This window comes from Rhizobium sp. CF142, from assembly GCF_000281145.1.
Classification (GTDB): Bacteria; Pseudomonadota; Alphaproteobacteria; order Rhizobiales; family Rhizobiaceae; genus Rhizobium.
In genome coordinates, this window is the sequence record NZ_AJWE01000109.1 from 1 (window position 1) to 56,970 (window position 56,970).

At 56.6% G+C, this 56,970-nt stretch carries 55 protein-coding genes (1 of these 55 only partly in view); 22 read left to right on the top strand and 33 right to left on the bottom strand.

The window, feature by feature from the left end:
- The coding region (locus tag PMI11_RS25810; RefSeq protein ID WP_007823201.1) for a DUF763 domain-containing protein at positions 1-844 on the bottom strand (844 nt) is incomplete at its 3' end.
- A 219-nt stretch (positions 845-1,063) separates the two neighbouring features.
- Here PMI11_RS25810 and PMI11_RS25815 point away from each other — a divergent pair.
- Positions 1,064-1,642 (top strand): BA14K family protein, encoded by a 579-nt coding sequence (locus PMI11_RS25815; RefSeq protein WP_007823202.1) that lies wholly within the window; start codon positions 1,064-1,066, stop codon positions 1,640-1,642.
- Between the two features lie 187 nt (positions 1,643-1,829).
- Entirely contained in the window at positions 1,830-2,354 is a 525-nt protein-coding gene (locus PMI11_RS25820) for a hypothetical protein (protein ID WP_007823203.1), read from the top strand.
- On the opposite strand, the gene PMI11_RS25825 is transcribed toward PMI11_RS25820, so the two are convergent.
- From PMI11_RS25825 to PMI11_RS25865, 8 genes are all read right to left on the bottom strand, one after another.
- Complete coding sequence (locus PMI11_RS25825) at positions 2,351-2,974, bottom strand: response regulator (protein ID WP_007823204.1); 624 nt, start codon at positions 2,972-2,974, stop codon at positions 2,351-2,353. The genes PMI11_RS25820 and PMI11_RS25825 overlap by 4 nt on opposite strands.
- 1 nt (position 2,975) lies before the next feature.
- Positions 2,976-4,364, bottom strand: a complete 1,389-nt coding sequence (locus PMI11_RS25830; RefSeq protein ID WP_007823206.1) for a sensor histidine kinase — start codon at positions 4,362-4,364, stop codon at positions 2,976-2,978.
- Between the two features lie 58 nt (positions 4,365-4,422).
- Positions 4,423-4,593 (bottom strand): hypothetical protein, encoded by a 171-nt coding sequence (locus tag PMI11_RS37775; protein ID WP_007823209.1) that lies wholly within the window; start codon positions 4,591-4,593, stop codon positions 4,423-4,425.
- A gap of 344 nt (positions 4,594-4,937) precedes the next feature.
- Positions 4,938-5,915, bottom strand: a complete 978-nt coding sequence (locus tag PMI11_RS25845) for a glycosyltransferase (protein WP_007823212.1) — start codon at positions 5,913-5,915, stop codon at positions 4,938-4,940.
- A gap of 121 nt (positions 5,916-6,036) precedes the next feature.
- On the bottom strand, positions 6,037-6,780 hold the full coding sequence (locus PMI11_RS25850) for a hypothetical protein (protein WP_007823213.1): 744 nt from the start codon (positions 6,778-6,780) through the stop codon (positions 6,037-6,039).
- Positions 6,773-8,266: a glycosyltransferase family 2 protein gene (locus tag PMI11_RS25855; protein ID WP_007823214.1), complete on the bottom strand. Its 1,494-nt coding sequence runs from the start codon at positions 8,264-8,266 to the stop codon at positions 6,773-6,775. Before PMI11_RS25855 ends, PMI11_RS25850 begins: the two co-directional genes overlap by 8 nt.
- Positions 8,263-8,892, bottom strand: a complete 630-nt coding sequence (locus PMI11_RS25860; RefSeq protein ID WP_007823215.1) for an HAD family hydrolase — start codon at positions 8,890-8,892, stop codon at positions 8,263-8,265. The genes PMI11_RS25855 and PMI11_RS25860 overlap by 4 nt, the downstream gene beginning before the upstream one ends.
- Positions 8,889-9,563: a hypothetical protein gene (locus tag PMI11_RS25865; protein WP_007823216.1), complete on the bottom strand. Its 675-nt coding sequence runs from the start codon at positions 9,561-9,563 to the stop codon at positions 8,889-8,891. Before PMI11_RS25865 ends, PMI11_RS25860 begins: the two co-directional genes overlap by 4 nt.
- Before the next feature lie 239 nt (positions 9,564-9,802).
- Here PMI11_RS25865 and PMI11_RS25870 point away from each other — a divergent pair, with 239 nt between their 5' ends.
- Together PMI11_RS25870 and PMI11_RS25875 are read left to right on the top strand one after the other, a co-directional pair.
- The gene (locus tag PMI11_RS25870) at positions 9,803-11,308 is read left to right on the top strand and encodes an oligosaccharide flippase family protein (protein ID WP_007823217.1); all 1,506 of its coding nucleotides are present in this window, start codon (positions 9,803-9,805) and stop codon (positions 11,306-11,308) included.
- Positions 11,309-11,543: 235 nt separating this feature from the next.
- Complete coding sequence (locus PMI11_RS25875) at positions 11,544-11,939, top strand: hypothetical protein (RefSeq protein WP_007823218.1); 396 nt, start codon at positions 11,544-11,546, stop codon at positions 11,937-11,939.
- Positions 11,940-12,001: 62 nt separating this feature from the next.
- On the opposite strand, the gene PMI11_RS25880 is transcribed toward PMI11_RS25875, so the two are convergent.
- Both PMI11_RS25880 and PMI11_RS25885 read right to left on the bottom strand, forming a co-directional pair.
- Positions 12,002-12,376 (bottom strand): GFA family protein, encoded by a 375-nt coding sequence (locus PMI11_RS25880; protein ID WP_007823219.1) that lies wholly within the window; start codon positions 12,374-12,376, stop codon positions 12,002-12,004.
- 11 nt (positions 12,377-12,387) lie between these two features.
- On the bottom strand, positions 12,388-12,651 hold the full coding sequence (locus tag PMI11_RS25885; RefSeq protein WP_007823220.1) for a hypothetical protein: 264 nt from the start codon (positions 12,649-12,651) through the stop codon (positions 12,388-12,390).
- Positions 12,652-12,961: 310 nt separating this feature from the next.
- On the opposite strand from PMI11_RS25885, the gene PMI11_RS25890 reads away from it, so the two are divergent.
- Positions 12,962-13,225 carry a hypothetical protein gene (locus tag PMI11_RS25890; RefSeq protein WP_007823221.1) on the top strand — a complete coding sequence of 88 codons (264 nt, stop codon included), beginning with the start codon at positions 12,962-12,964 and terminating at the stop codon, positions 13,223-13,225.
- 74 nt (positions 13,226-13,299) lie between these two features.
- On the opposite strand, the gene PMI11_RS25895 is transcribed toward PMI11_RS25890, so the two are convergent.
- A complete protein-coding gene (locus PMI11_RS25895; RefSeq protein ID WP_007823222.1) occupies positions 13,300-13,854 on the bottom strand; it encodes a hypothetical protein in 555 nt (184 codons plus the stop codon).
- Positions 13,855-14,040: 186 nt separating this feature from the next.
- Here PMI11_RS25895 and PMI11_RS36775 point away from each other — a divergent pair, with 186 nt between their 5' ends.
- Positions 14,041-14,337 (top strand): hypothetical protein, encoded by a 297-nt coding sequence (locus tag PMI11_RS36775; RefSeq protein ID WP_007823223.1) that lies wholly within the window; start codon positions 14,041-14,043, stop codon positions 14,335-14,337.
- On the opposite strand, the gene xth is transcribed toward PMI11_RS36775, so the two are convergent.
- Positions 14,291-15,088 (bottom strand): exodeoxyribonuclease III, encoded by a 798-nt coding sequence (gene xth / locus PMI11_RS25900; protein ID WP_007823225.1) that lies wholly within the window; start codon positions 15,086-15,088, stop codon positions 14,291-14,293. The genes PMI11_RS36775 and xth overlap by 47 nt on opposite strands.
- Before the next feature lie 492 nt (positions 15,089-15,580).
- Between xth and rpsU the strand changes: the two genes are divergently transcribed.
- The gene (gene rpsU / locus PMI11_RS25905) at positions 15,581-15,817 is read left to right on the top strand and encodes a 30S ribosomal protein S21 (protein ID WP_007823230.1); all 237 of its coding nucleotides are present in this window, start codon (positions 15,581-15,583) and stop codon (positions 15,815-15,817) included.
- Positions 15,818-15,885: 68 nt separating this feature from the next.
- Positions 15,886-16,080: a hypothetical protein gene (locus tag PMI11_RS25910; protein ID WP_037072226.1), complete on the top strand. Its 195-nt coding sequence runs from the start codon at positions 15,886-15,888 to the stop codon at positions 16,078-16,080.
- 83 nt (positions 16,081-16,163) lie between these two features.
- Here PMI11_RS25910 and PMI11_RS25915 read toward each other — a convergent pair whose 3' ends face one another.
- Positions 16,164-17,432, bottom strand: coding sequence for an acyltransferase family protein (locus PMI11_RS25915; RefSeq protein ID WP_007823234.1), 1,269 nt, complete (start codon positions 17,430-17,432; stop codon positions 16,164-16,166).
- Positions 17,433-17,628: 196 nt separating this feature from the next.
- On the bottom strand, positions 17,629-18,258 hold the full coding sequence (locus tag PMI11_RS25920) for an alpha/beta hydrolase family protein (protein WP_007823236.1): 630 nt from the start codon (positions 18,256-18,258) through the stop codon (positions 17,629-17,631).
- Positions 18,259-18,572: 314 nt separating this feature from the next.
- Here PMI11_RS25920 and minC point away from each other — a divergent pair, with 314 nt between their 5' ends.
- Genes minC through minE form a run of 3 tightly spaced genes read left to right on the top strand, consistent with a single transcriptional unit; the run spans position 18,573 to position 20,416 of the window.
- On the top strand, positions 18,573-19,316 hold the full coding sequence (minC, locus tag PMI11_RS25925; protein ID WP_007823238.1) for a septum site-determining protein MinC: 744 nt from the start codon (positions 18,573-18,575) through the stop codon (positions 19,314-19,316).
- A gap of 30 nt (positions 19,317-19,346) precedes the next feature.
- Entirely contained in the window at positions 19,347-20,162 is an 816-nt protein-coding gene (minD, locus tag PMI11_RS25930) for a septum site-determining protein MinD (protein ID WP_007823240.1), read from the top strand.
- Complete coding sequence (gene minE / locus PMI11_RS25935; RefSeq protein ID WP_007823242.1) at positions 20,159-20,416, top strand: cell division topological specificity factor MinE; 258 nt, start codon at positions 20,159-20,161, stop codon at positions 20,414-20,416. The genes minD and minE overlap by 4 nt, the downstream gene beginning before the upstream one ends.
- A gap of 90 nt (positions 20,417-20,506) precedes the next feature.
- Here the strand turns inward: minE and PMI11_RS25940 are convergent, their stop codons facing one another.
- The 6 genes from PMI11_RS25940 to PMI11_RS25965 form a co-directional block, all read right to left on the bottom strand.
- Positions 20,507-21,394: a MurR/RpiR family transcriptional regulator gene (locus PMI11_RS25940; RefSeq protein WP_007823243.1), complete on the bottom strand. Its 888-nt coding sequence runs from the start codon at positions 21,392-21,394 to the stop codon at positions 20,507-20,509.
- Between the two features lie 50 nt (positions 21,395-21,444).
- Positions 21,445-22,491, bottom strand: coding sequence for an ABC transporter ATP-binding protein (locus PMI11_RS25945; protein WP_007823244.1), 1,047 nt, complete (start codon positions 22,489-22,491; stop codon positions 21,445-21,447).
- Positions 22,488-23,237 (bottom strand): glycerophosphodiester phosphodiesterase family protein, encoded by a 750-nt coding sequence (locus tag PMI11_RS25950; protein ID WP_007823246.1) that lies wholly within the window; start codon positions 23,235-23,237, stop codon positions 22,488-22,490. Before PMI11_RS25950 ends, PMI11_RS25945 begins: the two co-directional genes overlap by 4 nt.
- Before the next feature lie 23 nt (positions 23,238-23,260).
- Complete coding sequence (locus tag PMI11_RS25955; protein ID WP_007823248.1) at positions 23,261-24,070, bottom strand: carbohydrate ABC transporter permease; 810 nt, start codon at positions 24,068-24,070, stop codon at positions 23,261-23,263.
- Entirely contained in the window at positions 24,060-24,929 is an 870-nt protein-coding gene (locus PMI11_RS25960) for a carbohydrate ABC transporter permease (protein WP_007823249.1), read from the bottom strand. The genes PMI11_RS25955 and PMI11_RS25960 overlap by 11 nt, the downstream gene beginning before the upstream one ends.
- A 63-nt stretch (positions 24,930-24,992) precedes the next feature.
- Entirely contained in the window at positions 24,993-26,252 is a 1,260-nt protein-coding gene (locus PMI11_RS25965; RefSeq protein WP_007823251.1) for an ABC transporter substrate-binding protein, read from the bottom strand.
- Between the two features lie 292 nt (positions 26,253-26,544).
- Between PMI11_RS25965 and PMI11_RS25970 the strand changes: the two genes are divergently transcribed.
- Entirely contained in the window at positions 26,545-27,609 is a 1,065-nt protein-coding gene (locus PMI11_RS25970; protein WP_007823253.1) for an acyltransferase family protein, read from the top strand.
- Positions 27,610-27,762: 153 nt separating this feature from the next.
- Here PMI11_RS25970 and PMI11_RS36060 read toward each other — a convergent pair whose 3' ends face one another.
- Positions 27,763-28,941 (bottom strand): acyltransferase family protein, encoded by a 1,179-nt coding sequence (locus PMI11_RS36060; protein ID WP_007823255.1) that lies wholly within the window; start codon positions 28,939-28,941, stop codon positions 27,763-27,765.
- Between the two features lie 605 nt (positions 28,942-29,546).
- Between PMI11_RS36060 and PMI11_RS36065 the strand changes: the two genes are divergently transcribed.
- Positions 29,547-30,668 (top strand): acyltransferase family protein, encoded by a 1,122-nt coding sequence (locus tag PMI11_RS36065; RefSeq protein ID WP_007823258.1) that lies wholly within the window; start codon positions 29,547-29,549, stop codon positions 30,666-30,668.
- A 50-nt stretch (positions 30,669-30,718) separates the two neighbouring features.
- Positions 30,719-31,297 carry an SGNH/GDSL hydrolase family protein gene (locus PMI11_RS25985; RefSeq protein ID WP_244430685.1) on the top strand — a complete coding sequence of 193 codons (579 nt, stop codon included), beginning with the start codon at positions 30,719-30,721 and terminating at the stop codon, positions 31,295-31,297.
- Positions 31,298-31,409: 112 nt separating this feature from the next.
- Here the strand turns inward: PMI11_RS25985 and PMI11_RS25990 are convergent, their stop codons facing one another.
- The 4 genes from PMI11_RS25990 to PMI11_RS37460 all read right to left on the bottom strand — a co-directional run bounded on the left by PMI11_RS25990 (position 31,410) and on the right by PMI11_RS37460 (position 34,471).
- Positions 31,410-31,958, bottom strand: coding sequence for a serine O-acetyltransferase (locus PMI11_RS25990; RefSeq protein WP_007823262.1), 549 nt, complete (start codon positions 31,956-31,958; stop codon positions 31,410-31,412).
- A gap of 22 nt (positions 31,959-31,980) precedes the next feature.
- On the bottom strand, positions 31,981-33,420 hold the full coding sequence (locus PMI11_RS25995) for an oligosaccharide flippase family protein (protein WP_007823264.1): 1,440 nt from the start codon (positions 33,418-33,420) through the stop codon (positions 31,981-31,983).
- 51 nt (positions 33,421-33,471) lie between these two features.
- Positions 33,472-34,221 (bottom strand): hypothetical protein, encoded by a 750-nt coding sequence (locus PMI11_RS36070; RefSeq protein WP_051034646.1) that lies wholly within the window; start codon positions 34,219-34,221, stop codon positions 33,472-33,474.
- Between the two features lie 91 nt (positions 34,222-34,312).
- Positions 34,313-34,471, bottom strand: a complete 159-nt coding sequence (locus tag PMI11_RS37460) for a hypothetical protein (protein WP_157179698.1) — start codon at positions 34,469-34,471, stop codon at positions 34,313-34,315.
- 243 nt (positions 34,472-34,714) lie between these two features.
- Here PMI11_RS37460 and PMI11_RS26005 point away from each other — a divergent pair, with 243 nt between their 5' ends.
- Complete coding sequence (locus PMI11_RS26005) at positions 34,715-35,674, top strand: alginate lyase family protein (protein ID WP_157179699.1); 960 nt, start codon at positions 34,715-34,717, stop codon at positions 35,672-35,674.
- An 11-nt stretch (positions 35,675-35,685) separates the two neighbouring features.
- Here the strand turns inward: PMI11_RS26005 and PMI11_RS26010 are convergent, their stop codons facing one another.
- The gene (locus PMI11_RS26010; protein ID WP_007823267.1) at positions 35,686-36,180 is read right to left on the bottom strand and encodes an acyltransferase; all 495 of its coding nucleotides are present in this window, start codon (positions 36,178-36,180) and stop codon (positions 35,686-35,688) included.
- A 312-nt stretch (positions 36,181-36,492) separates the two neighbouring features.
- Here PMI11_RS26010 and PMI11_RS26015 point away from each other — a divergent pair, with 312 nt between their 5' ends.
- The 4 genes from PMI11_RS26015 to PMI11_RS26030 all read left to right on the top strand — a co-directional run bounded on the left by PMI11_RS26015 (position 36,493) and on the right by PMI11_RS26030 (position 43,385).
- Complete coding sequence (locus PMI11_RS26015; RefSeq protein WP_007823268.1) at positions 36,493-37,422, top strand: endonuclease/exonuclease/phosphatase family protein; 930 nt, start codon at positions 36,493-36,495, stop codon at positions 37,420-37,422.
- A 163-nt stretch (positions 37,423-37,585) separates the two neighbouring features.
- Positions 37,586-39,961, top strand: a complete 2,376-nt coding sequence (locus tag PMI11_RS36075; RefSeq protein ID WP_007823269.1) for a calcium-binding protein — start codon at positions 37,586-37,588, stop codon at positions 39,959-39,961.
- Positions 39,962-40,318: 357 nt separating this feature from the next.
- Positions 40,319-42,079, top strand: coding sequence for a type I secretion system permease/ATPase (locus PMI11_RS26025; RefSeq protein WP_244430701.1), 1,761 nt, complete (start codon positions 40,319-40,321; stop codon positions 42,077-42,079).
- A 49-nt stretch (positions 42,080-42,128) separates the two neighbouring features.
- Complete coding sequence (locus tag PMI11_RS26030) at positions 42,129-43,385, top strand: HlyD family type I secretion periplasmic adaptor subunit (RefSeq protein ID WP_051034650.1); 1,257 nt, start codon at positions 42,129-42,131, stop codon at positions 43,383-43,385.
- Positions 43,386-43,560: 175 nt separating this feature from the next.
- Here the strand turns inward: PMI11_RS26030 and PMI11_RS26035 are convergent, their stop codons facing one another.
- From PMI11_RS26035 to PMI11_RS26050, 3 genes are all read right to left on the bottom strand, one after another.
- Complete coding sequence (locus PMI11_RS26035) at positions 43,561-44,736, bottom strand: glycosyltransferase family 4 protein (protein ID WP_244430687.1); 1,176 nt, start codon at positions 44,734-44,736, stop codon at positions 43,561-43,563.
- A 146-nt stretch (positions 44,737-44,882) separates the two neighbouring features.
- Positions 44,883-46,148 carry a nucleotide sugar dehydrogenase gene (locus tag PMI11_RS26040; protein ID WP_007823273.1) on the bottom strand — a complete coding sequence of 422 codons (1,266 nt, stop codon included), beginning with the start codon at positions 46,146-46,148 and terminating at the stop codon, positions 44,883-44,885.
- Between the two features lie 580 nt (positions 46,149-46,728).
- Positions 46,729-47,619 (bottom strand): glycosyltransferase family 2 protein, encoded by an 891-nt coding sequence (locus PMI11_RS26050; protein ID WP_007823274.1) that lies wholly within the window; start codon positions 47,617-47,619, stop codon positions 46,729-46,731.
- Between the two features lie 1,291 nt (positions 47,620-48,910).
- On the opposite strand from PMI11_RS26050, the gene PMI11_RS26055 reads away from it, so the two are divergent.
- Both PMI11_RS26055 and PMI11_RS26060 read left to right on the top strand, forming a co-directional pair.
- A complete protein-coding gene (locus tag PMI11_RS26055; RefSeq protein ID WP_007823275.1) occupies positions 48,911-49,765 on the top strand; it encodes a calcium-binding protein in 855 nt (284 codons plus the stop codon).
- A 551-nt stretch (positions 49,766-50,316) separates the two neighbouring features.
- A complete protein-coding gene (locus tag PMI11_RS26060; protein ID WP_007823276.1) occupies positions 50,317-51,513 on the top strand; it encodes an O-antigen ligase family protein in 1,197 nt (398 codons plus the stop codon).
- Positions 51,514-52,150: 637 nt separating this feature from the next.
- On the opposite strand, the gene PMI11_RS26065 is transcribed toward PMI11_RS26060, so the two are convergent.
- Entirely contained in the window at positions 52,151-53,212 is a 1,062-nt protein-coding gene (locus PMI11_RS26065) for an acyltransferase family protein (RefSeq protein ID WP_007823278.1), read from the bottom strand.
- Positions 53,213-53,600: 388 nt separating this feature from the next.
- On the opposite strand from PMI11_RS26065, the gene PMI11_RS26070 reads away from it, so the two are divergent.
- Positions 53,601-55,085, top strand: coding sequence for an SGNH/GDSL hydrolase family protein (locus tag PMI11_RS26070; RefSeq protein ID WP_037072182.1), 1,485 nt, complete (start codon positions 53,601-53,603; stop codon positions 55,083-55,085).
- 312 nt (positions 55,086-55,397) lie between these two features.
- Here the strand turns inward: PMI11_RS26070 and PMI11_RS26075 are convergent, their stop codons facing one another.
- A complete protein-coding gene (locus tag PMI11_RS26075) occupies positions 55,398-56,714 on the bottom strand; it encodes a UDP-glucose dehydrogenase family protein (protein ID WP_007823282.1) in 1,317 nt (438 codons plus the stop codon).
- Positions 56,715-56,816: 102 nt separating this feature from the next.
- A protein-coding gene (locus PMI11_RS26080) for a mannose-1-phosphate guanylyltransferase/mannose-6-phosphate isomerase (protein ID WP_007823284.1) crosses the window boundary here: on the bottom strand, positions 56,817-56,970 show its final stretch. Its footprint extends 1,274 nt past the window's final position; the window shows 154 of its 1,428 coding nt (coding positions 1,275-1,428); the start codon falls outside the window, past its right edge; it ends in the stop codon at positions 56,817-56,819.

Genomic DNA, 56,970 nt, shown 5'->3' on the forward strand with positions numbered 1-56,970 from the left:
CGGCAGCTGCCGCAAGGTTGCCGTGCAGACGCCGCATATTGACGTCGCTTTCGCGCACATCGTGATGGGCGGGCATGATGAGATGCGGCAGCATCAGCTGTTCGGCTGGCTCCGGCGCGGGCGCAGGATCGGCGGCCAGGGCAAGGGCTGCCGCCTCGCGGACAATGCGGTCCGGCCCAAGCGTTGCGAGAAGATCGAGCTGATCGTGGCGGGATTTTTCCGCGCGCCGGTCGGCCAGATTGATGATCTCGCCCTGCGAGCGGCCTTCGATGGCGGCATGCGGAGAATTGACGAAGCTTTCCAATCCTTCCGAGAACCAGTGGTAGCGCCGCGCCTGACGCTTGTCGCCGTTCATGCCTTGCTGGACGATCACCCAATGGCCATCATCAGCGACGATGAAGCCGTGGAGATAGAGATCGAAACCATCCTGCACGGCTGCACTGTCCACCTTGGCGACCAGGCGGCTTGTCTTGGCCAGGCCGGCGCCGTCCAGCCCGGTGCGGTCGCCGATCGCCATCAGTTCGTCCGGCGTCTTGCGCGATTGCGCGCCGCGCCCGCCGCAGACATGCAGGCCGAGTTCTTTCGAAAGCGGCTTCAGCCCACGCTTCAGCGCGCCGAGCACGCTGGTCGTGATGCCGGAGGAATGCCAGTCCATGCCCATGACGGCGCCGAAGGACTGGAACCAGAAGGGATGGGCAAGCCGGCGCAGAAACTCGTCACGCCCGTAATGGTGGACGATTGCCTCGGCAATCAACGCGCCAAGCGTGGTCATGCGGTTACCCAGCCATGGCGGCACGCGCCCTCCGTGAAGGGGGAGGTCGGCGCTGCCCGCTCTCTGCGACATGCTTCCTCTTTCTGCCGGGAATCTGCTGCGATCAACCGGATCACCCGATAGAACAGCTATCCGTCAAAATCGGGGCAATGGCAATAAATTCCTATCTTCGAGAGTCCGCTCCCTTGCACCAGCAAAATAAGCATCAAAAGACGCGATTTTCGACCTATCCGCGGAACCGAAGCCCGGCATTCCTAATTTCTATCTGTATCGGGAACGGAAGATCGCGTCATGAGGTCGCTTGCTGCACCATCCATCTGTCTGGCAGTGGTCGGGACCGTTCTGGCCGGCGGTCTCGGATTTGCATCCTATGGGTTCCACGAACCGGAACCACATCATTTCGCCAATCTCGATGCGCCGCTTTGGACGACGACACCGACACGCGTTGATCCCCGAACACAAGATTACGAGCGCCTTCCGCCCCTTCAGGCTGCTGCCGACGCTTCGTCTTCAACGCCAGCCAATCTGGTTGGCGTATCGGCCATTGCACCACCCGACGCAACCGTGACGGGGGCGATTGAGCAGCCGAAGCAGGAGTGGATGGCCGACGGCCATCATCTCAGCCTCTGCCAACAACGCTACCGGTCCTATAATGTGGCTGACAATACATACCAGCCTTTTGACGGCGGCCCCCGGAAGCCCTGCGTGATCGAAGACAGAGAGCTTTCCGTCGGACTACCGGCGGCGGATACAAGCCCCAACCCGCATATATCATGGTGCGCCGCCCGCTATAATTCCTACCGCGCTTTGGACAATACCTATCAGCCGTTCAGCGGGCCAAGACGTCAGTGCGTTTCTCCCATTATCTGAGCGAGCCATTTTTCTTGCTGTGAGAAGGTTGTGTCCCCGAGGGGCGACCGTTCTTGTGATCCCGGACCAAAGTCCCAGGCCGCCTGGCACCTATGTCCGACCGTCTTGCAATTTCGGAACAAGCGGTCAATCTCGTGCTTCCTGCTTTTGCAGCAGACACTGGGGAAGAACGACAAGGCAAGTGACGATGGCGATCTCTAAGCGCAATTTCCTGAAGGGCTGCGGCGCGAGTATTCTTGCCGTTGCGCCGTTGAAGGTCGATGTGGCGGGTTCGTTTCCCTCGCTCGCCAGCCAGGCAGCCTTCGCAAAGAACGAAAACGGTAATAGCGGGGGGAATGGAAACGGCAATGGCGGCAATGGTGGAGGGAATGGAAACGGTAACAGCGGGGGAAATGGAGGCGGCAACGGCGGTGGAAATGGCAACGGCAATGGCGGGGGGAATGGAAACGGTAATTCGGGCGGCAGCGGCAACAGTAGCGGGAGCAGCCGATCCAGCTCGAACGGAGCCGGCAGTACGAACAACGCGCCCTCAACATCAGGAGAACGGGCGACCGAAGATACTGACGGCTCGATCGATGTCCGGCATACGAATGGAATAACCGAGACCCTTCGTGCGGGACGTTACATCATGAAGGACTCGAAAGGCCGCACGATCATCAACAGGCGGGCGACATCGGCTGACAGCACGCGGCTCACACGTCTTCTGCGCTAGCGTTTTTCGCGCCACCGCAAGGCAGCTTCCGTCCTGTTCGTGACGCCGAGCTTTGTCAGGATCTGGGTCATATGATGCTTTACCGTTTTCTCCTGTAGATCGAGACGCAGGCCGATATGCTTGTTTGAAAGGCCCTGCGCAACGAGATCCATCACCTCGCGTTCCCGAGGAGTAAGCGCGTCCCTGTCCGATGCCTGCCCGCTCAATGAATATTCCATCACTTTGGCCGACATTGCCGGTGAGACGTAGCGGGCTCCCTTGAAAACGGTGCGGATCGCTTCCGCCAGACCGCGGGAACCAACACCCTTGAGAATGTAACCTTTTGCTCCACGTTGCAGCGCTTCGACGAGCGTATCGACTTCCTCTGAGGCAGTGAGCATGAGGATTTTGGTCTCTGGGCTTATGGAAAGGATCTCGTCGATCACCGAGAGCCCGTCGCCGGGCATCGACACATCGAGAAGCAGCACGTCCGGACGGGTGTCGGCGGCGATCATTGCTGCATCAGATGTGTTGGCTCCTTCTCCGACGACGACAAAATCGCTGACCTCGGAGAGGCTGCGGGTCACCCCCTCGCGGAACAGGGGATGGTCGTCTACGACGCCGATTTTGATGGACGTCATCCTATTCCTCCACTTCCATAGGCGCGAAGGTCATGATGACAGTCGTTCCGCCTTCGCCGGTTCTTATGTCGAATTCTCCGCCAAGACTATCGATCCGTTCTTTGAGCCCCGCAAGGCCGAGGCTCGCCGGCCTCACCTGCGTCGGGTCAAAACCCTCGCCTCGGTCACTGACTTCGATGCGGACGCCGCCGTCGTGTGATGTTGCCCTGACGGCTTGCTCCACGCCGCCGCCATGGCGATAGGCATTGTTGAGCGCCTCCTGAACAAAGCGGTAGATACAAATTTTGAGAGCGGGGGCAAGCTCCGGATCATCCTCGTCAATTGTTGTATCGACAGTGGTGCCGGTCTTCTCCTGGTGGGCTTCGACAACGCGTTTTACGATATCCGTAATCGAAGCCCTCTCGATTTGCGGCAGGACCAGCCCCTTGCAGATGTCGCGAATCTCCTTCATCGCCTCGGCAAGACTCGAACGGATCCAGGCGAGTTCCTTTTCGCGCGTCTCCGGCTGGACAGCGGCATCGACCAGCAGGTTGCTGTCGAGACGCAACGAGGCATAGGCGATGTGCTGTGCAGGACCGTCATGCAGATCGGCGCCGATGCCGCGCAAATAGGTTTCGTTCAAGGCCGCGGCGCGCCTGGAGGACAATTGAAGCCTGCGTTGCAGACCGCGATTTTCGGTGAGAAGCGCGGAGAGTTCGTCTACCCTGGCCTTTAGCGCTTCGCGCTGCACCTCGATCGTATGACTGCCGCGAAAGACGAGAATGGAGAGAGCGAGGAAGAAAATCGCGGTCAGGCCGGCCACGGCCAGCCAGCTCCAGAGCCGTGCCTGTGCAAGGCTGTCTTCCAGCCCTTCTGCCGTCTCATAGAATTCAAGCACGGCCACAGCCTCTCCCGACCAAGGCTGCAAAACAGGATTGTAAATTTCCATGAGCGCCCTGCCGAGACTGCGCTCCTCGGCGCTTTCGGGGTCGCTTGCGACTTCGTAACGTGCGACCAGCGAGCCCGCAAATGCCTGAGCGAGCTTGTCATTGACAGGAAATGTCTTTCCCACCAGTTCCTTTTCATTGGAGTAGAGAATCGTGCCATCCCGGCGCCACAGCTTGAACGACACGAGACGGCGGCCGAGTGCGCCCTGTCCGAGCGTTTCGTCGAGCGCCTGGGCGCTTCCCTCGTCGAGCAGCGATTCCGTCTGCATGTCGGGAAGCAGGGGTGCGACGACGCTATCGACGTAGAGCGCTGTCGCAGCCCCGGAATTGTGGATAACGGCATCCTCGATGAGATGGGTGACAATAAGCCCGATGACGAACATTGCGCCAAGGGAAACAAACCCTCCCATGATGAAGAATTGGGAGGCAAGGGAGCGGGCATTCCACCGTATGAGCCAGTTCATTTCCAACCTGATTTACGACGATCCGTGCAAACTATCGCATTGGCTGGACTTTTCCAGTTCACCTGGCCTGGATGACATCGGCGCCAGAAACGCTGGCGGTCAACTGATCGGTGTCGCCCAACATGGCCGTGCCGAAGACATAGAGCATGACGGCAAGAAAGATGACGAGTGCCAGCAGGGATGCGTTCCACGCGCTGGAAATTCCCGGGATTTCGTTCCTGTCGTCCATGACTGAACTCCTCTTTCGACGGAGGGCCGAACGGGCGGAGAGACAGTGCGTTCCGGATCTGGGACTTCAGTCCGCGCGTTATTGGACCAAAGTCCGAAGCGACTCCGACTGAGGTCCGAAATCAGGAACAGCGAGGATTGCGGTCGTTGGTTTGGCAGCGGTCAAGGAGGCCGCCTCGAAACCGAAGGAGGAAAAATGCTCCAAGCTTATCATACGCACGCCTACGGCTGTGTCTCTTATGTCGGGCGTCGCAATTACACGCCTCGCCGTCATATTGGCGGGGGCCTTTTGCTTGCCTTCGGTATGGCTCACGTCGATCTGGATTGGACTGATGCTTTCAACCATCAACGCGATAAGGCTTGCCAGGGCGAAAGTCTTCCAAAGAACTTAGCGATGGCCGAGAGGGAGGCAGCCCGCATGCGCAGCAGCCTTTGCCGGCGTAGGGCATCGACGCGCGTTCCTGGCGCCTTCGCGAGTGCCGCCCTGGCCGCCCTTACGGGCTCTACCAGACTGGCGGCCACGTCCGGCAAGGCATCCACTTCCGCCTCGAGCCGTGTGAGATAGGCGTTCAGCCCATCGGCAGCGGCTTGCCGCAGCCGGCGGGTCGGAGCGTTGCGAAGTCTGCGCGTCGCCCAGCGGAGATGTTCTTCGGCATGCCGGTGCAGTGCCTGCGGATGCTTGTAGGCCCTGTGGTCGCCAAGCATGTCGGCGACAAACGCCACTTCTCCGAGTTCGCCGCAGCGCCACCAAAGCTCCATATCCTGCAGATATTGCCAGGCCGGGTCCCAGCGGCCGGCCTTGAAGAAGACATCCGTGCGGATCGTTGCACCCGGCATCGCGACCATATTGTTGAGCAGCAGCAGTTCCCGAAAGGCGTCGCCGCTGTTGCTGTAGCTCCACCCGAAGCGGTGTCCGGGAATGGGATCACCCTCATAGGTGATCTGCCGGAAACGACCATGGATCAGGACAGGGTGGCGCATTGCCGCGCGCCCGATGGCGCGTAACGCCCCGGGAGCGAGACGGTCGTCAGCATGCAGGGTGACGAGGTAATCGGCATTCGCGCCGGCTGTATAGGCGCGATTCCAGTTGTCCGTGCGCGGCACGGTGTCTCGATGCAGGGCCGGCTTCAGCAATGGAGATGAGTAGGATGCGATCATTTCCCGACTGCCGTCCGTGGAGCCGTTGTCGCAGATATGGACCTCGAAGTTCGGATAATCCTGTGCCAGAGCGCTGTCCAGCGCCTCCGCAAGTGTCTCAACATTGTTGTAGCAGGGTATGATAATGGCGAGAGAGGGTAATTTGCTCGATGTCGCGGCTGTCATGATGAACTCCCGTTTACTAGGTCCCCTGATCCCGCGAACGCGTGTCGAGGGGATCGTTAGCAAGGCTCCGCCCGTCCCCGTCGAAGTGGAACGGCACCGGTATTTTCCCCTATCCTAGACGCTAGCCGGCAAGGGTAACGTCTGCGATCTTGACATCGAACACGTCACGCGCCGGCAGCGTCCGGACATCGAAGCCGTGTGCGACCACGCCGTTCAGCATCGGGCAGACAAAGAGCAGGCCGTTATGCGAGAGGCGCGCCCGGTTCTGCAGGCTGTGGGCCAGAGCCAGATGAAAAACGGCGACATTGCGGAAGGCATAGACGCCTGCCGATGCATTCTCGGAGATGACGACCTTTTCCCTTGCTTCCAGCATCCGGCCATCATTTCCAAGCCTGATATAGCTGTATTGCGGATGGTGGGAGGCAAATGTGAGTGCCAGACCGCCGAGATTGGGTTCGGTTGCAAAGATTGCGGCAATATCCGCATCGCAGTCGAACATGATATCGCAGAGATCAACGACAACGGGCGCATCCGGAAAAGCGACGAGTGCCACACCGGCCGCAGCGCTCCAGGCAGCGCCACCGCTCATTTCGGACAGCCAGACGATCCGCGCTGCCGGATAGCGTGCCAGCAATGTTTCCCGAGCGTAGCGCCGTGATGCAGGCCTGTCCCGCAGCACGAAAACAGGCACAGCCGCGCTGCTCCACCAGGGACGCGCCTCCAGCGTGGCGCTGAGCAATGTCGTCTTTCCAACCGGCATTTCCGCCTTCACCGAGCCGTCAGGCCGCTCAAAATCATTCCCGGCCATGGGAATGATAATGTTCAGCGGCGCCATCGCTTCCGGCCTGGTTCCGACGTCATGCATAGGCAGGCTCACGGCCCTGCAGATATTCGGCCAGATCCTCGGGCGTACCAAGCCCGTGCATGTTCCTGACATCGATCTCGTAAACGCCGATGCGTGCACCGTTACGGATGGCGTAATTATAGGCCGGGCAGACATAGAACTCGTTGTTGGTGCGATCGTTGTGCACCATCATGTCGAGCGCGCCCTTCATGAAATCGCCGGCGCGGCGGAAGAAGTAGATACCGACTGTTGCCAGTTCGGAGATCGGCTGCTTTTCGGCAACCCTGAGTACGAATCCTGCCGCATCGGTTTCGGCGAAAGACCATTTCGGGTCGCGCTTCGGGTCGCGAAACACGAGGATCGATCCGTCGAGATCGCGCGACATACAGTCATCGATGAAATCGACGATACGCATGTCCACCACCTGGTCGGAATTGGCGATGAGAAGGGGAGCTTCCTCATCGAGATGCTGGCGCGCCAGCAGAACGGTGCAGGCGGTGCCTTCGGTGAGTTGATCGACCGAAACGACCCCGACGCCCTGCGAGCGAAGTTCGGCCACCGCATCCGCCTGGCTGTCCAGATGTTCGCGCAGCAGCAGGACCGTTGGTTGTCCACCCGGCGGCAGCGTGTTTTCGAGCACATGCTGGATCATCGGCCGCCCAAGCACGTCGATGAAGGGCTTCGGGCGGGTGAACCCGACCTTGGCGAAGCGGCTGCCCCGGCCGGCGGCCGGCACCACCAGTTGCACGGGTCGCTGGGCCTGTGCGGAGGATAGGCGGCGGACCCCGTTGACCTCGAAATTCTCGATCATTTTCGGGTTGTAGAAGCTGTGGTAGCGGTCCGCGGGAACGCTTGCGGAAACGACGCGGCCGCCATCCAGGATCACCTCGTTTAGCGACGAGCTGACATAGTAGCGGTCATCCACCGTCACCCCGTGCCTCAAGGCGGCAGTCGCGGCCTTGAAGAAAATCTGGGCCTCGCGGAAATAATAGAACCCGGCGATCGCCTTGTTGCTGATCACATCCTTCTCGGACGTGCGGTTGACGAAACCGTCGTCGCCGAGCGTCACATAGGACCAGCGCGGGTGGATCGTCTCGAAAGTGATGACGCCGGCATCCGCCTTGGCTGCCTCGAATTCCGCAATCACGGATGCAAGCCGGGTGTCGATGATCTGGTCGCTGTTGGCAATCACCAGCGGCTCGGTGGGGTCAATCTTGTCGACCGCCATCAGGCAGGTGCAGAGCGCACCGGCGGTCGCGCCTTTCAGCATGACTACCTCGGAACGGCCGTTGGTGCTGAGGTCAAAGATCCGCTCGTAGGAATATTTGACGGCATCCTGCTGGTCGACGAGGAAGAGGAAATGCGCGTCGCTGCCGAGCGACTTCATGTTTTCGATGGCCCATAGGATCATCGGCTTTCCGGCCACTTCGATAAGCGGGCGCGGATAGGCATAGTCTTCCGGGCTGAAATGCGGGCTTGTGCCCGTAGTGGGGAACAGGACGATCATGCCATCACCTCCGATACACGCTTGATCTCCGACACGATCCGGCCGTAGACAACGTCGGCCGGTGTTCCGATCTGCATGACGTAAGCGCCGCTGTCGCGCGCGGCCTTCAGGCCGTATTCATTGTCCTCGAGGATCAGGCATTCATCCGGTCTAAGACCGAAGCGCTCCATCGTCGTCACATACATTTCCGGATCCGGCTTGGCGCGGGTGACATCCTCATTGGACACGATGAGGTCGATATATTCTATCAATCCGGCGCGCCGCATCATGGACTCGATGGTGACACGGATCGAGTTCGAGCAGACGGCGATCTTGTAGCCATCGTGCTTGAGACGGCTGAGCGCGTATTGATGGGCAAACACCGGCTTGCAGCGGGTGTAGATCAGCTCCATCGTATAGTCCTGCTTCAACTCGTGGATCAGCTCGTTGAGCCCCTTCGGCAGGCCATTGGTACGGGAGAGGATCTCCAGCTTGCGGCGGGTTGGCAGGCCATCGAACGTAGTCAGATGCGCCTGGCGGTCGATCGGCATGCCGAAAAGATCGAGCGCCCGGTTCAGCGCCTCATAATGCCATTCCTTGGCATCGATCAGCACGCCATCCATATCGAACAAAACAGCACGGATCATGTGACTTCCTCCTCAACCATCCAGGCAAAGCTCTGCTCGGCTGCATCGGGCAGATCGGTACAGATCATCAGCCGCTCGAGCGGAAGACCACTCTTTGCAGCCTGTCGCAATGCGCCAGACCAGGCGGCCCAGACCGCTTCATGCGGGCGCTTGTGCAGTTCCGGCGAGACCATCGCGACATATTTGCCGCGCCTCAGATCATCGATCGCGCGTTCGATCGAGGCCGGCTTCTCGGTGAAAGAATCCACCCATACGCCCTCACAGCGTTCGTAGAAGGACGGGTAGAGCTCGACCTCACTGTAGCGGGTGAAAACCGGGATATTGCTATCGAGATAGGGCCTGAGATCGGGAACCGACGCGTCGAAAACGAAGGAGCGTTTCGTCACCTCATATTGTTCCAGCATCGGCAGCAGGGCAGGGCAGAGGCCGTCCGCCTTGATATTGATGGCCAGTCGTCCCGGGGCGCCATTTGCTGCATAGCACTCAAGAACGTGCGCGAAGGACAATGCCCCGGTTGTGGCAGGATCGTGTGAAATTACCAGTTCGCCATTCAGATCGCGAACATCCAGTTCAACGCCGTGTCCGGCGGCGAATGCCTTGTCGAATGCGCCTAAAGTGTTCCGCTCATGGGGTGCAAGCCACCACCCACGATGTGCGAGTATCATCATCATTATGTCCCTCCGGCCCAATCGGCCAACAAACGATTTTGTGTCGTCACAAAGGGCGGATTAAATCCATGCATGTGCCGACCAATCTTCATATGCAGGATTGTAATTTCATCTTGACTATGCAGAAGTGAGTATAGATCGTCAATATCGAATATACACCAAAGTTGTTACTTTGGTAACACATGCGGTACGCGCAATAATGCCAATATAAACTCCAGATAAACTCAAAAGAACATGTGACCATGGGCACATCTAGTACGGCATCACTACCCGGCGCAGAGCAAGGCCAGGAGCCGCGTAGCGTCTCTACATCACGGGATGCGCTATGGGTTTCGGGCGCTCGTCTGGTCAGCCAGCTCTGCGGTATCGGTACGTTGCTGGTCGCAGCCCGCGTCCTCTCACCGGCCGAGGTTGGCGTCTTTGCGATGGTCTCCTCGACCGTTTTGCTGCAATCGAAGATTGCTGAAGCCGGATGGAGCGAATATTTGATTGCTGCACCGCACGATAGGGAACTGCCCGGGACGGTTCTCTATTGCGCGCTTGCAAGCGGGTTCGCCTTCACCATTCTCGGATTCATTGGGCTTGCTGTTTCCCTCGTCTGGCTGGCGCCGACCGGGTCGATCTTCTTCACTCTCCTGCTGCTGATGGCGACCATCGTGCCCGGCACCTTCATTATCTGTCAGAGCGGCGTATTGGTCAGGAGGCGACGCCTGCGCGAACTTGCCTTCTATCAGGCGGCCTCGGAATTTTCGGGCCTTCTCGTAACGACCGGAGGGTTATTGCTCGGCTGGGGCATCGTCGCGCTTGCGGCAGGACGCTGTTGCGTCGTGCTTGTCGCACTCCTGATGTCCACGGGCTTTGCGCGCTGGCTTCCGCGCTTCGAATTCCAGCTCACCACTGCCCGCGAGGCGCTTGCCTATTCCACCCGGCTCCTGGCATCGCGCCTTATGCAATTTGCGCAAAGTTACGGCGCGGAGTTCCTGATCGTGTTCTTCATCGGCGCGACGGAGGTCGGCCTCTATAGAATGGCAAGCCGCATCGTCGGCGCCGTCACCGAGCTGATTTCCGAACCCGTGCGGATGCTGGCATGGAGCTATTTCTCCCGCCAACAAAGCGCGACGGGCAGCGGGGCGGAAGGCCTCAGCCGGCTCATGGGATTGATCATGGCGGCCACCGCTTTTGCCGCTCTTCCCGTCTTCATGGGCCTTGCCGTCATATCCGAACAACTCGTCAGCGTGCTGCTCGGGGTGCAGTGGCTCGCGGCCGCCCCAGTCCTCATCCTGCTGGCGGCTGCGCGCGGCATTGCTGTCATCCAGATGCTCAACGAGCCCGTGCTCAGCATCATCGGCCGGGTTGCCCTGCTGCCGCGGCTGAACATGCTGTTTACGGCAACAAGCCTCGCTTGCCTTGCAATCGCCGGCTGGATCCGACCGGACCTCGTCAATATCGCGGTTGCGCAGGTCGTGGCCGCGGCATTGACGACTTCAGTGTCTCTCTATTTCCTGCAGCGCGGCACCGGGTTCCGTTGGCCCTCCTTGTTGCGTAGGATACTGCCCGCCGGGCTGGGCGCCTGTGTCATGGTCGGCGCCGTCGGCCTGGCTCTCCATATGGCAGGCGGTAGCCTGCACCTGCCTTTGGTGGACTTGTTTATCGGAGTTGCGGTTGGGGGCCTCGCCTATGTCATCATTGCATGGTCCAGTGGTCGCGCCTTGATGGCGGAACTCAACCATGTGACAGGTGCGCAATAGCGCCATGGATGCGGATGCCTGTTAAAGCCGAGCTTTCGTTGGTCGCCTTAGCCAACGCTCGAAAGTTCTTGTGAGGGCTTATTTCACTCTCAAATGGGCAATTGAGACCGCCCCACGCGACTGGCTGTTGGTCCGGATCCAGGCGTAACGCTGGATGTATCGGCGAGCTTCGAACTTATGACGGCTGAGCGCGTTCTCATCTTGCGACAATCGACCCGCCGGATGGGAGGCGCTTATGACGGATATACGCACGCGCGGATTCAAGACGAAGGCCGAGCTTGACGAACATCTTGGCGACATTGAAGAGACCGCCGAAACGGAAGAGGTTCTGTTGCCTCCGGTCGACCACGCGGTGGAGCAGCAGGAGACCGTCGAGCTCGCAAGATTGCAGGAGGATCTGACGTTGCTGCGCAGACACCTCGCTCTTGTCCGCGAGCAGGCGAAGACGGCCATCTCGGCACGCGCCCAATGGGCGGATGCGAGCGCCCATGAGCAGCTTGGAAATTATGCCTGGCTGAAACTCGCCGGGGTCATTGCCATAACATTCCTGGTGGTCAGGCGGTTGCGGTTGCTGCCTCCTTCGGGAATGGCGACGATTCCTATCGCCCTTTCACGCTTCTACCGGGTGTGATCAGACTTTTGAGCTCAAAGCTCGGTGTGCGCAGCTGTCCGCCGCGAACCATCGGACGCCTGTCAGATCCGATCCTCCACGAATTGTTCCGCACCCTCGACCGGCTGCAGCCAGGGTTCTCGTCGCTTGATCCAGAGCTCATAGGTGGGCTTGAGGCCGGTCGGCGCATCCTGCAGTGTCCCGAGTTTGATCTCGGCCTCCTCTTCGTCGTAGGCAAAGATCCGCGAACCGCAGGCCGGGCAGAAGCGGCGGCCTTGATGCACTGCGGTTTCCCCGGTGGTTTTGAAGGCGGACGTCGGCCAGATCGCGTAATAGGTAAAGGCTGCGCCACTCTCCTGGCGGCAGTCAGTGCAATGGCAAAGCCCGACGCGCTTGGGTTCGCCCTCCACCTGATAGCGCACCTCGCCGCAATTGCAGCTCCCGTATCGTATGATCATCCAAAGCCCCCTTAATGTTTCACCCCGAAAGGCGATTGATCGTCGTCGAAATTGCCGTTGCTCAAACTGTCGTAGCGATTGAGGCTCGGCTTGCCGCCTCGGGTGCCGAAGGGTGTCAGCTGCACCATCATTTCCCTCGCACGATCGATTGCGTCTTCTTCGTTCAGCGCTGCCGCCTCGGGAAGGCGCACCGTCAGTTGCTCGCCGGCGTCACCGCAGAAATCGACATGCCAGGCCTTCTGCCGATGCGTCACCTTTGCCTCGTTCAGATGCATTGAAACCTCCGTTCGGCCTTTCCGCTGGTTTCGCTTCTCTCGGGCATGGAGATCAGTGTATAAACCGATGTACTGGGGATAGGTTCCGAGCCCTCCCTCCTTCGGGTCTTCACTGCCGGCTTGCCGGCATTGTTCACTCAAGGCTTCACTCCGCTGGCACCTGTCGAAGAACATAAGCATTCATTGAAGAGCAGCGATCGACACAGTTTTCGCTCGGCGGTCGTACATAGAGATGATCGACGCATCTATTTGCGGTCCTCTGCGTTCACCCCAAGGACGAATCTTGTTCGAACCCTCGAAAGGAACGCAGATGAGTTTTCCAGCCCCGACAAGCAATGATACCACGCGCCGGTTTCAGGATGCGACCCATGCTGCCCGCGTTGCCCTGGAGGCGCTTATCGCCGATGCCAACGCTGCGGGTTGGAGCACGGACGAGATGACCGTGGCATTCGTTGAGGCAGCACGGTCTCTCAAAGACGCAAACACCAGGGACCCCGACCCTGCCGACGATCCGCCAATCAGCGGCGTGGATGCGAAGCAAGGGCAGATTGGACGTGGTGAGTTATTTGATTGAGTGACGACCCAGCGGTCGTTCACAATAGGACAATGGACAGCAAGTGAGGCCGTATTTCGCACGACATCGTCTCGTCAGATCCTGATTTGCAACAGGCCCCCTCGGGCCACCTGTCTGCCGTGGCACCAGAACGGATGGATCATGTCATTGATGGCCAGGATGTCGGCACACGGAACGAGTGGCGACCATCCTTCATGGGCATCGAGCCCGACGAAGGCCAGTCTTGTCAGGGATCTTGTGCCTGCCAGCAGATCTTCGTCATCGATTGTGATGTCCACCAGCAGCACTTCCGGCGCCCGCACAGAGCAATCGACTGCCTCCCGGGCGATTGTCGTCACCGACGTGCTTGCTCCGATATAGAAGGCCATGACCGTATTGTTGTCGAAGTCGGCGATGGCGGGAATGAGCAGATTTGCGGGCAAGGCCGTCAGCGTATCGCGTGTACCGTCAAACCGATGCCCGGTTGCGTCCTCACCTGCGAGACTGCGATTTCCCGAAAATTGATAGAAGACCTCGCGTCGGGTCAGATATTCGACCGTCCAGCGACCGGAATGATCTGCTGCAGTAGAAGTCGCGAGCGCCTCGATCTCCGAGACGACTTCATGGAAGGTGGTGCGAGCGTTGGCCATGGCGATTCTCCTTGAGGGAACAAAGGCGGATGGCGGGTGAATGTTCCTGCCAAAAGAGAATAACTTCCTATGCGGGCCTGATAACCAATGACGCGGTTCCTTCGGTGTGGTCCCGCTGAAAGGCACAAATAGCGCCATCATATTGACGCAGTGCGCGTTAACCTTTGAGAGCGAAAGGAGATGAGCATGGCCGGACACGATAGCTACTATATCGAGATCACCACGCGTCTTCGATCGGTGCGTTCTTTTTGCGATTTCCTGTCGAGCGGCGGGACTGTCGGCGTTGCTGCGGCGGACGGCTCACGCTACGGCGATGTCACCACCGATCTGCTTGCGAGAACACGCAAGGAAGCAGAGGCCCTTGATCGCATGCGCCGTCAACTCTTTCCGGATCGTGCGGACGAAGAGGTTTCGCCAGCACTCTATACTTGTGGACTCACCGCCTCCCGCCGGTCGTGTAAGGCAGGTCGAGCTCAATCATGACGGGCGCATGATCGCTCGTATGGTTCCAGCTCCGCGGATTGCGCCGGACGCTCGCAGAGCGAAGGTACCCAGCGAGGTCGGGACTGAGAAGAACATGGTCGATCCGCAGTCCCGCATCCCGTTCGAATGAGTTTCTCCAGTATTTCCAGAAGGTGTAGATCCGCTCATCCGGGTGAAGATGGCGAAGCGCGTCCGTCCATCCCTGTTGAACCAGCCTGGCATAGGCCTTTCTGACCTCGGGTCTGAACAAGGCGTCATCGCGCCATCGTTCCGGGGAATAGACATCCAGGTCTGTTGGCATGACGTTGAAGTCGCCGATGAGCAGGGTCGGGACTTTGAGGTCCAAGAGCTCTCCGGCATAGCGATGCAGGCGCTGGAACCAGCGCAGCTTGTAGTCGAATTTCGGACCAGGCGCCGGGTTGCCGTTTGGAAGGTAGAGGCAGCCGATCAACATCCCGTTTATGGCAGCCTCGATGTAACGGCTGTGGCTGTCGTCCGGATCGCCCGGCAGGCCACGGCGTGTCAGCACCGGCAAAACGCTTCTCGCAAGGATCGCCACACCATTCCAGCTCTTTTGGCCATGCCAGACGGCACGATATCCAGCGCCTTCGATTTCCCGTCGCGGGAATTTATCGTCAGAGGTTTTCAGTTCCTGAAGACAGACGACATCAGGCGCATCCTCTTCCAGCCATTGCAGCAGTATTGGAAGGCGGCCGATGATCCCGTTAATATTATAGGTAGCTATCTTCAATCGACCTCCAAAGGGTGAGGCGGGCCGGACAGGTTGGGCGCTCGTTTGCCATTCGTCTGCCACGGCGAGAAACCGGAAAAATCGCCATGCTCGCCATCCCCGTCGCGTACGGTTGACACGGCCCGCGCTCGGCAAAGGGAATGTGCAGGGCTTCAGAAGGTTCCCGTCAGGCCGCTGGAGGCGGATCAGGCTGCCTTGCAATACGGTTATGCCTTTCTTATTTACCTCCCATCACCCCTATCGGTTTGGTAAGGCCCAGAGAGTGACGCGTAGCCCTTCAGAAGAGGTGTCCGCGCTCCAGCCAAGACCGTTACAGATATTGGCTGCTGGCCGTTCAGCACATGATGCAGCCACACTGACGCAACGCGGCGGCAAAGCGCGATCCTCTGATCGTTTCAGCTAAGCTTCCTTCGATTGCGCCATTTGCGCAGAACGAATGCCGAGGGATCGCCAGCCGAGCGGGCTTAACACCGCTATCCGCAAGGAGAAAACATGCAGGTCATTGTCAGAGACAACAATGTTGAACAGGCTCTCCGCGCCTTGAAGAAGAAAATGCAACGCGAAGGACTGTTTCGCGAAATGAAGGAACGCCGGGCCTATGAGAAGCCCTCGGAGCGGCGTGTCCGCGAAAAAGCCCAGGCAATTGCCCGACTGCGCAAGGCTGCCCGCAAGAAGATGCAGCGAGAAGGGCTTCGGTCTGCCGCAAGACGCCGCGCGTCCACACGCTGATGGCAGCGGCGCCGCCGCAATATGCCGGCGGCGCTTTATTCTGGCCCTCTATTCTGGAAGGGGACATCATGGAAGAGTTGCGTAGTTTGACGGTTTCCGATGATCGGCTTGACGACTGCCGCGAGGCTATCGGACCGGATCTGCAGGATCTGATCGATGCGAGTGTCGCCTCCGGTTTTACGATCGAGGAAACATTGATCGCGATCAGCGAACTGGTGGCAGAAGATTTCGCCTCCGCGGTGAAGCTCCCGAGCGTTCACTGAGGGGAATCAGAGAATCGTTGCGAGTGCATCAGATCAGCCAGATCCGAGAGAGACGTTGGAGATCGATCACTCAAGCCGATCACTCAGGCGCGCGACACGCGGTCGCGAGACGATGCATCATGACTGGCGCCCACTTTTTCTTCTCCATCGAGAGCGTTTTGCATTTCCTCGAGAACTCGAATGAGCTGCGAGGTCGCCGGCGCCTTATCGCCTGAGGAGACTGTTTCGGAAGCAATATTGGCGGGAGTTTTCTGACCCGTTCGCGACAGCACCGGGAGCAGGCTGACGATGAGTGAGGCGAAGAACTTCTTTCGGCGTTCGGCAACTTCCGCCAACAGGAAGCAAAGGATGAAGCAGACGACGAGCAGGGCGGCCGCCATTGGAACGTGCTGCTCCACCGGATGCAGGAAGGCCGCAAACATGAGGATGAGTGGCTGGTGGACAAGATAGAGCGTAAAGCTGCCGCCAGCCAGCCATCTGATCGCCGGGCCTGTCTTCTCGAACAGTACCGGAGCCTGGTAAAGCAGCGATGCCGTGCCGATGAGGTGCAGGACCACGGCAACGCCGATCAGATTGAAGTATACGAAATTGATTGCTTCCCGAGACAGTGACCAGGTCTCGTACATGTTGGTCGCGGAGCGATCGGCGAAAAATTTCAGGCTGAAGAACAGCAAAAGCGATGCGACGATCATCGCAATCGAGATGGGGCGCCGGAATGGCGGGCGTTCGATGACGCACTTCATCGTCAACCAGCCCATGAGCCACAGCGGCATATACATCAGGATTTTCGGGCCGGCGACAGCTGCCCAGAGGCACAGCAATGGTATTTTCGCGCGCCGCGGCGAAAAGGCGAACAGGCCGAAGAACAGGTAATACTGAACTTCGAAGCCAAGCGACCAGTATGGTTCGCCGCTGCCAAAAACGGCGTGCGCAAACCACAATTGATTGGTGAAGGTCACATAGGCGAGCGCGGCTTCGACTGATACCGGAGTGAAAAATCCGGTATTGATGAAGTCATAGTAAAAGGCGTTCGCGTGCATTCCGATGCTGTCGGCCACGAAGATCACCGCAATCGCCAGCAGAGCAACAGGCATTATTCGAGCGAGACGGGCGACGAGGTATACGCGCCACTCTTTTTCGCTCACCCGCCCGACATAGCTGATGACAAATCCTGAGAGAACAAAGAAAACCGCGACGGCTTCCCGTCCCCAACCAAGAGGTCCGATCTTGATGGTAGGGAGCAGGAAAACATGCGCATGGGAGAGAAATACGACAACGGCTGCGCCTAGCCGCAGCAGATCAAGATAGATGGAAAGATTGCCATCAATCTTCCTGCCTTCGATCGCGCCCATGACTGATTTCCCGTCGGATGACAAAGGGCATGTTCAGCTGGGAGCCGCTTTGTTCAGGAACTGATTTTTGCGCGGATGCGCGAGGGCGCATTCGATCAAGCAAATCTTTTAAAAATGTTTACTGAATAAGCTTAAATATTGAGGAAGCGGTTGATATCAGCAGGAATATCGCGTAAAGAGAGTGTTTATCTGTTGTCTACAACCGCTCTGCCCAGGCTGCCGTATATTCGGACAGTCGCCGCATATGGTCGCGAGCAGAATATCCGGAGATCTTCTTTCGCGGCTTGAGATCGTGGTCGCCATCTTCCAGCCAGAGCAGGTCGATCTGATCTGAGAGCGTATAGGATGCGACCTCTTCCCTTGATCCGAAGGGATCACGCGTTCCCTGGCAAATCAGTGTGGGCGTACGCAGGTTTTCCAGATGTGCGGTGCGGAGCTGGTCCGGCTTTCCCGGCGGGTGAAACGGATATCCGAGGCAAAGCAGGCCCCGGACCTTTTTCGCCGCAAAACTCTCGTCGGCGATCATGCTTGCAACACGGCCTCCCATCGACTTGCCACCGATGATGAGTCTGCCAGCATTTAGTTCGCCGATCGCCGTGCGATATTCATCCAGGAGATGGTCGGCGCGAGGCGGCGGCTTGACCGCTCCGGTCAGGCGACGCTGCGCCATGTAGGCGAACTCGAATCGCGCTACCCGGAAGCCGCCGTCTGCGAGCGCTTTCGATAGATCCGTCATCGACGCGGAATCCATCGCTCCGCCCGCGCCATGCGCGAGGAGGATCGTGAAGGTGGCCTTCTCCGGTCCTGTGATCAAAAAGCTGGTCATTCCTTTTCCGTATGCTCTTATTGTGAGTCCATCATACTGGCTTGGTCATTCTGCGAGCGAACATGCGACTTTAGCAAGAGTGTGGTGTTTCATTCGAACGACAGCTTTCCGATTTCCTGTCGCGTTTGAAATCAAAGAGAGCCCTGGTTTTCAAGGCAAAAGCCCGAACTGGAATTGGCTGGAAGTGCGAAATTTGTGGATGGGTCGCCGCCGCTTCAGAGAGCCATTTTTTGGTCCCGTTAGCCCTGCGTTAACGATTTGTTAACCATGAAGCAGCTAAAGCTTTTAAATCGAAATTAACCAAGTTTACTAACGTGTTAACCGAAGCGCGCTCCATTCGTATCAAAGGCAGATCGTTTCTTGCGGTCGTGCTGACGCCCGATCTGCCATTCGAGGACTGGCTCGTACGCCTCGACGATCTCGCCGCGCGTTCCGCTGGGTTTTTCCTTGGCAGGCCGGTGGTTCTGGATGTGAGCGAGCTCTCACTGGATCGTGCCGCGCTCAAGGCAATGGTTGCGGCTCTCGGTGAGCGTGGCGTCAGGGTGATGGGCATTGAAGGCGCACGGCCGTCGCAGCTCGACGCCAGCATGCCGCCGGGCATGGTTGGTGGGCGCCCGGCTGCTGACGTGGAGATGCCCGCAGCTGATGCCCAGACCGAGACTCAGAAGCCAGGTAAGGCGCAGCCGGCCGAGGTGCGGGAAGTTGTTGCGCCGGTTGTGCGCGCTGCTCCGTCGTCGCTGGTATTGCACGAACCGGTACGCTCCGGCCAGTCGATCGTCTTCCCCGAAGGGGATGTAACGGTCATTGGATCCATCGCTTCGGGGGCTGAAGTTATCGCTGGTGGCTCGATCCACGTTTATGGCGCGCTTCGCGGACGCGCACTTGCCGGATCGATCGGCAATTCGGCGGCGCGAATCTTTTGCCGCAAGCTTGAGGCCGAGCTTCTGGCAATCGACGGAATCTACAAGACGGCGGACGATCTGCCGGCGGAGCTGCGCGGTCAGGCTGCACAGCTATGGCTCGAGAACGACGCGATCATGGCATCGCGACTGACTTAACTGGGTGAATGGTTGAAACAGGAGAGGGATATGGGAAAAGTCATTGTTGTAACCTCGGGTAAAGGTGGCGTTGGCAAGACAACCTCGACTGCAGCGTTGGGGGCGGCGCTGGCACAAAGGAACGAGAAGGTTGTTGTTGTTGACTTCGACGTCGGTCTTCGCAACCTCGATCTCGTCATGGGTGCCGAACGTCGGGTCGTCTATGACATGATCAATGTCATCCAGGGCGATGCGAAGCTCACCCAGGCGCTGATCCGCGACAAGCGGCTGGAGACACTATTCCTGCTGCCGGCATCCCAGACCCGCGACAAGGACTGCCTCACCGAAGAAGGTGTCGAGCGCGTCATCGGCGAGCTGAAGAAACATTTCGACTGGGTCATCTGCGATAGCCCAGCCGGTATCGAACGCGGCGCAACGCTGGCGATGCGGCATGCCGATATTGCTGTCGTCGTCACCAATCCGGAAGTTTCCTCGGTGCGTGATTCCGATCGCATCATCGGTCTTCTGGATGCCAAGACGGAAAAGGCTGAGCGCGGCGAGCGTATCGAAAAGCATCTGCTTCTGACCCGCTACGATGTCACCCGCGCCGAACGCGGCGACATGCTGAAGGTGGATGACGTGCTCGAGATCCTGTCGATCCCGCTGCTCGGCATCATCCCGGAAAGCATGGATGTGCTGCGCGCTTCCAACCTCGGCGCTCCGGTCACGCTTGCAGACCAGAACAGCGCCCCGGCAAAGGCCTATTTCGAAGCTGTCCGTCGCCTCAACGGTGAAGTTCTCCCGGTGACGGTACCAGGCGAGAAGCGGGGTCTGTTCGGTAAGATCTTCGGACGGAGGGCAGCATGAGCGTATTCGATTTCTTTCAGAAGAGGAAAACCGCGCCGGTTGCGCGCGAACGCCTGCAACTGCTTCTGGCACACGAGCGCATGTCTCCCGGTTCGGATCTCGTATCTCTTCTCAGGGAGGAGATCCTTGCCGTTATCGCCAAACACGTCGAGATCGAGGGCGATCGCCTGCAGATAAGGATTGATCGTGGCGAGAACGTCTCGATCCTCGAAATCGACGTCGAGATCCCCGCCAAAGCCGCCCGGGCGGCTTGAGGTTCGAACAGATTTATCCGGGAGGCCGAAATGTCTCCCGGATAAGTTCTCGTGATCACCGTGGTGATGGCACGGGGCAGATTTCCGTTGCTACAGGATCACCGGCGATAGACCGCAGTCCGCGCGAAACGCCTTGAAACCACTGAGCGCACGCAGCGAGCGGCCGTCATCGATGGCGGCGAGGTCGAGAATGACAGCGTTGGCGATCGTCATGGGAACGACGAGCGATTGGGACTCGCCGGCTTCCCCGCGGGAAACCGAGATCTGACGCTCGGGTGCGGGGTCGATGCGGGCGCTGAGCAGATCGGTCAGCGCCAAGACCTTGGCGCCTCTTTCCGCGGCAATCTTTCTGATCTGATGGATGAGCGGCGAGGCCTTGCGGAAAGCGAGCAGCCAGACGACGTCGCCAGGTCCCAATGTCGCGAGCGCTTCGGCGATCAGATGCATCTGGCTGGCGAGATCGACTGCCGGATAACCCGAGCGATTGAGCCTCAGCGCGATGAGCGAGGCGAGGGCGGCAGAATGGCCACGCCCGAAGACGAAGACCCGGCGGCTATCGCGCAGCACTTCCGAAAAACCTCTGACATCGGCGTCGGAGACGGCGTTGCGCACCTGCTGGAGGGCTGCAATCTCGCTATCGAGAACGGAGGAAAGCACGCCGCCGTCTTCCGCCCGGACGAGACGGGCGGCCATGCGGGCGGCCGGACTTTCGAAATCGCCGCCTCCTTCGATGAGGTTCGCCTGCAGGAAGGTGCGGAATTCAGGATAACCTTTGAAGCCGAGGCGGCGTGCCAGCCGCACGGCTGAAGCCGGGTGCACTCCGGCGCGGAAGGAGACGGCCTTGCCGTTTTCCATCGCCGCGCGGATCGGATCCTGCATCATCACGTCGAGAAGGCGCGTGTCGGCTTCGGTAAGCTTTGTCGAGTTGCGGCTGATAAGATCACCGAGAAGCTGCGGAATTTCGCTCTGTCTTTCCATTGCGTCACTTCTTGCGGTGCCGCTTCCGGGGCCGAAGTGGCCGGCGGCGTCTAAATTCGACGATCTCCGGCTGAAAGATCGACGCGGCTCCCGCTCTGGTTATCGAAAAACACTGCCTGGTCAAGATCGCACATGACCCAGAAGTTGTCGGCATGGCGCGGCACGTCCTTACGCAGGCTGGTAAGCGTGATGCGTCCGGCCGGGCTGTCGCAGTGCAGGATGATATCAGAACCTGTCATCTCCGACAGCATGAGCCGGACGGGCAGGGCGGGTTCCGAAGGTTCTTCGGTGCGGATCGCCATGGATTCGGGTCTTAATCCGGCGGTCAGGCCCTGCCGGCCCAGCCAGCCGGGAAGATGTTCGACAGGCAGGAAATTCATCGCGGGAACACCGAGGAAGCCCGCGATAAAGCGGTTCTGCGGCTGGTCATAGATTGCTTCAGGAGTGTCGAACTGCAGGAGATCGCCGTCCTTCATCACCGCAATCCTTTCGGCCAATGAGAGTGCTTCGGTCTGGTCATGCGTCACATAGACGATGGTGGCGCCGAGTTGGCGGTGCAACTCCTTGATTTCGGTGCGCATGGCGACGCGCAGTGCGTTGTCGAGATTCGACAGCGGCTCGTCCATCAGGAAGATCGAACTGTTGCGCGCCATGGCCCGGCCCATCGCCACACGCTGACGCTGGCCGCCTGAGAGCGCACCCGGCTTGCGATTGAGATAGGGCTCGAGCTGCAGTGTCTTGGCTACACTTTCAGCCCGCGCATTGCGCTCGGCCTTGGGCATGCCGCGCAGTTCGAGGCCGAAGGCAATGTTTTCGCGCACGGTCATGTGCGGATAAAGCGCATAGTTCTGGAAGATCATGGCAATGTCGCGATCCTGCGGCGCAAGATCGTTGGCCCGCCGGCCGCCGATTTCGATATCGCCCTCTTCGCAGCGTTCCAGCCCGGCAATCAGGCGCAGCAGGGTGGACTTGCCGCAACCCGACGGGCCGACGATGACCACGAACTCGCCCGACTTGATATCCATGGACACGCCGTGCAGGATTTCCGGCCCGCCGGGATAGGACTTTCTGATGTCGCGAAGGGTGATGCCGCTCATTGTGCGGTCTCCGCTTCGAAGCGATTACGGATGGCGATGGCAAGGCTCGGCCGGTCCGTCGTGAAGACCTTGACGCCGAGCGCCAACACCTTCTCGATCTGCCGTGCCGAATGGGCGGCCCAGCACCCGAAATCGAGACCGGCTGCCGTGATTTCGGACATCAGAGCGGAATCAGCGGTATCCACTTGGACGCCGATTTCGGGGATGTCATGCACCTTCGCGATTTCAATCACAGCCCTGGTCCCAAGCTGACGCAGCACTGGCGGGCTGACGAGCCAGAGCTTCGGCTGGCTGGTGGCTGCCGACAGCGCATCCTGCGATTCCACTAGAAAGGAAGAGAAGATCGTCCTTTCGAGCATGCCGTGGCGCGCGAGCGTTTCGACGACGCGGGGCACGAAGTTGTCGTAGGGGCGGCCATCGACGCCAGGCTTGATCTCGCAGCGAAAATTCACCTTGCTGTCGGAATAGATCGCACAGAGTTCTTCCAGCGAGATCGGATGTCCGCCGGCGCCGTAATTGATGACGGCGGCGCGAACCTCCGCCTCGCTCATCGCCGCGATCACGCCGCTGCGGTCCGTCGTTCCGTCAAGGGTAGCGTCGTGATGAACCATGATTGCGCTGTCTGCTGTCGGATGGACGTCGAATTCAACCTCTTCCAGCGCCAATCTTGCCGTCGCGGCAAAACCGTGCGGCGTGCTGTCGCCGAATTCCAGAGTGCCGCCGCGATGCGAAGCGATGCGTGTCATTCTATGCTTGTCCTTGTTCATGATTATTTGACCGCGCCGAGCGTAATGCCGCGCACGAGATGTCGCTCGACCAGCAGGAAGCCGAGCAGCACGGGCAGCATGCTGAGGGTGCAGGCCGCCATGACGAGTGGCCAATCGACCAGACCTTCGCCGGGATTGATGCGATAAAGGCGAGCAAGACCGATCTGCAGCGTGTAGAGGTCTTCCTTGCCGACGGCGACGAGCGGCCAGATGTAGTTATTCCATTCGGTGATGAAGATGTAGAGGCCCATCGAGAAGATGGCCGGCCGTGCGATCGGCACGATCACCCGCCAGAGCACCTGTAGCGGTGTCGCGCCATCCATATAGGCGGCTTCGTCCAGCGCTTTGGGGATGCCCTTGATATATTGGCGCAGGAAGAAGGCGGCAAAGCCGTTCGAGATCGCCGGCAGGATGAGGCCGGCATAGGTATCGAGCAGCCCTGCCTTCGCGAGCGTCAGATAGTTGGGGATCAGGCTTATATGGCTCGGAATCATCAACGTGGCGACGGTGGCGCCGAAGAGCAGGTTGCCGCCGCGAAACCTGTATCGCGCGAAGGCGAAGGCAGCCATGGTCGCGACCGTGATGCCCAGCAGCGTCACTAGGCCGGAGACGATGACGCTGTTCAGAAGATAGCGAGCGAAATTGTATTCGGCGACGGCACGAACGTAGTTGTCGAGCGTGAACTCGTATTGGCCCGTGTAATAGGATTGCGCCGTCTCGAAGGACATCCAGATCGAGTAGAGCACGGGCGACAGGAAGATCAGCCCGGCAAGCAGGGCGAGGCCGGTCACGACAGGGTTCTCAAGCTTCATAGTGGACCCTCCGGCCGATGACGAGGGATTTGATCAGCGCCAGCACGATCAGGAAGATGAAAAGCAGGACGGCGAGCGCCGACCCCCTGCCGATGTCGAAGAGGGTAAACCCCACGCGATAGAGCAGGTTGACGAGCATGTCGGTAGCACCTGCAGGGCCGCCATGGGTCATGATGTTGACGATGGTGAAGACCTGGAAGGCCTCGATCACGGAAATCACCAGCAGGAAATAGGTGGTCGGCATGACGAGCGGCACGGTGATCCGGCGGAACACATGGAAGCGCCGACCCCCATCGACGGCAGCGGCATCATAGAGCTCCTGCGGCACGGCCTGCAGGCCCGCGATATAGATGACGATATCGTAGCCGAGCTGTTTCCACGTATTGACGAAGATCAGCACCCACAGAGCAAGCTGCGGATCCTGCAGCCATTGCACCTTGCCGAGACCGAGCGAGGTCAGCGCGGCGTTCACCATGCCATAATCGGTGGCGAAGACCCAGGAGAAGACAACCGCAATCGAGACGGTTGAGGTGACAGAGGGGAGGAAGAACGCGCCGCGCAGGAGCCTCGAGGGCAATGTCTCCCGGACGAGATAGCTTGCGACCGCCAGCGCCAGCGCCAGTCTGATCGGCACTGAAATCAGCGCGAAGATGGCGGTGACCTGCAGCGAATTCCAGAAGTCGCGGGAATTCAGCAGCAGGCGGTAGTTCTCAAAGCCGACGAAAGGCATCGTCGGCGACAGGAAGTCCCAGTGCCGGAAGCTGAGGTTCACGCTGGTAATGACGGGAATATAGGTGAAGACCGTGATGAAGAGGATCAGCGGTGTAACGAGGAGATAGGGTGTGAGTTTGCGCAGCATCGGACCGGAACAGTTGAGGCGACGGGCCGTTCAAGGCCCGCCGTCTTGGATCGAAGGAGAGGCTCAGTTGCTGGAGCGCTTGGCTTCGTCGCGCGTCTGCGCGGCGAAGTCCTTCATCGTCTCTGTGACATCGCGCTGGCCGAGTGCCATGGCTTCCCACATTTTGTATTCAGTCGAGCGCATCCACGTGACGACAGGCGGACGGGCGCGGCCATGGGCGAATTCGAGCTGCTTGATGGCAACATCGATGCCCTGCTTCTTGGCAAGTGCTTCAGCGGCGACCGGCTGGGAGGCGCTCTTCTTATTGATCGGCAGATAGCCGGTCGCGGCAAACCAGATAGCGTTGGCTTCCGGCGAAGCGGCATAGCTGATGAACTTGTAGGCAGCGTCCTGAACGTCCTTCGGCGAGGTCGACAGGATACCGATACCGGCACCGCCAATCGGAACGGAGCATACCTTGTTGCAGGGCATCGGGCGGACTTCGAGCTTGTCGCCGAGCGCCTTTTTGGCGCCGCCATAATCACCCGTCGAGTTGAGCGAGATGCCGACCTTGCCGGCGAAGAAAGCGTCGCGGCCGACATCTTCATCGGTGACGCCGTCCGGGGAGGCGACCTTCTGGTCATGCACGAGCGAGGCCATCCACTGATAGGCTTCGATCGTATTCGGCGAGTCGAGCAGGATATCGTTGGTCTTGGAATTGATCAGTTCGCTGTCGTTGGACATCACGAGACCCCAGCGGGCGAACTGGCCGGGGGCCGCAATGCCGGTGATGCCTTCCGAGCTGAGCTTTTCGGTGATTGTCTTCGAAACGGCAAGAATATCTGCGAAAGTCTTCAGCGGCGGCTCCGTCGTGAAGCCGGCGCGCGCCAGGATGTCCTTGTTGTAATAGAGGACCGGCGTGGAGGAGTTGAACGGCACGATGTAGTTCTTGCTGTTATAGACGCCGACCTCACGCGCATAGTCGTAAAGGTCGTCCTTTAGCGGGTCGGCATTGAAATAGGGCGTAAGGTCTGTCAGGGCGCCGCGGTCGGCAAAGAGGCCGTAGCGGGTGACTTCCATGATGACGGCATCAGGCGCACGTTTGGCGGGAATGGCGGCCTGCAGCTTGGCGACGATATCATTGTAATCGCCCACAAACTCGCCCTCGATATGAATACCGGGATTGGCGGCTTCGAAATTGGCGATGATTTTGTTGAGCGCATCGCCTGAGGATTTGCTGAAGCTGTGCCAGAACTTCACGGTCGTATCCGCATGGGCCGAACCGACCATGGACATCAGAGCGACAAGGGTGACGGCAGCTGTGCTCTGCAATTTGTTTGACATAATTTTCTCCTCTGCAAAAAAAATTGCATTCCGTTTTGGTGAGGGATAGTTCGCAAACGAAACAGTTTGTTGAAGGCTGTGCGAAGTTTTCGTGACAGAGGAGGGCGGGGATCCCTGAATTCGATGCCTGGTGAAGAGAGCTTCAGTTCGGCGGTGAGCGAATGCGCCGGTGAAGGTTGGTCGGGCTTCTGTCGGCGGTCGAACGCTGCGGTGCTTTATGCTTTGCAGGTAGCTGACAGCGTGATATTCCCGATGACGCCCGCCTTTATCTCAAATGTTAAATAGAGATCATATGTCCCAGCAAGAAGACGCGGCGAACACGTCGCAAATGGATTCAGCTCCCCAGCCCATGGCAAGGCCTCAGCGTAAATGGCTGGGTGATATCGAACGCCTCAAAGGATTGGCTATCATCCTGGTCGTTTGGGGACATACCTATGATACAGCTTTCCCTGCGTGGGCTATTGATCTGCGTAAGGCGATCTACGCTTTCCACATGCCGCTATTCATGTTCCTGAGTGGTTATGTCTTCGTCTATGTCGGCGCTCACAAACTGAAGGGGTCGCTGTCGGCGTATACGTCAAAGCGCGCAAAGCGACTTCTTATTCCGTTCTTCATAATGGCGGCCATCGTCATTCTCGGAAAATTCTTCGCAGGTCAGTTCGTATCGGTCGACAAACCCGTCAATGACCTGCTGCTCTCTGTTCAGCACGTCTTCATCCATACCGAGCAGAGCCCGTCCATGTTCGTATGGTACCTGATCGTGCTTTTTTACTTTTCGATCGGCACGACGTTCCTGTTCTCGCGCATGAATGTAAGACTGAACATATTGTTTGCGGCGTCGATCATCATGTTCGGCCTGCACGTCATGATGTTCTACAGTGACTCGATACTGGACTACGTCTACATAAACCGCATTTTCATGTTCTATGCGTTCTTCATGGCAGGCTGCGTTGCCTGCCTGCACAAGGACGTTTGGGAACGGTTCGTCGAGCGGTATTTCATTCCCGCGACTGCGGTCTTCCTCGTACTTCTTTATCTCTCCTTCGATTCCGAATGGCGCTATTTCCTCGTTGGCATGGCATCGCTCGTCGTTTTCCACGGCCTGATCCGCTCTCGGCTTTGCAACCAGAACCGCGTCCTGGAATTCATTGGCCAGAACGCGTTCGCCATCTACCTGTTGAACACCATGTTTGTCGGAGCGATGAAGGCCGTCTTCGGGCGGTTCTTCTCGGTCAGCGATCAGGCGCTGCTGCTTCTCCTCCTTGCGACAACGGCCGGCGTCGTCGGGCCAATCATCGTCAAGTATGCAATCGGCCGCATCGGATCGCTGCGTCCAATCGCTGCTGCCATGGAATGAGGAGAGGGCGCGGTTCAAACGGGCCGCGTATCCGCAATTGAAACAGCGGAACCCGGGTTTAGTCCCGGGTAATTTCCAGGTAAGTGCTTGGTAGGTGTTGTCCCTTGAAAACGGCTTTCCAAACAAGGAAAGCCGTTTCGATTTCTTCCCGATTCAGCTGGCGGTGCGCGTTCTTGCCTCAGGGACATCCGTCTCATCGGCGGTCGGTACCGTCTTATAGACCTTCTGGCGTTCGTCTTCGACGCTTTTGCTGCCAGCTTTCTTGGACCAGCGCTTTGTCGCCGTCGTCGTCAGGTTATAAAACGCGTAGGCTACGACGACTGTCAGGATCAGGCTCGTCGAGAATCGAAGCCAGTAGCTTCCAGCAAAAACCAGCCCAACGACAAACCATACGTGCAGATGCCATAGATACATTTCATAGCTGATGCGTCCGCCCATTTGGATGGGCCGCCATTCTGCCAGGCGAACGAGTTTTTCCGTTGCCGTTCCGAAAACAAAGGCGTTGATCAGCAGAAACATGCCGAAGCCGTGGACGGTGTAGCGGAAGGTGTCCTGGAAAAACTCATTGCGGAAGGCAATGCCGCCAAGCAGAAGAATGATGGCGAACAGGAAGGTCTTCCAGCCACGAAGTTTGACCAAATGGCTTCTGATCGCTTCATTGGCGAGGCCGAATGTCAGCAGGCAGCCCCAGGCGATCGAATCCAGGCGCGTCAGCGTGAAATAGTAATTGAAGCTTTCCGGGTCTGGAACGGTATAGGCGGCCAGGATACGCAGCGCCAGGCTGAAAATCAGGACGCCGATGAGCAGTACAACGCGAGAAGACCACGTCCGCAGGGCAAGAAGCAGGAATGGGAAGAACATATAGAAATGCTCTTCGACAGCCAGCGACCACAAGGGACCGTAACTGTGAATTCCTTCGGGCATCGGTGTGAAGACATTCATCACCACCGGTACGTTGCCTAGATAGAAGATCGCCAGCAGAATCTGGCTGACAAGTACGTTCTCGCGATCGAAAATCAGATAGATCGGCACGGTTATGGCGATCATCAGGAAAAGCGGTGGCATCAGCCGCAGGAATCGCCGGGCGAAAAAGCGCGGCAGGGATATTTTCCCATAATTCCGCTCTTCCGACAGCAGGAGCCTCGAAATCAGAAAGCCACTGATCGCAAAGAAAATCGTGACGCCGAAACCACCGGGGATCGCGGCCGAGAGCCGGAAATGCGCAACGACGACGATCAGGACTGCGGCAAACCGCAAGCCGTCAAGACCTCTTATATAACCATAGGCGGGATTGTCGGCCGGCGGCGGGGAGGCAGGTGCTAGCAGCGTCATTGAAAGCCTTTCGTTCGCTCGATTTTCATCGATGCTTCAAGCAAGATTTTTACCGCTGTCACCCATGCGCGCCAGCCTATGCTTCCGCGTGTCATAGTTGGTAGCGGTTATGTCTATCGGTACCTGAGAAGAGCCGAGAACGAGTTTGTTCTTGCTTTCTTAGGACCCCGGAGTCATCGCGTCCAGATGCATTTTCTCTCTGGCTTCAATTCAGACAGGACAGATCGGCGACGAATTCCGATATGATACCGCATTGCAACAAAATTCGGAACGGGTTCTGGAGAGATCACAATATTTCGCCAAATTGTCACAGTCGCGCCGTTTGCGCTTCCTTCCTTTGTGCTACGGTGCCGATCGAAAATGGTTCGTGGCTGTGGCGCCGGGAAGGGGCTTATGGCTTGGCACAACTGCATTCCGTTGATAGTCTTAGGCCTGATTTAATTGTAGAAGCTGGAGAGCGCTCCATCGCCAACCCTTCCAAAAGGCTCCAGAATTCCGTCAAAGCTGCCCGATGAAGTGCCAGGACGTTTGTCGCGGTCGACATAGGTTGCCGGACGCCGCGTTCATCTCTTCGGTCTGATATAAATACCCGCCAAGGAACCAGTATGCACGAAATCTATCAGAAGGTATTCGGTGTCGGCAAAGCCATCAAAGGTCTCGACGGCCTTCGGGCGATTTGTGTTCTCTTCGTTCTGACCGATCATGCGGGCCTGACAAAAAGGTCGGAGTCGGGCACGCTTGCCGTCTGGGTATTCTTCGCCTTGAGCGGCTTTCTCATCGTGCCAATCCTGTTTCGCGCGCGGCAGCGCATCGAAGCGGGCAGCTCCGATGCTGCAACCGAGATCGTGCTTTTCATGCGCAATCGAGCCTTGCGGATATTCCCGGTCTATTATCTGACACTCGCACTGATCTTCCTGTCGACCGTTACCCTCGTCGCGGGCGACAATGTCGACAAATTTTACGGCAGCGTCAGCTGGCTCGTGACCTACACGACGAATATCTATATCGGCTTCGTCAGACATGATTGGCTGGGGCCATTGTCTCACCTGTGGACGCTTGCGGTGGAGCAGCAATTCTACGTGCTGTTCCCGCTGCTGTTCATCTGGCTGCCATCCCGATTCTGGCGGTCCAGTCTCCTGATATTCCTGCTTCTGCTGCTTGCGGTTCCGAGCCTGTGGGTGTTCGACGATGAGCTCATGTTCCGCGTCAACTCACTGTCGGGCTTTTATGCTATTGCGGTTGGCGGAGTTTTTGGCCTCGTCGCCAGACAGCTTGGCACGATCAACTTACGCTTTTCCGGTTTGGCGATCCTAGCGCTCGGCGTACTTCTGGTTCTGCAGCACCTCTATTTCATTTTTGGCGGACATCCAAACGCAGCCCTGATCATTGCTCCGCTTCTGTCCGGATTGATGATCATGCTGGTGACGGTCTGCCAGAATTCTGCCGCGACCCGATTTCTTGATCTTCCGCTGATCCGCGGCGTAGGCGTTGTCAGCTACGGCTTCTACCTGTTTCACGGCCTGCTGCTTGGTCCGTCAGGACGGCTTGTCGCTATAGCAACGGGGATGCGGGACGGGACGGCCTTCCAGATCATGCAGATTGTTACGGCTTTCATTCTGACAATGATCGTAGCAATCGCTTCCTTCGTCTTCTTCGAAGAGAAGATCATGCAGATGAAGAAAAGGCGTGTGGCGCCGACGACCGTTGCCGCCGGTTCCAATGGCTGATGAGACTTGCTGCCGGTTTGATCGCTCTGTTTCTTCTGCAGGGGACTGATGTGGCCGCGGCAGGACTGAAGATCGTAACGTTCGGTACATCGCTGACGGCAAGGGGCGGATGGCAGGCAGATCTCGAGAGCGCCCTCGAGCAGTGCCTTCACCGCCCCGTCGATATCGCCATTGTGGCAAAGAGTGGCTCAACCACCGAATGGGCTTTGTCATCTGTGGACCGGGTGATCGCCGAGAGCCCTGACATAGTGCTCGTCGAGTTTTACGCCAATGACGCTGCCTTGAACCGCTGGATGAGCGTCAGTGCCAGCCAGCGGAACTTTTCAATCATCCTCGAGAGGCTGCGGACGGGACTGCCCCATGCCCGTATCTTCATGATGGTGATGAATCCTATGTCGGGACTGCGGGGTGCGATCAGACCCTTTCTCGAGAGCTACATTTCGGCTCACCGCAGTGTTGCGGCAGAATGGAACGTTGCGGTCATCGATCATAGCGCCGGCTGGGCAAAGCTATCGAGCGGCGAGCTCTCTACAGGAATCCCGGATGGCGTCCATCCCACGCCTGCCGCTGCGGCTGAAGTCATGGTGTCGACAATCGTCGAGGCGATCGGCGGGACATGCTCCGACTGAGCTCAACTCAGGCAAAGCCTGCCATACCGGGAAAAGTATTCCTAAGATATTGGAATGGACTGACGTAATTCCATCGCTCGCCAATCGATTGCCGGTTGGCAGGCAATATCGGTCAGCGATTGTTATTTGATCTCGGCTGGACGATGGCTGGGCTTGGCGTTTCTTTGTATCTGATCTTGGCCGGCACACCGACCGCAATAGCTCCTGCCGGCACATCCTTGACGACGACGGCGTTCGCTCCGATCACGGCGCGTTCGCCGATGATAACGGCGCCGAGGATTTTCGCACCCGCGCCCACGTCTACTCCATTATGCAGGATCGGCACCTCGTTCGGCTTGTCGGCTGATTTGTTGCCGATCGTCACACCTTGACGCAGACGAACATCATTGCCGATCCGCACCTCGGAATGGACGATAATCGATCCGAAATGCTCAATGACACATCGCTCGCCGATCTTCGCGTTGGCTCCGATGTATATTCCGAAAAAGATCTCGGAAAATTTGATAAGAAAGACATGAATGACCTTCAGCGGCAGACGGATAGGCGCGAACTTGATCGAACGTACAGCGCTTCCGTATCTGTGAAAGGCAAGCGCCCAGAAGCCTTGTGAGATCAGGGCTCTCTTATGACTTCGAAAGTCTCCAGCTATTTCTCTAAACATGACGACTCGCTTCCTTGGAAAACTACGCCTTTTTCCAGGCTCTTATCATTCGCGCTCTGTTCCACCATCCACGCAGGGCATCCCGGTCGAGCAGCCCGATGCCGACGACATAAGTCGCGACGAACAGCATTCCGAGCATCATCGCCTTCAGTAATATGGGATAATTGGGTGAGATGGCATAAGACCTTGTCAAATGAACCGCGGCCAAGGCTGCGAGGGCCGACAAGAAGAAAGCCCCACACTTGCTGACAATTGTTTTTACAGAAACTTCAGTTTTGTGCGATCCGTAAAGTATACCTCCAACAATAACGGTTATATGGCAGCAAACATATGCGGTTACAAGTGTAAATACGCTGCTATGTTGAAGAACAGTCAGGATCACAGCAACGAGCAGTGCGGCACAGCATTGCATCCGGAAAACGACACGCGGCAAGCCCCATGCGTTCAGCATGACTTCATTGCAGTAGCCGATGGATTGGGCCGCTCCGAGAATTGCCGCCAGGAACATGATGTAATCGGAATCTATGCCGTTGCTTCCGAAGCAGATGCGGGCGATTTCCGGCGAAAGCGCGGCAATCGAGATGAAGGCCGGCGCGGAAATCATCGAGAGTGAGCGCAGGCTCGTATAGAATGCCTCCCTGAGGAGCGGAGGGCGGTCAACCAGACGGGAAAAGTGCGGAAGATTGACGTCAACCATCACGGCGGTCAGCATTTGTGCGACCACCGCAGGAACGCGCGATCCCATGATATAGAGTGCGAGTGCGGCCGGCCCGAAAAAAATCGGAATAACGATCTCGATCATTCGAAGTGACGCGTAGTTGAGCACGCGAGACCCGAAGATGCCTAAAGCGTAATGGAGAACGTGCTTCATTCCGGCAATCTGCGGGGCTGCAGGCCGCAACACAGGCGGATACCAGAGAAAGGCGACGTTGATGACAGTGGTCGCCAGCAATTGACCGACCATGCTGTAGACGCCGAAGCCCAGGAAAGCCATGGCCAGTCCGGTCAGCGCTCCGAATACGGTTGATGCCAAGGAACGGAACGCAAGGCGCTTGAACTGAAACTCCTTGCGGAGCAGGGCCTGCGGAACATACCCAAAGCTGTTGAGGACGAGCGAGAGACCGACGAGTTGCAGAACAGGCTCTATGCCCGTGACGCCCAGCAGGCCGCCGATTTCGGAGGAGAAAAGCGTCAGGAGTGCATAGATAAGGACGGCGAGGCCAAAGTTCAGGATCAGAATGCTCGTCGTCATGCCGCGCGTGATGTCCTGCGTACGGACGATTGCATCGCCAAAACCGTTATCGGCAAACAGCTCCGTCAGCGACACCAGCGCATAGGCTGCCGCAAACATCCCGATCTCAGTTTTATCGAGAATACGGGCCAGCACAAAAAAGGTGAGGATAGTGCCAAAGCGCGGTCCCCAGTTGCGAACAGCTGACCAGAGTACGGAACTACGATTCATGCGCGCCTCGTTTTGGCATTGAGCGAAGACGTGAAGGGCTTCCCACCGCGATTATGCATTCCGCACCGCAGCAATATAGCGCGAAAGCGGCAGCTTTCCGCTCATGACCAAGGATGCGCCGACAAGAAGTTTGCGTATGAAGGCGACTATGCCGGGAAGGCTGCGGTTCTTGTGAGCGGCGATGGCATAGAGCGTCCCTGGGAAATATTTCGGCTTGAGGCTTGCGTCGTGATCTCGATGGCCGACGAGCGCGGCATCCGTAAAAAGGGTGCCACGGGCGAGATAGAAAGCGCGTATCGCGTAGTCGGTATCCTCGCCGCCATTGAGACGAGCACCGACTCCCAATGTTTCGTCGAATGCCGCCAAGTTCGGTAGCAGCCGTCCGCGGAAGAAGAATGTGTTCGATGATGCTCTCGATATCACTTTCTGCAATGCAGGTGCTTCCGTTGCCAGAACACTTCGGATTTCGGGTGTTGAGCTATAGCGGCAGAACCAAAAATCAATCTCCGGCTTCTCTGAAAACAGATTGGCAACCAGCGTTAGAAAGTTTTCCGGATACCAGCAATCGTCATCCGGGAAGGCATAGATGCTATCGGCGGTCACGACACCGGCCTTAACTACGTCCTGAAGAAGGAGATTGCGAGCCGCCGAAAGCGAAATCTGATGATTGATACGTCGCGTGCTGATCCACTCCGGAAAGTCGGGATCGGCGGCATCGTCGGGAACATTCTGCAGAAGAAGATAAAGGTGGACATCGATCGAAGGGTCTGCGGCCTTGGCGCTTGCGATCGAATCAATCATCCTCTGGAGATGCTCGGAGCGACCCTGCTTTAGATTACTTGTCGAGAAAAGTGTGATTTTCGGCATGACTACTCTATTGTTCGAGAATATGTCAGTAGAGCTGTTTAACCTTCAGCGTGCGGCACGGCGTGCGGCCCTGATCTTGCGGTGCAACATAGACATTGCGGTCTGGGTTGAAAAGGAGAAAATGGCCGGTAAACGCTAACTTTGCCGCAAACATCCCTTTATGGTTATCTGCCACGAACAGCACGGCCAACCACCGGAATCGGAGAGACATATGCCAATGGCTTCAAAGGCCCGCCGGAAGGCAGAGCCTTTCAATCGCGTTGTATTGTGGCTGATTTTTGCCCTGCTCGTATCCGGGGTTCCGGCAAGCGCCGAAGAGCCGCTTCGATATCTTTTCGAGCTGCCAGCTGGCAAGGTTCAAGATGCCGGTGCTGGCAAGAAAGTTCGTCCTTTCATATGCCCGGTACCAGTCGCGCCGTTGATCGATATGAGTAAGCTGTTCAGCTTTTATAAGCCAAGCTACACGCAGTCGGAGGTCGATCCGGTCGCGATGAAAGCCTTCGCAAAGCGCTTGTGGCCGACAGGTGCCGTGACGAAGAGTATGCTGCAAATGATGCAGGCGGCGCTTGACGTGCCAAGACAACGAAGAAACGCTGCCAATTGCATCGTGCGGCAGACGCGGGTCTGGGCGGATGCCAATGCGCTGCTCGGCGGCGTCGAGGACAATGATCCGCTCGGACATCGTCAGGCGGTTCTCGCGGGGGGGTGGACAACGATTTCCTTTTCGAACGCCTATGCGGTAGCAAAGGAAATCGCGCCGCCGCCAAGCTCTGCCGATGCGCCCATCAAGGCCTGGTTCGCCAAGCTTTCGGATATGCTCGTTGCAGAATTCACGCCGGCGCCGCGCGAGCCAAAATATGTCTGGCTCGACGGCAACAGCAACCATCGATACTGGGCCGCGGCCGCAGTTGGCCTGATGGCAGTTCATCTGCAGGATCGCAAGCGGTTCGACTGGTCGATGGATATTTTGAAATCAGCGCTGGATGAAGCGCCCTATGACGGCGGATTGCCGCGTGAGCTTTCCCGAGGTGGACGTTCGCTGAAATATCAGAATTTCGCCATGGATGCGATCGCGATCCTCGTGCGGCTTGCCGATGTCAACAATGTCACGCTTACTCCTGATCAGGAAAAGAGGTTGCGGGCAATCGCCGGATTTGCCGCGACGATGTATCTCCATCCCGACCAATTGGAGGCAAAGATAGGATATCCTCAGGAGGTCGAGCCCGGTATGGTCACCTGGATCGATGTTCTGCTGCCGCATTTCAGGCGCCGCGATCCGGAGCTTGCCGAAAAGCTGGACGGGATAGCGCGGCCCTTGCGGCCGATGACCAATACCTTCGTCGCTTTGCCTGCGACCCGCCTCTTCGAAAATGGGAGTAGCAAATAAAAGGCTAGTGCCTATGCCTTTCGGACATTCGTGCCGCTCTTCCTCTGATCGGCAGCACGTTCAGCTTCCGGGATGTCAGCGAACAGGAAACGGCCGTAGGGGCCGACTTCGATGTTTTCACGAATGATGGTTGCCGGATTGCCTGCGGCGATGCAGCGCGACGGTATGTTCTTGGTCACGACGCTTCCCGAGCCGATGACGCACTCGTCGCCAATCTCAACACCTGGCAGGATTATGCTTCTGGCGCCGATGAAGCAGTGCTTGCCGATCTTGGTATTGCGATAAAGGCCACGCGTTCTGTCGTGCGTGAGAATGGCCACGTCGAATGCGACATACGACTTTTCGCCAACATAGATGCCCTTGGGATAGGTCTTGTCCAGCCGAACGCTCAGCGAGAAGGTTGCCGTCGGATGAATGTTCATCCCCCAGAACCTCGTATAGTAATGGTACTTAGCCTTTACCAAAAGCGATCTCAGCCAGAGGAATTTGTTCAAGCTGCGTGCCATTAAACACCATCTCCTTGTTGCGTGAACATCTCAGTTCTATCGGTGCCGAACGCGGGGCATATAAAGCATGGACAACAGGCCGGTGGAAGCTGCTTTGTGTGCAGTGCCACAAAAAGCTTTGGATTGTCCGTTGTCGTTTCGCCTGGCGTCTCCGCGAATTTCTGTTAGCGTCGCGATGCCATCAGGGCGAGCAGGGTATCTAGCGTCCGTCCTGACGGGTCTGGCGGCTCAATTATGCCACAAGAGATCCGAATAGGCTTTACTCCCGCCCTTTAACACCAAGGCATGTTCGCATCGCAGGAACCGATATGAATGAGACATAATGTTTTTCGCGTTGTCTGCATCGTCGTTTCCATCCTCCTCCTCGTCGTTTCGCTCCAATATGTTTCCTATATCTGGCCCATGGCGATCGTCGGTGCACTGCAGATGCAGATCGGCGTTGCTTGCCTTGCCATCATCCTTCTGTCCGCTCTCTCCGTCCGGCATTGGTATAGCCTGCTGCTCGGCGCGGCTTGCGTCGTGTTGATTGCCCCCCCGATTCTGATGCTTAGGGAATTTGCTCAGCCGCCTGTACCGGGTGCGGTGCCAGCCTTACGCTTGCTGTCGATCAAGATTGTCGATGAAAAAGTGGACGACGCGGCCTTGCAGCAGACGATTGAAGAGGCCAACGCCGACATTCTTATTGTGACAAGTGCCAGTTCCCTAGCCAACCGGCACGATCTCGCCCGCCAATCCTATCCATTTCGCATTGGCTGCGAGGATCCAGTCAATGCACGCTGCACAGTCATGCTTCTGTCGCGCTGGCCTCTTGCGGATCCTCGTTTCCAGGAGTTGAGCCCTATTGGCAGTGAATTGGCTGCCGCTTCCCTTTCTATTGATGGAACGCGCGTCCGCGTTTTCGCCACTCGTCTTTCCAAGATGTGGTTCGATACGTTCCATAGCTTCGAGCTCTTCACCATTACACGTATGCTTCGGGAGACCCGCGAGCCTGTGCTGCTGGCCGGAGATTTCAGTGCGCCCGTCATCGTGCCGGACATGCGCTGGTTCCTTGGCAACAACAGGTTGCGCAACGCCTATCCGGAGCCGGCCACCTGGCCAGTCGCTTTCGGCCCTCTCGGCATCAGTAACGATCATGTCTTTTTCGGAGCGCCGCTTTCTGTCCTATCACTCAAACGTACCGATGAAAGAGGGCAATCGGGATATATTTCGCTTTTTTCCGATGTCGCAATCACGCCGGAGTGAGATGCCCGCTACGCGGGAAGTTTTCGCCCCGCAATTGCGATACACTCAAAATTATTCAAAAAAAACCGATAGTTGATTAAAACTTTAATTGTTGTTTGGTGCCAATCTTAAACGCGTGGCCCTCAAAATAGCTCCTGCAGCACTGATGCTCCTGGAGATTTTGATGCCCAGCACGATCTATCTTGATGCCACAGCCGGTGAAGCCGAATTGCGGAAAGCGCTTGCGACCGTCGCCAATGGCGGCGGCACGGTTGTGCTGGCAAAGGATGCCGATATCACGGTCAGCAAGGCGATCTATGTCGCAATCGGATCAGGCGATGTCACCATAGATCTCAACGGCGGCACCCTGCATCAGGTCACGGCTACTGAGAGAGTTCTCGGTGTTGGGGGAGCAGAATCCCCCCTACAAAGCGTCACGCTCGGATCCGACGCATCGAACAATGCAACCATCACCTATGCAACCCTGCCGCAGAACATACAGGTCGGCAGTTGGATAAAAGTGACTGCAGATGACAGCCTGCCAGGAGACCATATCGACCCGGGTGATGCCGGTCAGACGACGAAGCTTGGGCAGGCGGCCAAAGTCATCGCCATCAATGGCAACACGGTCGTTCTTGAAGGCTCGCTCGTCGAGCAGAATCTTTACGCGACCAATGTCCGTGCGACCGTCTATGCCGAAGGCCAGTTTACGATCAAGAACGGCACGATCGATGGCGTGAGCGGCGAATACAGCACGACCGGCGGCGATCTGCTTAACCTGCGCAATCTGGTCGATGCGGTCGTCGATAACGTTACGATAAAGGACGGTTCCGGTGGCATCAATATCGTTAACAACGTCAATGCCCACCTGACTGATATCATCGGCGCCAATCTGTATGCTGCCATTCACACCGGTGCATCACTGAACACGCTGATCGACGGCCTCTTTGCCGAGCACGTCGGTCAGGCCATCGCGGTTCAAGGCATCGGAACGATCGCAAATGCCGCAAGCGCATCGGCCTATGGCGCCGAAATCAATTTCCTTGCCAAGAATTCGGTCGTCTACGACGCATCGAACTCGGCATACGACTTTCATTCGGAGAGCCGGAACGGAGTCTATACCGATGATCTCTCGTTCTATTCGCGCATGTTCGGCGATTTCCGAGGGATAGGGAATTCCTTCACGAATAGCGGCAGTGTCGGCGATGCCTACGGTATACAGTTCTATGAATATGGCGATGGCGACGCCCGCAATTCGCTTGTCGACAACCTAATCCTGCGTGAAATACAGAACTACGCCTTCATCATATCGAATTCGCCGGAGGCGAATATCGTCAAAAACAGCGTCTTCGAGAGCCTTCTTCAGGGATACAACATCCCTGAGTCGATGGTCAAATTCCTCAATACGGTGCTGCTCACCGGCGTCGTACCCGGGAATGACACCCTTGTCGGCACGGCTGCTGCCGACAAGCTTCTTGGCGGTGTGGGCGCTGACAATCTCTCGGGCGGCGACGGTAACGACTATATTTGGGGCGGTGACAAAGCCGATTTGCTTACCGGTGGGACCGGACACGACCGCTTCGCCTATCATGCGCTGGGCGAAGGCGGAGATATCATCACGGATTTTCAAATGGGCGCGAATGGCGACGTTATCGATGTCTCGGTTCTTGCCGCGCGTTTGGGATGGGGAAGCGGTGACCTGATCACAGATGGCCATATCCGGGTCATCCAGAGCGGAACATCAACTCTAGTTCAGGCCAATGACGGTCAGGGCTGGTCGACGCTCGCCTTGTTGCAAAATACGATTACCGCGGATTTCGATACGCACAATCTCCAGACATCGCTCTCTGCGACCATGCAATGGGCAGTCGACACGCCTACGTCTCCTTCGACGCCCCCCACGCCTCATACAGGCACGGACAAGGCCGATAGTTTCGCCGCCGGCAAAGGTGCCGACCTCTATTACGGTTCCGCCGGTGATGACAGTTACGTCTTCAACGATACCCACGATCACGTCACCGGCGAATTGGCCGACGGCGGCAAGGATACGATATGGTCCTCCGTCGGCGTCGATCTCCGCGGCGAGTCATTCGTCGAGAATTTGCGGCTTACCGGGGCCGCCGAAATCAGCGGTATCGGCAATGCTCTCGCCAACATGATTAGCGGCAATGCCCAGAGCAATACAATCGCTGGCGCCGGCGGCGTTGATTCTCTTTATGGCGGTGGTGGAGCAGACACGTTCTACTTTGCCGAGATGGGGGCGGCAAACAAGGATACGATCTGGGACTTTAGTGACGACGATAAGGTCATGCTATCGGAGTCGGTATTTGCGGGGCTCGATTCAAACGGCGATCATATTCTTGATGAGGCGGCGTTCACGATCTTGACCAAGGTGGGAGCATTTACGACGAGCAGCGGACCGCAAGTGATCTACAATTCGGCAAGCGGCATAGTCTCCTACGATGCGGACGGATCTGGCGGGAAGGCGGCGCAGGACATCGCTTTTATCGGCGCTAACAAGGCGTTCTTCGGTTACGACGACGTGATATTAACCTACTGACCTCGGATAGGTGGGGCAATCGACCTCTAATCCCGCCACGGATGGTCGCTCATCAGCGAGGTTTCGTCCAATTTAGGGCTGGTTTGACGCAGATAGATCAACAAGCGCTAAGTTCTTTTATCTTTTGGCTTTCCTGCTGTGTTTGTTACGTCTCTCGAAAGGCATGTTGACGTTAATTTTGTTGAGAGATTCTATTTTACCCAAAATTTATTTTATTTTAGGTTCGGGATCGGAGGCGCGACCTTGCTGTCACAGTGTCGCATATCTTTTAAGACGTTTCTGTGATGTTACAGAGAAGATCGCTGGAGGGGCATTACCTTCGGGCGCTGTTCAGAAGGTGTGGAAGATTTGAATAATTTGATAGCTGGCTTTGTGCTGCCGCAGAACAAGACCACCGGTGCTGAGGCTTTCTCGCGCTGCAAGAGCGCGTTCGTGGTGGTCGCACTGGCAAGCGCTCTGGTCAATATTCTATATCTGACCGGTTCTTTTTTCATGCTGCAGGTTTACGATCGCGTCATTCCCAGTCGCAGCATTCCCTCGCTCATCGCTTTGTCGCTGCTGGCGCTTCTCCTCTACGTTTTCCAAGGCGTTTTCGATGTTCTGCGCGGCCGTATGCTCGTCCGTATTTCCGGCGTCTTCGATGAGGTGCTGAGCGGGCGTATTTTCAACTCGGTCATGAGGGGACCGGTCAAAACGAGGGTTGAAGGCGACGGGCTGCAAACCCTTCGCGATTTTGATCAGATTCGCAGCTTTCTTTCGAGCTCTGGCCCGGCGGCGTTTCTGGACCTGCCCTGGATGCCCATCTACATTGCGATCTGTTTTATGTTTCATCCGATCATAGGCGCGATTGCCATCGGAGGTGCATTGGTTTTGGTCGCGCTGACATTCCTCACCCATCGAGCAGCGCAGGTGTCCACAAAACAGGCTACCGAACTCGGCAATCGGCGCAATGCTTATCTGCAGGCCGCCCAGAGAAACGCCGAAGTTGTTCAGGCCATGGGAATGAGGGGCGATCTGGCCGACAGGTGGCTCGAACAGAATGATGCGTACCGGATGATGTCGCGCGCAGGTTCCGACACAGGCAACGTCTATTCCACGATCTCCAAAATTTTCCGGGCGGTCTTGCAGTCCGGAGTGCTTGCAACTGGCGCTGTTCTGGTAATCGAAAACCAGGCGACCGGCGGGATCATTATTGCATCGTCTATTCTTACGTCGCGATCACTGGCCCCTGTCGAACAGGCGATTGCCAACTGGCGGGGGTTTGTTTCAGCCCAGCAAGCATGGAAACGTCTCAAGACTACCTTCCGTGAATTGCCGGAGAATACGACCCCGCTCAGGCTGCGCGCACCTTATCGCCAGCTGACGGTGGAACAGCTCGTGAGTGGTCCCCCCGGCAGACAAGACTTCACCATCATGGGGATCAGTTTTTCGGTCGATGCAGGTAGCGCTGTCGGCGTAATCGGTCCTAGTGCATCCGGTAAATCGTCGCTCGCCCGCGCGATTACCGGGATCTGGCCTGCCTATCGCGGTTCGGTCCGGCTTGACGGCGCCGCACTCGATCAATGGGATGACACGGCCCTCGGCGCACATATCGGCTACCTGCCACAGGATATCGAGCTTTTTTCGGGTACTGTTGCAGAGAACATCTCGCGATTTCAGCCAAATGCTGAGGCTGAAGCGGTTATTGCTGCTGCTGAAATCGCCGGAGTGCACGAGATGATCCTGCGTTTGCCGAACGGCTATGAAACCCAGATTGGTCCAAGTGGTTCGATGTTGTCTGCCGGCCAACGGCAACGCGTCGCGCTGGCGCGCGCTCTTTACAAGGATCCTTTCCTTGTTGTGCTGGACGAACCGAATTCCAATCTGGATGCTGAGGGAGAAGCCGCACTCGCGGAAGCTATTCTCGCCGTGCGCCGGCGCGGCGGTATCGTCGTCATCATTGCACATCGGCCCAACGCGCTCGCCGGCTGTGACTACGTGCTGATGATGAAGGATGGTAAACTTGCGGCATTCGGGCCTAAGGACGAAGTGCTTGCGAAGGTTTTGCGGCGGGAAATCAAGCCGATTCCCGCAGAACGATCGACCCTGAAAATTGTTGGCGATTCCCAGGAGCAGTGACATCGTGACGGTATCTGAATCTCAGCGGTCGCTGCGGCGCCATTCGGTGATGGTCGTCGCAATGGCAATCTTGCTTGTCGGCAACATCGGGGGGTGGGCAGCGACAACAACACTTTCAAATGCCGTCGTCGGCGAGGCAACTGTTGTTATCGACGACAACGTCAAGAAGATACAGCACCTTGTTGGTGGTATCGTTTCCGAAATCTCGGTCAGCGAAGGCAGCCATGTCAACGCAGGTGAGATACTGCTGAAGCTCGACGGGACTTCCGTTAAGGCCAATCTCGGTATCATCAACAGCAACCTCGCGCAGCTCTATGTGCGTAGAAGTCGTCTCGAGGCAGAACGGCTTGGGCAGCCCAGTTTTTCAATGGACGAACTGCAGGCAAAGGGTGTCGATCTCGAAGGAAACAAGCTGCTGATTGATGGCGAATTGCAGCTCTTCAAGACGCGTCAATCTTCAATGGTCGGACGCAAAAAGCAGCTTGAAGAGAAAATGGCTCAGCTTGACGAGGAGATCAAAGGCGACACCATACAGCTGCAGGCGATCGACGATGCCACCACACTCGTCAACGAAGAGCTTGCTGCAACGGAAGAGCTTTATGAGAAGAAGCTCGTGACCATGCAAAAGATCAATAGTTTGAAACGCCAGAAGGCCGATCTTGATGGCAGCCGCGGTAGCCGGGTGGCATACCGCGCTCAGGCAGAGGGCAAGATTGCCGAGATCAAACTGCAAGTTCTTCAGCTCGATGCGGACCAAAGTGCTGAAAACTCCAAGGACCTCACAGATGTCGAGGGGAATATTGCCGAGATGGAGGAGCGTCGTATCGCTGCTCTCGATCAGCTTCAGCGGCTGGATTTGAAGGCTCCGCTGAGCGGCCGAATTTACCAGCTTTCCGTCCATACGCTCGGCGGCGTCGTCACGCCAGGCGAAACGCTTATGCTGCTGGCGCCGGACAATCGCGCACTCACGGTCGAGGCAAAGATTGCAACGCGCAACATCGATCAGGTGCATGTCGATCAGGATGTCGACATTCGATTCACTGCATTCGATCAAAGATCGACGCCTGAAGTTCAGGGGAAGGTCCTGTCGGTATCTCCAGATGCCATCACCGAAGAGCGCACAGGTGCAAAATATTATCCGGTGCGCATAAGACCGGAACCCGAAAGTCTCGCAAAGCTGCAGGGCATGAAGCTCTACCCCGGCATGCCGGCTGAAATCTTTATCAAAGTTGCCGACCGCTCAGTCATATCCTATCTGACCAAGCCACTAACGGACCAGATGAAGCACACCTTCCGCGAGGAATAGTCGTACCCGGCTGCGTTAGGGACAGAGAATGCAGTTGCTAATCTGGCAGCGCGACGACGGTTGAATTGCTAAGGCAGTCGTAGCTTCTGGATTTCCAACTCAGCAAGAGAGCAATAGATAAAGCCGCATGAGAGCAACTCATGCGGCTTTTTGCTTGTCTGCCTGTTGCCGGAGATCAGCCCTGTCGCTTCACCTTCTTGTAGGCAGCGATCAGATTGGGGATCTGATACGGCCATGCAAGGCTGCTTGCGACACGTTTGCGGCCAATGGCGCCCATCCGCGCACGCTCTTCCGGATTTTCGAGGAGGGCTACGATTTTCTCGGCGAAATCCTTCGCATCGTTGGCCTTCGCGTAAAGCGAGGCTTCCTCGGCGCTGCGCCTGCCTTCGGTAACGTCAAACTGAACGATCGGCTTGCCGAGTGCCATGTATTCGATGATCTTGTTCATCGTCGACTTGTCGTTCATCGGGTTGACGCGGTCAGGATTGACGCAGACGTCAGACGTCGACAGCACCTCGAGAAGATCATGGTCCGAGACGCGTCCTGTGAAGGTCACGCACTCCGAAAGGCCCATTCTTTCCGCATCGGCAGCAAGGCCCTTGGCACTTGGGCCGCCCCCGACCAGAACGAATTGAATGTCATCGCGAACCATCTGGTTCTTAATATAGGCCACGGCATCGAGAAGGATATCGACGCCTTCCTGAGCACCCATCACGCCTACATACCCAACGAGGTACTTTCGGCCCTTCTTAAGTGCTTCATTGGGCTGTACTGCAACGAAACGCGAGAGGTCCGGTCCGCTTCTGACAACGTAGATATCGTCGGCTTTCTTGCCGCCGCGCACCTGGGCAATTTCGCGATAGCTCTCATTTGTAGAGATGACGACGCGAGCGCTCTTGAAGGTGATCCACTCGAAGCAGCACATCAATCTCCAGAAAAAGCCGCGCTTTTCATACTTGGCTTCGTAGAGCTCTGGATTGATGTCGTGATGATCGAAGATGTACGGAACACCGAAGAGCCGGAACTGCCACGCGACCAGGAAAATCAGGTCAGGCGGATTGCAGCCGTGAACTGTATCGAAGCCGTGACGGAAGAAAATCTTCCAGGCAAGGACGGTTTCCCAAAACAGCGCGACGCCGTATTCCAAAAGGTAGCCTAGCGCCCCGCTCGCATCGAGCGGCAGGGGATGCCGGTAAACATGGATCCCCTCGATGTATTCATAGCGTTCGGTGAAGCCCTTTCCAGTCGGGCAGATGACGCAAACCTGCGCACCGGCGGCGGTCAAGGTCCGGGCTTCCTGCCAGACGCGACGGTCGAAGGGAACCGGCAGGTTCTCGACGACGATCAGCACTTTTCGCCCCTTTAGGGGCAAGACACTGAGATCTGTCGCATCATCCGGGGCCATATCGATTGTTTCTTGAATTGCCATCGATTGCCTACTCTCGATAATTCTCAAAGAATCGGCCTCCGGAGAGGCCGACGGCGTGTTTCTGCTTCTTAGTGCAAAGTATTTGTGTCAACCGTCTTTGCAGCTTTCACATCTATCTTTGCCAAACTTCCGTTTGTGTCGATCACCAGATCGTATTTGGTGCTTTCGGCCTCTTCCTTGGAAACCATGATTTCCGAGATGGATGGAAGGTGCGAGAAGGCATAACCCATATTCTGACCCAGCAACTGCGTTGGCTTAACGGCCGGATCGTAGATGCTGAGCTTGTACCCGGAGGTGATCAGCTTGTGGGCTAAGTTAAGCTGGGGGCTTTCGCGCAGGTCGTCGCTTTCTGCCTTGAACGCGAGTCCAAGCATGAGGATGTTCGCCTTCGGCGCGACGTCGCGCGTAACGTAGTCGAAGATGAAGCGTTTGTGCGCCTCGTTCGAACGCAGCAATGAATCGACCAGGTGATTGAAAGCGCCGACCTCCTCGGAGATATGGGCCAGTGCCCTGACATCCTTGGGAAGGCAGGAGCCGCCGAAGGGGCCACCGGGGCGCATATAATAAGGCGAGATATTCAGCTTGGTATCGGAGATGAAGATCTTGTGTACGGTCTGAGGGTCGATATCAAGTTGGACGCAGACGCGGCCGATTTCGTTGGCGAATGCGACCTTGACCGCGTGCCAGGTGTTATCGACGAATTTGGTGAACTCGGCTTCGCGGTAGCCGGTTACGAACATTGGCGCACTGATATTCTTGTAAAGCTCAGTCATGCGCTCGGACGGCTGACCGTTCTGAGTACCAACGACGATCTTCGGCGGATTGAAGTAATCTTTGATGGCGACGGACTCGCGGAGAAATTCAGGGTTGTAGACGATTTCGACCGACTTGCCGAAATCCTTGCCAAGATGGGCCTTGAAGATCGGTGCAATCAGTCCGTCGATCGAACCCGGGCGGATCGTGCTGCGGAAGACCACGGTCAATGGCTTCTCACGACCGACGTTCACGCCCAGAGCAATCTGACGCGAGACTTCGGCAATGAATGTCATGTTATGCGAGCCGTCGGCTGCACTCGGCGTGCCGACGCAGACAATGGCCAGATCACATTCCGAAAGCAATGTTCCGACCTTCGAGACGACAGTCAGGCGATTGTCAGCCAGACCCGATGCCAGGAGGTCGTCGAGGCCCGGCTCATAGATTGGCGAATGACCGGAGAGAATGAGTTTTACCTTGTCTTCGTGAGGTTCCACGCCGACGATGGAATGACCTTCTTTGAGCAGGCATCCGGCACCTGTGAGACCGACATAGCCAAGGCCAAAGATTGCAATTTTCATTCGCACGCTCCTGGGGTTTGTGACTGTGCGGAGATAGTCGAAAATTTACATCGATTACGCAACCGCAAAAAAATGAACGTTTCGCCGATGATCAATTTCGATCACATTTGTATAGTGCATATGACATTTTCGAAATAGCCATTCTGGGGTTTTTTTCGAAAACGCGCAGGCGAAGCTTCGATGGTTGGAGACATCGAATTGTTTTTAAACGATTTTTTCAGTTTTCTCTTTGCTCCCTTTATGCTCGCCGGGCATGACGACACATTTCTTGGCTGGTCGCTGCAGCAACGGCGATCCAGTCAACGAAAAATTGTGCAATGCAGCATGTACGTTGTATTTGGGGGCTCGAAAGGTCGCGATTGATCCATAAATTTGAGAAATTTAGTGCCAGCTGTGATTCAAAAACGACAAGCCCACCGTTCCCTCAAAGGGGGGCAGATGGTCTGAACTGGCTGCTCCCTGGGTCGCCAAAACGATGTTTGCAGGATCTGAATGCCGATGGCGTCATCAAATTCAGACGCAGAATGCTTGCGTTCAGAGGACGCCACCTGGGGTGATGCCATCTGAACGCTGGAATTCTCTAGTAGCGATTTGAATAGAAAGCGCCAGCGGCCAGCAGCTTCAGAGCGCGGGTGACGTTCTGCGGGCCTGCGTTCGCCGACAGGCTCTTCCATGCATGCTTAAAGCCCATGCTAGGAGAGCCGATCGTGCGAACTGCGATTTCAGCCATCTTCATCTCATGGGCTGCGATGATGATATTTCTCTGTCGCTGATTGCTGACGCTCGCCAATATTTTGTCGCGCATCATGTTGTGGCCAAGAATGAGCTTGTCGATATTGCGGGAAAGCTTGTCGTTTCCGTCATAGCTATAGCGCACCATTATTTCACTGGTGCTCAGGAGCGAAGAAATCTGCGATAGACGGAACCATAGATCCCAGTCTTCACAATTCGGCAGGCTTTCGTCAAATCCGCCAATATCCATGAAGCTGCTTTTGCGGATAAGCGCAACAGAAGCCGAGCCAAAGATATTTCCTTGGCTGAGATGTTCGAGCGTGATTACCCGTGGAGGCACGCGCGAAACGCTTGGCCTATCGATGTAGTCGTATTTCATGCCGCAGCCGGCCGCCGGGCATTTTTCATCGTCCGACAGGAGCTTCAGCTGCAGCTCCATTTTTTCGGGAAGCCACTCATCGTCGGAATCAAGCAGAGCAAGCATGTCGCCCGACGCCGCGCGGCAGCCTTCATTTCTTGCACCAGAGGCGCCCCGGCTTTTGCTCAGGAAAATTGGTTTAATAATTGGATGCTCTTCGGCAAGCTGGCTGATTACCGCCGGAGTAGAATCTGTTGAGCCGTCATCAACGATGACTATCTCTTGTGGAACTACCGTTTGAGCTAAAATACTGTTTACGGCTCGGATGATCTCGGTAGGCCGATTCTTAACAGGTATTACTGCTGATACAGCGTAAGCCATTAGAATTCCTCGCGAATGAATCCCTACGCCCCGTTCAGGCCTAGAATGGATATTAATATTCCCTGGCGATTGCAACGCCTAAATCTCTGTGGAAATTGGCGACATTGCGGCCTGACTTTGACCTTAATCAAGAAATAATGGCGTGCCAAATGGATCCTCAGGGCGAGCATGGGCTCGATTAGTCAAGTGAAAACAAATGGCTAAGGTTTCACGTGATGCACGTCGAGGTCTTATTTATAAGTGAATGAATGTGTTCAGCCGGCCTGGATGGGAACTGCCTGAACGCGGTTCACCGATGGTTTCCACAGGCGATGATCGATCGGTATCTTCGGAATTGAGCCGTAGGCCCGACAAGCCAGGTGCCCCAGGGCCTGGATATTATACTGTGCACCAAGGCTCAAAGGGCGCTCTGTGGACGCTCGTGACAACGTCTTTGAATATGGTCGTGCTAGCTCGTCGCTCAGGGCTGTTCACGGATTCGCGGATGCGGCCCGCCATAGAACGCGCTAGCTAGCGCGGTCTTGTGACATTCGCCGAAGACGGAAGCGCTTGGGGCTATTATGAAATCGTCGCGCTCACGCGGTTCGGCCGCCGGATTTGCGCAATGGCGCCGGTCATCGCCCCCCCCTCTGTCTCGCCGCCCGGCATGCTCGCCGTAGCTCGGCAATGGCTTTCCGGCGTCAGGTTTCGCAAGGTCTAGTCCGGGGCTGCGAGCCAGTCACCAGAGCCTATGAGCGGTTGCCTATGCTTTTTGCGTAGTGCGGGCCTACAAGTGACGGAGGTAGTTTGCATCGTGAAAGTTGATGGTTTTTCGCTCGAGGCCCGTCACATCTCAGCACCAGATCTCCTGACTTGTTTCTGACCTGAACATTGGTCGTTCCAACTAGAATATCGGCGGCTCAAGACGAATAAATGAAGTCGATTGAGCTCTCAGTCGCCATCCCCCGCGATAGATAGAATGAAACGTGTCTGCAGAACGCCCTCTGGCATTGAAAGTCCGCCGGCAGCGTTGGTTTCTCGGCTGCGCTATCCCGCCTAATTGCGTTCCTCAATATCGCTATTCTTGTAATTCCCCCAGTTGGTTATTTTAACGTGCAATAGTTGCGATGCTCCGCTGTTGAGTGAGAGTACACTTTAAGCGAGTGATCTCGAATTAAGTATATTTTTATCAGCCCAATTTTGTTCTCAACTTCAGGGTTTACAATATATTAATTCTTTAATAGTCAAGGGAACGAAAGCCGAGAGCGCTTCACTATAAATATCTTACTTATGTTTCAAAGGGAGAATCGAAATGGCTAACGTTCTGGGTACCAATTCAGACGACACTCTCAAGGGTACGGCTGGAAATGACGAGATTCGTGGGCGCGACGGTAACGACACAATCTATTCTGGTAACGGTGACGACAAAATACTCGGCGGCAACGGCAACGATCTGATCGGCAGCGGCACCGGAAAAGATGCAATCTACGGTGATGCTGGCGACGACGTGATCAACTCGCGTGAAGGCGACGACTTCGTCTTCGGTGGTGCTGGTAATGACATCATTGCCTCTGGCGACGGTAGCGACCATGTTTGGGGTGGCGAAGGCAACGACGCGATCTACGGCGGTGCAGGCGACGATTTTCTGGGCGGTGGTGTTGGCAACGACATCGTGCGTGGCGGTACCGGCGCCGATTTCATCACTGGCGATGCTGGCGATGACCGTGTTTACGGCGACGAAGGCAACGACATCGTTCACGGCAACGAAGGCAATGACCGCGTATACGGCGGCGCCGGCAACGACAAGGTACTCGGCGACGACGGTAACGATTTCGTCTTCGGCGATGACGGCGATGACGATGTCTATGGTGGTGCCGGCGACGATTTCCTTTATGGCGGCGCAGGCAACGATTACCTGGTAGGTGGCACCGGCAAGGACACTTTCGTTTTTGAAAGCGGTTCGGATTACATTGCCGACTTCACCATCGGCCAGGACAAGCTGAAGTTCGGCGCTGCTGGTGTAAGCCAGTACAAATTCGCCGATATCATCTCGCATGCTGCTCAGGACGGCGCCAATACCGTCATCACGCTTGATGCGAACCATATCGTGACACTGCAGAACGTTAATGTAGCGGATCTCCACGCTTCCGACTTCCTCTTTGCATAATCGAGAGCCGGAAGGTCATAACCAGTTCGGTCTGGCGTGCGAGAAGGCATGACAGGCGGGTTGGCAATTTACTAGAGAGTTCAGGGCGGCAGTATCGATGGATATTGCCGCCTTAATTGTGGGCAATCGAGCGTTCCGGCGGTGGCGATTCTCCTGCCCGATGGCAGATGCTGGCGGCATTTCGAGTGCCTAGCCACGAAATAGCCTGGATAATCTGCCCAAATTGCTTGCTGGAAAATCAGGACGATGATTGTCGCATGTCCGCCGGCACGATGCCTGAAAATTCTGGATCAAGGGACATGCCGGGTTGCTTATTTTACGCGCGCCGTCATCCGACGCTTGATGGTGCATTGCGAAAAAATGAGGATTGAAGATATATAGGACCTTGAATGTTGACGGCGACAGGCCGAGCACGCTTCTTCCGGAGAAGGCTATATTGCTGAAACAATGCGCCAGTTCGACATAGGACCATACTCGATTCGGTTTTGTTGATACGAAAGAGCATATCAATTACGTCCTTCTAGTTAAGTTAGGTCAATTGGAAGCGATATATGGCGTTTAGAGCGATCTTCGTCTTTTCTCTTGTGTTGCTGGTATTTAATATCGGTGCAGCCCTGCATCTTGCCGGTAGCAACGCTATTGAGAAGTCTTTCTTTATACTTGCTGCTTTCGCGATCTTGTTTCGCGGTCGCCCCGACAGAACGATATTGGCGCTTCTTTTTGCAGAGTTGTTTCTTGTAATTATTCTGGGCGCATCGACGCCCTATAACGGCTTCAGTTGGTCCGTTTTATTTCTTTCTTTGAACCAGATCATTGTTCTATTTGCTTTGCTGGCGGGAAAGACCAGCTATCGAGATCAGCAACTCATCTGGAAAGTAACCGCGTTCCTGCCGTTAGTCTGCGTGGTCCTCGGCCTTGCCTATCAGGCCGTGGGCATCAAACCCATGATCGCCACGGAGTTTGCAACTGGTGTTCCGCGCTATCTGGGCTCGTTGTCGGCGGCAGCATTCACGTCTGCGCTCGGAATGTGCGGCGTATTTGCCGGCGTACAGCTGGTGCTTGGCGGTCAAAAGAAATACGCGGCGCTCGTGCTCATCAGTCTGCTGGTTCTCGTTGCTGCTGGAGGCAGAGCGACCCTGGCGGTTTGTGTTGTGGTGACAGGTGCTTCGGTGCTCGTTCAACGCGGCGTAACCATCACAACCAAGATTTCGCTGGTGGTGATGGGCCTGGTTGGCGGTCTGGCGATCGTGGCGGTGTTCTGGGACAATTTTGCGACGCGTTTTCTGCAGAGTGGCGACAGCGGCCGCGGCATCATGTGGGACTATCTGCGTACCGTCATCGACCAGTATCCCTACACGGGCATCGGCTTTGGTCATCAGTTCTATATCACGCCGCACGAAATCGAGATTATCGTTGGTTCTACCTCAGCTCATAATGACTTCATCCGGCTCTCGGTCGAGCTCGGCAGCACGGGCATGATCATTTTCTATGTGCTGCTAACCCTTGCTGTGCTCAAGGCCAGCTTTCGGGGTGGCCGTCCAAACGTGGTTGCTATTCTGGCCTATTCTGGCTTCTTGTTCCTGTCCAACTCAGATAATGCTCTTGCTTCGCCTCTGGAATTTCCGCTTATTTTCCTTGCGCTGCTCGCAGGGCATAAAAAGCCCGTTTCTCGAAGGGTGCGTCAAAGACAAGAATTACCGGTAATGCATCAGGTCCCGCATCAGGCTTCCGCTTCTCCAGGGGAATAACAGGAAGCTGCGACTGCCTGCGATTTATCGGCAAACACTCGGTTAAGTGCTGCTCTATCCAGTAAGGCTCAGTGTCTGCGTTTGGTAGGCCGCTCGAAGGTTCGAGATCCAATCAGTCTTCCTGTTGAGTGCTCTTGCGGCTTGAGCGCTTGGATGCCGCATGACCTGCATGCGGTTGGCCTCTATATGTTCATGCCAGAAGGTCTGGAGGCGGCTGTATTGCCTAGATTGCCCCGACATTGGGTTGGCTATGCATGAGGTCCGGGAAAGCGAGCCTTAGGCCTGCAGTCGTGATACCACCGGGCGGTCGATTGAGCTGAAATAGTGTCTGCAGAACCTGATGGAAACCGACGATCCTGCAACGCCGCAATTCTGGTCAAGGGGATCAGGTTGGGCGTTGTCACTGGCAGCGAGTTCGGAGAGCTCCACGGAACTCTCTACCTGGCGCATTTCTGAGCAAAGTTAGCGAGCTAGCCCGCGATGGATTGTTGGAGAGCTTTAGGGTGATCCCGCGACGGTAAGGTCTGACACTCTACCCGCCCTCTACGGCCTGCTGCGAGGTGGTGCGGTATTCGAGCACTTGGCCTGGGATGAACCAACGTCAGGCCAAGTCAGGGCAAGGGCATCTAACGGATCATCAGCTTGTTGGAAGAGGTGAAGACGTCGCGCGGAAGAAGCGTCGGATAGGCTCGTCAAAGCAAACCGCAGCCAAGTATGCCAACATGATTGCCGTAACCATCGTTATCCCAATCATGGTGAACAAAGCTATGCCTTCCAGCTTCAGCCGGACGCATATATATGTGCTGATAAGTACAACCGGCATATGCGTAATATATAAGGGATAGGATATCAGCCCGGAAAACTTGGCCAAGGCTTCAAATCGAGATGAAGGCTCCCTTACGGCGCCTAGCATTACAATGAGCGGGAAGACGAGTAATACGCTCACCAGTTCAAATATGAAGTTGAACCGAGTCACAGGAAACAAAAATATTGCGAGCAAGACAACGCTCAGTAAAGCCGGTGACACGGTCGGCATGTTCCTCAAGCGACCCGCCATCATCAAGCGCCCAAGCAACACACCTCCTGAAAAAGAGAATGTTACACGAATGGCACCCTCGAAGAGTTCGCTGGAGCTATCTCCCACATCGAAACTGCCATGATAGGTCACCATAACAATAGCGGCCACTGCCGAGGCGGCCAAAACACCTAATAATCTCGGCAGGGTGAGGTAGGTCGCGGCCAGCGCATAAACTGCGTTGATAGCAATTTCGAAAAACAGCGACCAGGCTGGTGAATTGAACGGGAAGAGATAATCGTTACCTTCCACTCGTCCGAAGGGTGATATTAAAAAAGCGTTCAGCGATGCAAACACAAATTCCGAAGTATTAAATTCACCCTTGGGCAACATTCTCAATATAAAAACTGCCGCGCTCAACGCCATGCCAAGTGCAAACAGAGGATATAGTCGACGTAGTCGAACTATCATAAATTGCTTGAACCCCATTCCTTGTTGCAATCTGACATCATAGGCGATTGCAATAACGAAGCCGCTCAAGGCAAAAAAGAAATCTACTCCGAGGTAACCATGCGGCGATAAAGAGCCAAGGCCGATTTGCCAAACGATGTGAAAGAAAAGCACCGAGATCGCGACAAGGCCGCGAAGGCCATCGAGCGTCAAATAATGCTGACGAACAGGCATAGTCCTTCACCCGCAATTAAGGTTACGCTACAGGAATCGATAGCATGCTGCATTAGCGAAAGGAAGCGCAACAATTGTGCGCAGCACTATTTGTTGCGGCATTCCCCAGCCAAGACATTCCCCTTGGTGCCGTCATCCGTCTCAAGGACTGGTGGGCCGGATATAGTCTTAAGATTTTTGCAGTTATCGGCGACTGTGGCGCCTGGCGAAAATACGACTGATGGTTCGCGATGAAAAAATTGCTCTGAACATCGAAGGCCACAGGTCGTTTTCGGGTCTCGCACACTGCTGTCCCCAATGCCGTTCAAAGCTATGCGTTGTCATGCAAATGTCGAGTTTTCAGTCATGACTGAACGACGGTGTAGCGCTAAGATCGAGATTGAATGTCATGGATTTACAGCTTTATCGTCGTACATTTCTCGCCGGCTTATTATCACAATTCGGTTCCTATTTTGTCCAAAGCTCTCAGGCGGTTTCTGCCGCCATGCCGTCGATCAGGCGGGATTTGCCCGGCCTCCCGCTCAAAGTTGGAGCGAAGGTTATGGGACTGGGGCACAGTTTCGTAGCCAACAGTGGTTATACGGTAATCTATCCGGGGAATCCGACGCCCCGTATCGATATTGTGACGGCAAATTGGCTCGGGACCATCGGGCCGCTACGAAACGTCGATAATCGTTTTAATCTTGACTGCTGGTATGATCCGACCGTGCCGACCAAAGCAGCGGTAACGGGCAGAATGGCAGGGGCGATTGCAGGACGCGGAGGCGAGCACATACCGCAGACGCTCGCGCGATTGCCCTGGTATATCGAGCGGGCACCCGACATCATTGTCCTGGATATTGGCACTAACGACGTTGCCAGCGATAAGATCACCCTTGAGGATGCGATAGCGCGGTACGAAGCGCTTTTGAAGCCGTTGCGAGATGCCGGGATCTGGGTCGTTTGTATGTTGCCCGTCGACCGTATCGGTCACTCAGTTGGGGCCTGGCCTGCGAGTGATCCGCGGCATGTCCTCAGCAACGGCCTTGCTGACTACATCGTCTCCGTCGACGGCCGGGACGGTGTCAAAGTTGTTGATGACCGGGAGGTTCTCTCGAAGGCGATCGCCGAGGGCATCGCAATCACAGAGGACGATGTTCACTTGAACACAGTGGGTCAATGGTTACGCTATTCCGTGCTTCTGCCGATATTGCGTAAAATGGTAACGGAAGGCGACTTCTACAGCAGGGATGTGACGTTGGCCAATCTTTCGCCGCTTGGCGGCTTCTTGGGAGAGAAAGGCAAGCGATTCGGTGTCGAAGGCGTTGTCGCCGATAGCCTTGTGGCCACACGCGGCGGGGGGCAGACGGATAGAATTACCGGATCAAAGGAAATCGTATCTGATGGCCTGGAGAGGCAGATCTTTACGATCGATCCTACGGACAACGCAAACGACTCTCGGGTATGCACATTAACGCTGTCCTGGCCCGACATGGACCTGGAGAAACTCGGTCTCTCTGTGGGTGATTGGGTTGAGGCGGGGTTCGACTACGAATTGTCGGAGAGCAATGACTGGCTTGGGCTCGAATTTAGTCTCGAGGCGAACAGCCGGCCGGCAATATGCCGTTATGCTGCTGTCGGCGGCATGGTCGTGCGCCTCAACGCGACACAAAATGGACCACGATTGACAGCGCCGTTGTCTGGGCGGGCAACCATCCCGCGCTTTAGATTACTTGGATCGGATGATGTCGCAGTTCCGGCAGATTATTTTCGGAGCTCACTACGGCCAATCCGCCTTCACTGGAACAAGGATTCTTCAGACACACTGGTCGCAAAATTCTCTCCGATCATCATACGCAAAAGTACCGATCCCCGTCCCGCCTGGAATCTGTGAAACGCGTCAGCCTTGCTCCGTCGGCGGTTGGGTCGGCAGGTCGAAGAGAAGCCAACTCCATGCGACTTGCTTGCCTCAGCAGAGCGGCGGATTTTCAATATTGTGGCCGCTGGCTTTAAACGGCAGCGCTCCTTTGCCTCCGCGGCCCGGCAAAACGTGGGCAAGGGCAGGGCGCTTGTCCCAACGCCGAATGGCGCATCTTCTGCGGATGCAAAACAGCGTCGCAAGGCCGTTTAAGCCTGCCAGCCCATGCTCGCTTTCACCGAATAGAAACTGACCAGTCCTGCCATTCTGTGGTGAACTGGAACAGCCTTAAACTTTTTCGGGTTTCTTGCCGACAGCAAAATAGCCGAAGCCATATTTGGTCACTTCGTTGACCGGATAGATGTTTCGGAGGTCAACGATAACCGGCTTTTTCATGATGGGCTTGAGGCGCTTGAGGTCGAGCGCGCGGAATTCGTCCCATTCGGTGACGATGACGATTGCATCGGCACCCGCGGCGATCTCGTATGGATCGTTGCCATAGATGACCGGGCCGAGCATATCCTTTGCCGCGTCCATACCCTCCGGATCGTAGGCATGCACCGTTGCACCACCATCGAGCAGAGCCTGGATGATCGTGAGCGACGGCGCATCGCGCATGTCGTCAGTGTTCGGCTTGAAGGTGAGGCCGAGGACGGCAATCTTCTTGCCACGTACGTCGCCATCGCAGGCGGCGATGACCTTGCGGCCCATCGCGCGCTTGCGATTGTCATTGATTGCAACGGTCGTCTCGATCAGGCGTACCGGGCTGTCGAAGTCCTGCGCGGTCTTGACGAGAGCGAGCGTATCTTTGGGGAAGCATGAGCCGCCGTAGCCGGGGCCCGCATGCAGAAACTTGTCGCCGATACGCTTGTCCATGCCGATACCTTTGGCAACCTTCTGGATATCGGCGCCGATCTTCTCGGAGAGGTCTGCAATCTCGTTGATGAAGGTGATCTTCATCGCCAGGAAGGCGTTGGCGGCGTATTTGATGAGTTCGGAAGTGCGGCGTTCGCAGAAATAAAGCGGCGCTTCGTTGAGGTAAAGCGGGCGATAGACCTCGCGCATGACCTCGATGGCACGTGCATCCTCAGTGCCGATCACGATACGATCGGGGCGCTTGAAATCGGTAATAGCCGCGCCTTCGCGCAGGAATTCAGGATTGGAGACGACGGAAATATCCTTTTCCGGAAATTCATCTCGGAAGATCCGTTCGATTTCGTCCCCGGTACCGACCGGCACGGTGGATTTAGTCACGACCACCGTGAAGCCCCTGACGGCGGCAGCGATCTCTCGCGCCGCTGCATAGACATAGCTCAGGTCCGCATGGCCGTCTCCGCGGCGGGACGGCGTGCCGACGGCAATGAAGACCACGTCTGCTTCGCCAACGGACGGGGCGAGATTCTTCGAGAAATCGAGGCGGCCGGCGCCGCGATTCTGCTGGATAATGGCTTCGAGACCGGGCTCGTAGATCGGCACTTCGCCCGCTTCAAGAGCATTGATCTTGGCTTCAGATTTGTCGACGCAGGTTACATGGTGGCCGAAATCCGCAAAGCAGGCACCCGAGACGAGGCCAACATAACCCGAACCAATCATCACAATGCGCATGGCGTAACCTTCGTTCAACAAAAAGTGGTCCGACCATCAAGGCGGACCACTATCCGTTACAGGGGCGGAGAACCAAGTTCAAGACCGCCAAAAAGCTTAGGTTCAGGTTCTGCCGAACTCGTCGACGATACGGATGATATCGTCTTCGCCGAGATAGGAGCCTGTCTGAACTTCAATGAGTTCCAGCAGAATCTTGCCGGGATTTGCGAGGCGATGGACCTCACCGAGCGGAATATAGACCGACTCGTTTTCGCGC

Coding starts and splice junctions, on each gene's coding strand:
- PMI11_RS26030 (WP_051034650.1), top strand. CDS start 42,129: ATGGTCGTCGCAATGGCAATCTTGCTTGTCGGCAACATCGGGGGGTGG.
- PMI11_RS36060 (WP_007823255.1), bottom strand. CDS start 28,941: ATGACGCTGCTAGCACCTGCCTCCCCGCCGCCGGCCGACAATCCCGCC.
- PMI11_RS25990 (WP_007823262.1), bottom strand. CDS start 31,958: ATGTTTAGAGAAATAGCTGGAGACTTTCGAAGTCATAAGAGAGCCCTG.
- PMI11_RS25830 (WP_007823206.1), bottom strand. CDS start 4,364: ATGAACTGGCTCATACGGTGGAATGCCCGCTCCCTTGCCTCCCAATTC.
- PMI11_RS26065 (WP_007823278.1), bottom strand. CDS start 53,212: ATGCCTGTTCGTCAGCATTATTTGACGCTCGATGGCCTTCGCGGCCTT.
- PMI11_RS25870 (WP_007823217.1), top strand. CDS start 9,803: ATGGGCACATCTAGTACGGCATCACTACCCGGCGCAGAGCAAGGCCAG.
- PMI11_RS25825 (WP_007823204.1), bottom strand. CDS start 2,974: ATGACGTCCATCAAAATCGGCGTCGTAGACGACCATCCCCTGTTCCGC.
- PMI11_RS26040 (WP_007823273.1), bottom strand. CDS start 46,148: ATGAAAATTGCAATCTTTGGCCTTGGCTATGTCGGTCTCACAGGTGCC.
- PMI11_RS26050 (WP_007823274.1), bottom strand. CDS start 47,619: ATGGCTTACGCTGTATCAGCAGTAATACCTGTTAAGAATCGGCCTACC.
- PMI11_RS25880 (WP_007823219.1), bottom strand. CDS start 12,376: ATGATCATACGATACGGGAGCTGCAATTGCGGCGAGGTGCGCTATCAG.
- PMI11_RS26005 (WP_157179699.1), top strand. CDS start 34,715: ATGAGTAAGCTGTTCAGCTTTTATAAGCCAAGCTACACGCAGTCGGAG.
- PMI11_RS25970 (WP_007823253.1), top strand. CDS start 26,545: ATGTCCCAGCAAGAAGACGCGGCGAACACGTCGCAAATGGATTCAGCT.
- PMI11_RS25815 (WP_007823202.1), top strand. CDS start 1,064: ATGAGGTCGCTTGCTGCACCATCCATCTGTCTGGCAGTGGTCGGGACC.
- minE (WP_007823242.1), top strand. CDS start 20,159: ATGAGCGTATTCGATTTCTTTCAGAAGAGGAAAACCGCGCCGGTTGCG.
- PMI11_RS25945 (WP_007823244.1), bottom strand. CDS start 22,491: ATGAGCGGCATCACCCTTCGCGACATCAGAAAGTCCTATCCCGGCGGG.
- PMI11_RS25895 (WP_007823222.1), bottom strand. CDS start 13,854: ATGGCCAACGCTCGCACCACCTTCCATGAAGTCGTCTCGGAGATCGAG.
- rpsU (WP_007823230.1), top strand. CDS start 15,581: ATGCAGGTCATTGTCAGAGACAACAATGTTGAACAGGCTCTCCGCGCC.
- PMI11_RS36075 (WP_007823269.1), top strand. CDS start 37,586: ATGCCCAGCACGATCTATCTTGATGCCACAGCCGGTGAAGCCGAATTG.
- PMI11_RS37775 (WP_007823209.1), bottom strand. CDS start 4,593: ATGGACGACAGGAACGAAATCCCGGGAATTTCCAGCGCGTGGAACGCA.
- PMI11_RS25965 (WP_007823251.1), bottom strand. CDS start 26,252: ATGTCAAACAAATTGCAGAGCACAGCTGCCGTCACCCTTGTCGCTCTG.
- PMI11_RS25865 (WP_007823216.1), bottom strand. CDS start 9,563: ATGATGATGATACTCGCACATCGTGGGTGGTGGCTTGCACCCCATGAG.
- PMI11_RS25955 (WP_007823248.1), bottom strand. CDS start 24,070: ATGAAGCTTGAGAACCCTGTCGTGACCGGCCTCGCCCTGCTTGCCGGG.
- PMI11_RS25860 (WP_007823215.1), bottom strand. CDS start 8,892: ATGATCCGTGCTGTTTTGTTCGATATGGATGGCGTGCTGATCGATGCC.
- PMI11_RS25940 (WP_007823243.1), bottom strand. CDS start 21,394: ATGGAAAGACAGAGCGAAATTCCGCAGCTTCTCGGTGATCTTATCAGC.
- PMI11_RS36070 (WP_051034646.1), bottom strand. CDS start 34,221: ATGATTGATTCGATCGCAAGCGCCAAGGCCGCAGACCCTTCGATCGAT.
- PMI11_RS25850 (WP_007823213.1), bottom strand. CDS start 6,780: ATGCATGACGTCGGAACCAGGCCGGAAGCGATGGCGCCGCTGAACATT.
- PMI11_RS25885 (WP_007823220.1), bottom strand. CDS start 12,651: ATGCATCTGAACGAGGCAAAGGTGACGCATCGGCAGAAGGCCTGGCAT.
- PMI11_RS25890 (WP_007823221.1), top strand. CDS start 12,962: ATGAGTTTTCCAGCCCCGACAAGCAATGATACCACGCGCCGGTTTCAG.
- PMI11_RS25845 (WP_007823212.1), bottom strand. CDS start 5,915: ATGACAGCCGCGACATCGAGCAAATTACCCTCTCTCGCCATTATCATA.
- PMI11_RS25855 (WP_007823214.1), bottom strand. CDS start 8,266: ATGATCGTCCTGTTCCCCACTACGGGCACAAGCCCGCATTTCAGCCCG.
- PMI11_RS26060 (WP_007823276.1), top strand. CDS start 50,317: ATGGCGTTTAGAGCGATCTTCGTCTTTTCTCTTGTGTTGCTGGTATTT.
- PMI11_RS25910 (WP_037072226.1), top strand. CDS start 15,886: ATGGAAGAGTTGCGTAGTTTGACGGTTTCCGATGATCGGCTTGACGAC.
- minD (WP_007823240.1), top strand. CDS start 19,347: ATGGGAAAAGTCATTGTTGTAACCTCGGGTAAAGGTGGCGTTGGCAAG.
- PMI11_RS26015 (WP_007823268.1), top strand. CDS start 36,493: ATGAGACATAATGTTTTTCGCGTTGTCTGCATCGTCGTTTCCATCCTC.
- PMI11_RS25995 (WP_007823264.1), bottom strand. CDS start 33,420: ATGAATCGTAGTTCCGTACTCTGGTCAGCTGTTCGCAACTGGGGACCG.
- PMI11_RS25875 (WP_007823218.1), top strand. CDS start 11,544: ATGACGGATATACGCACGCGCGGATTCAAGACGAAGGCCGAGCTTGAC.
- PMI11_RS25915 (WP_007823234.1), bottom strand. CDS start 17,432: ATGGGCGCGATCGAAGGCAGGAAGATTGATGGCAATCTTTCCATCTAT.
- PMI11_RS26010 (WP_007823267.1), bottom strand. CDS start 36,180: ATGGCACGCAGCTTGAACAAATTCCTCTGGCTGAGATCGCTTTTGGTA.
- PMI11_RS26070 (WP_037072182.1), top strand. CDS start 53,601: ATGGATTTACAGCTTTATCGTCGTACATTTCTCGCCGGCTTATTATCA.
- PMI11_RS25950 (WP_007823246.1), bottom strand. CDS start 23,237: ATGACACGCATCGCTTCGCATCGCGGCGGCACTCTGGAATTCGGCGAC.
- PMI11_RS26075 (WP_007823282.1), bottom strand. CDS start 56,714: ATGCGCATTGTGATGATTGGTTCGGGTTATGTTGGCCTCGTCTCGGGT.
- PMI11_RS26055 (WP_007823275.1), top strand. CDS start 48,911: ATGGCTAACGTTCTGGGTACCAATTCAGACGACACTCTCAAGGGTACG.
- PMI11_RS36775 (WP_007823223.1), top strand. CDS start 14,041: ATGGCCGGACACGATAGCTACTATATCGAGATCACCACGCGTCTTCGA.
- PMI11_RS36065 (WP_007823258.1), top strand. CDS start 29,547: ATGCACGAAATCTATCAGAAGGTATTCGGTGTCGGCAAAGCCATCAAA.
- PMI11_RS25920 (WP_007823236.1), bottom strand. CDS start 18,258: ATGACCAGCTTTTTGATCACAGGACCGGAGAAGGCCACCTTCACGATC.
- PMI11_RS25960 (WP_007823249.1), bottom strand. CDS start 24,929: ATGCTGCGCAAACTCACACCCTATCTCCTCGTTACACCGCTGATCCTC.
- PMI11_RS25820 (WP_007823203.1), top strand. CDS start 1,830: ATGGCGATCTCTAAGCGCAATTTCCTGAAGGGCTGCGGCGCGAGTATT.